Genomic DNA, 57,671 nt, shown 5'->3' on the forward strand with positions numbered 1-57,671 from the left:
ATGTGGGTTCGCCCGCTTCAAGCCGAGTTAAATGATCATACTTTGACATTGTTTGCGCCTAATCGTTTTGTATTGGACTGGGTGCGGGATAAGTATCTTAATAATATCAATCGACTGCTCAACGAGTTTTGTGGCAGCGATGCACCGATCCTACGATTTGAAGTCGGTAGCAAACCGATGACTGTACCGCCACCATCACAACCTGCTGTTGCGCCAACCTTAACGCCAGCACCTGCGGTTGAAACGGTGGAATCGCGTTTAGAACAATCCGCGCCAACAAGCTATGAACCTGCACCGTCGCCAGTACAACCTGAAGCGCAGCAGGGCGGTTACCGTTCTAACGTTAATCCAAAACACAATTTCAATAATTTCGTTGAAGGTAAATCGAACCAGTTAGGTTTAGCGGCTTGTCGTCAGGTTGCGGATAACCCTGGGGCAGCTTACAACCCGCTCTTTTTATATGGCGGTACAGGCTTAGGTAAAACTCACCTGTTACACGCGGTAGGTAATGCAATTGCTAACCGTAAGCCGAATGCCAAAGTGGTGTACATGCACTCTGAACGTTTTGTTCAGGATATGGTCAAAGCCTTACAAAACAATGCGATTGAAGAATTTAAGCGTTACTACCGTAGCGTTGATGCCTTGCTTATTGATGATATTCAATTCTTTGCCAATAAAGAGCGTTCGCAAGAAGAATTCTTCCATACCTTTAACGCACTGCTTGAAGGCAACCAACAAATCATTCTGACATCAGACCGTTACCCACGTGAAATTAACGGGGTAGAAGATCGTTTGAAGTCTCGTTTTGGCTGGGGCTTAACGGTTGCGATTGAACCGCCTGAGTTAGAAACCCGTGTTGCGATTTTAATGAAGAAGGCAGAAGATCATAATATTCGTCTTGCTGACGAAGTGGCTTTCTTTATTGCGAAACGACTCCGCTCGAATGTTCGTGAGCTAGAAGGGGCGTTGAACCGTGTTATCGCCAATGCCAACTTTACTGGTCGTGCTATCACCATTGATTTTGTTCGTGAAGCGCTGCGTGACTTATTAGCACTGCAAGAAAAGCTAGTCACGATTGATAATATTCAGAAGACCGTTGCTGAATACTATAAAATAAAGATGGCAGATATGTTGTCGAAACGTCGCTCTCGTAGTGTTGCTCGCCCACGTCAAATGGCGATGGCACTAGCAAAAGAGCTGACTAACCACAGTCTTCCTGAAATCGGTGATGCTTTTGGTGGTCGTGATCATACGACCGTCCTTCACGCTTGTCGTAAAATCGAACAGCTACGTGAAGAAAGCCACGATATTAAAGAAGATTATTCAAACCTAATTAGAACATTGTCGTCTTGATATGAAATTTACCGTCGAACGCGAACATTTATTAAAGCCTTTACAACAGGTTGCTGCTGCTTTGGGCGGCCGTCCTTCATTACCGATCTTAGGTAATATCTTGTTGAAAGTAGAAGACGGTTGCTTGTCGATGACAGGTACCGACTTGGAAGTTGAACTGATTGCCAAAGTTGCACTCGATGGTGAGTTTGAATCAGGCGCAGTGACAGTCCCTTCTCGTAAGTTTTTAGATATCTGCCGTGGTTTACCAAGTAGCGCTACCATTTCGGTGAGCTATGAAGGTGATCGTGTGCTGATCCGCTCTGGTCGTAGCCGTTATACTTTAACGACACTGCCTGCTGCTGATTTCCCGAACATTGAAGATTGGCAAAGCGAGGTGGAATTCACCTTAGAGCAAGGCCGTATGCGCCAGCTTATCGACAGCACTCAATTTTCAATGGCTAACCAAGATGTCCGTTACTACTTAAACGGCATGTTGTTTGAAACTGATGGTCAGCACTTGCGCTCGGTAGCAACCGATGGTCACCGTATGGCAGTATGTGCGATCAACACAGGCCACGAGCTACCAACTAAACAAATCATTGTACCGCGTAAAGGGGTACTTGAGTTGGTGCGCCTGTTTGATAACCCTGAAGCGGAAGTGAACATTCAGATCGGTAACTCGAATATTCGCGCTACCGTGAATAACTTTGTTTTCACTTCAAAGCTGGTGGATGGTCGATTCCCTGATTACCGTCGTGTTATGCCACAAAACAGCACTAAGTTTGTAGAAGCGGGCTGTGAAGAAATGCGTAATGCGTTTGCGCGTGCGGCGATCTTATCGAATGAAAAATTCCGTGGTGTACGTGTTAACTTATCAAACGGTGAAATGCGTATTACTGCTAACAACCCAGAGCAAGAAGAAGCAGAAGAGTTTCTTGATGTTGATTACCAAGGCGATAGCTTAGAGATCGGTTTCAACGTCAGCTATGTGTTGGATGTATTAAACACCCTTAAATGCGATCAAGTCCGTCTTTCATTATCCGATGCCAATGCGCCGTCATTAATTGAAGACTCGAATAACGATGAAGCCATGTATGTGGTGATGCCTATCAGACTATAGGTATGGCACTTACTCGTTTAATGGTGCACGATTTTCGAAATATTGAATCGTGCGATTTGGCATTAGCGACTGGATTTAATTTTTTAGTCGGGGCTAACGGCAGTGGCAAAACCAGTGTGTTGGAAGCGATCCATTACTTAGGTCATGGCCGCTCTTTTCGTAGCCATCTTACTAGCCGAGTGATCCGCCACGAGCAGAGTGAATTGTTTATTCATGGTCGAGTGGTGGATAACCAAACCCAATTGATGCTACCAATTGGGTTAAATAAAAAACGTGATGGTACGACGGAAGTGAAAATCGCAGGGGAGCCAAACCAGAAGGTGGCACAACTTGCGCAGATTTTACCATTACAGTTAATTACCCCTGAAGGGTTTGATTTATTGATCGGCGGGCCTAAATACCGCCGTGCGTTTATTGATTGGGGCGTGTTTCATGTTGAACCTAAGTTCTACCATGCATGGAGCCGCTTAAAACGATTAACCAAACAGCGTAATGCCTTGCTCAAAACCGCACGTAGTTACCGTGAACTCAGTTATTGGGATCAAGAGTTAGCACTGCTGGCTGAGCAAATTAGTGTATGGCGCCAAGATTATATTTCAGCGGTAAAAGAAAAAGCCGCTGAGATTTTTCAGGTTTTTCTCCCTGAATATGAAATTCAACTTGGTTACTACCGAGGTTGGGAAAAAGAAACACCTTATGCCGAGTTGTTAAAGCGCAATTTTGAGCGTGATTGCCAACTTGGTTATACCGCAAGTGGGCCACATAAGGCCGATTTACGGATAAAGGTTGCTAGTACGCCTGTTGAGGATGTGTTGTCCCGTGGACAACTGAAATTGATGGTGTGTGCATTGCGATTGGCGCAAGGTTTGCACTTAACAGAAGCGACTGGCAAACAATGTATTTACCTTATTGATGATTTTGCTTCCGAATTGGATAGCCACAGGCGAGCGTTGCTAGCGCAGCGATTAAAGGAAACTAACGCCCAAGTGTTCATCAGTGCCATTAGTGACGATCAAGTTGCTGATATGCTCGATGAAAATGGCAAGCTGTTCCATGTGGAACACGGTAAAATAACCGCAGGATAATTAAAGCGAGAGTAACTCAATGTCCAACAATTACGATTCATCAAGCATTAAGGTGCTTAAAGGCCTCGATGCGGTACGTAAGCGCCCAGGAATGTATATCGGTGATACTGATGATGGTACTGGCTTGCACCACATGGTTTTTGAGGTTGTCGATAACTCTATCGATGAAGCTCTTGCTGGTCACTGTGAAGATATCATTGTTACCATCCACGAAGATGGTTCGGTATCTGTTAGCGATGACGGCCGTGGTATTCCAACAGAGCTACATGAAGAAGAAGGTGTATCTGCTGCTGAAGTTATCATGACGGTACTGCACGCTGGTGGTAAGTTCGATGATAACTCATACAAAGTATCAGGTGGTCTTCACGGTGTAGGTGTGTCGGTTGTGAACGCACTGTCTGAAAAAGTAGAACTAACCATTAAACGTGGTGGTCATATTCACCAGCAAGTTTACCGTCACGGTGTACCTGATGCACCACTAGCGGTGATTGGCGATACCGATGAAACTGGTACTCGTATTCGTTTCTGATCAAGTGAAGAAACGTTCACAAATATCGAATTCCAATACGAAATTCTAGCTAAACGTCTTCGTGAGCTGTCTTTCCTTAACTCTGGCGTTTCTATCAAGCTAAATGATGAGCGTGAAGAAGGTAAGCACGATCACTTCATGTACGAAGGCGGTATTCAAGCATTCGTAGAGCACTTAAACCGTAACAAGACACCGATCCATCCGAAAGTTTTCCACTTTGATAGTGAGCGTGATGACGGTATTTCGGTTGAAGTTGCAATGCAGTGGAACGACGGTTTCCAAGAAAGCATTTTCTGTTTTACTAACAACATCCCTCAGCGTGATGGTGGTACTCACTTAGCGGGTTTCCGTGGTGCGTTAACACGTACGCTGAACTCGTTCATGGATAAAGAAGGCTACTCGAAGAAAGCAAAAGCGGCGACATCTGGTGATGATGCCCGTGAAGGTTTAACCGCCGTTATCTCTGTGAAAGTGCCGGATCCTAAGTTCTCTAGCCAGACCAAAGACAAACTAGTTTCAAGCGAAGTGAAAGCAGCGGTTGAATCTGCAATGAACGAAAAGCTTGCTGAGTTCTTATTAGAAAACCCAGCAGATGCGAAAACCGTTTGTACTAAGATCATCGATGCATCACGTGCGCGTGAAGCTGCACGTAAAGCACGTGAAATGACACGCCGTAAAGGTGCGTTAGATTTAGCGGGTCTTCCAGGTAAACTTGCTGACTGTCAGGAAAAAGATCCTGCCGTGTCTGAACTGTACATAGTGGAGGGTGACTCTGCGGGTGGTTCTGCTAAGCAAGGCCGTAACCGTAAGAACCAAGCAATCCTGCCGCTTAAAGGTAAGATCCTTAACGTAGAAAAAGCACGTTTCGACAAGATGCTATCTTCGCAAGAAGTGGCAACGCTGATCACGGCAATGGGCTGTGGTATCGGTCGTGACGAATACAACCCAGACAAGCTACGCTACCACAACATCATCATCATGACCGATGCCGATGTCGATGGTTCGCACATTCGTACGCTACTGTTGACCTTCTTCTACCGTCAAATGCCAGAGCTTATCGAGCGTGGTCATATCTACATTGCACAGCCACCACTTTACAAAGTGAAGAAGGGTAAGCAAGAGCAATACATCAAAGATGATGAAGATATGAACCAGTACCAAACGACATTGGCACTGGATAACGCATCACTATTTGCTAACGATGGCGCGCCAGCAATTACAGGTGCTGCACTAGAGACATTAGTAACGCAATACAATGCGGGCATTAAGCTTATCGATCGTATGAGCCGTCGTTACCCATCACTGATGCTTAATGAGTTTGTTTACCAGCCTCGTTTAACAACGGAAATGATGGCAGATGAAGCGAAAGTTGAAGCATGGTTAGCACCATTGATCACCGCTCTTAATGCTAAGCAATCTGGTGAGAGTCTATATAGCTCTGAGATCATCCGTGATGAAGAGAACAACGTCTTCTTGCCGAAAGTGATTGTACGTACTCACGGTGTTGATCACGAATACTTATTAAGCTTCGATCTGCTTAACTCGAAAGAGTACGCGAAGATTGCTGATCTGTCTGAAGCATTAGATGGGTTACTTGAAGATACAGCATTTGTTCAACGTGGTGAGCGTAAGCAAGCGGTTTCAAGCTTTAAAGATGCATTGGAGTGGCTGAACAAAGAATCACGTCGTGGTCTTTCTCTACAGCGCTACAAAGGTCTAGGTGAGATGAACCCAGAGCAACTTTGGGAAACAACTATGGATCCTGAATCACGTCGTATGATGCAAGTAACTATCAATGATGCTGTGGCTGCCGATGAGCTGTTTACCTGTCTAATGGGCGATCAAGTTGAACCTCGTCGTAACTTCATCGAAGAGAACGCACTGAAAGTAGCTAACCTCGACGTATAGTATTGCTGTATAGCACAAACGTATAGTTTGTCTTTCAAGCTCAATAAAAACGCCGCTAGTGATAGCGGCGTTTTTTATTATCTATACGAGCTAAAAGGGCGGTTACTCTGCGTAAGCGTTAGCGACTTCTTCTGCAATAATAGTAATACCACGCTGCATTGCTTCATCATCTTGGACATAGTTCATGCGTAAGCATTCATGACTGTGTGCCCATTCATCTTGTAATCCGATAAAGAAATATTCACCAGGCACGATCAGTACGCCACGTTGTTTTAAGCGTTGATAAAGCACCTTAGTGGTGATCGGTAGATCTTCAAACCATAGCCATAAGAAGATAGCGCCTTCAGGTTTGTGAATTTTAAATCGAGGATCGGGAATAGCTTGGCGCAGTAATTCAACGGCGCGTTGTACCTTCTGGTGATAAAACGGCTTAATCACGTTTTGACTCAGTGGTAGTAGTTCTTGCTGGTGGATCATTTTCGTTGCCACTGCAGGACCAATACTACCAGGTGCTAAATTGACGATACCATTGATGTTAGACAAAGCAGTAACCATCGCTTCATTGGCAATCACGATGCCACAGCGGACACCGGGTAGCCCAAGCTTGGATAAGCTCATGCACAGAATGGTGTTGTTATCCCAAAATGGTGTTACCTCTTCAAAAATAATATCAGGGAAGGGTAAGCCGTAAGCATTGTCGATAATTAACGGGATCTGGTGCGCTTTAGCTAGCGCTGCTAAATGTTCGATTTCTTTATCTGTAAGTACATTGCCTGTCGGGTTGGTTGGGCGAGAGGCACAAATGGCTGCGATGCTGTCATCGATGACGAGTTTGCTAAAATCGACATGGTATTTAAAGAAGCCATCTTCCAACATACTGATCGTAGGTTGGTATGAGATAAACATATCAGGGCTTAAACCAGCATCTGCATAACCAATGTATTCTGGTGATAACGGCAGTAATATTTTCTTCTTTTTTCCATTTTCAAATTCACCCGCCAGTAAGTTAAATAGGCTAAAGAACGCACTTTGGCTGCCATTGGTTAAGACAATATTTTTAGCACTAATTTTCCAACCGTATTGTTGCTGTAACAGTGTCGCAAGCGCATCAAGAAAGCGATCCTTACCTTGTGGACCGTCATAGTTAGTCATCGACGCAGTAAGCTCACCTGTGGTTGCCATGTCTTTTAATAGCTCAGTAAAGTAGTGATTCATGGCAGGGATTTGCGCTGGATTTCCACCTCCGAGCATGATGGCATCGGGATTGGTGAGTCCATCATTGAGATCTTGCATTAATAGGGTGATCCCAGAATCGCCTGCAAACTTATTACCAAAGCGCGAAAAGTCCATTACGTTTACAACCTCAGTGTCGATATTTAGTTCTTGATGTAAGTGCTATCAATATGATGGCTTATTGAGCGTAACATAACGTATTGTCCGATTCAGAGAAAGTTGAAATCTCATCGGTTGGTGGTGGTCGGTGCTGTGGATTATCTCGAATGGCAAAGAGGTTGTACGTGTATTTAATACAAGTAAAAAAGTGTTCCACATGAAACACACGCAAGAGACAGCAAAAAAACAGGCGAAAAAAAACCACGCCGGAGCGTGGTTTTAGATAACGTTAACCAATCTTATTTTTGAAGTAGAGAGATATCTGCCACTTTCAAGAATTGGTTACGTAGTAGGTTAAGTAGCGCTAGACGGTTAACTTTAAGTTTCTCGTCATCAGCCATTACCATTACGTTATCGAAGAAAGCATCAACAGGCTCACGTAGTGAAGCAAGCTCTGTTAGCGCAGTTTGGTAGTCACCTGCGGCAAATACTGGCTCAAGCGCAGCAACAACAGCGGTTACTTTCTCTGCTAGCTCTTTTTCAGCAGCTTCTACAAGTAGGCTGTTATCAACCGTAGTCGGTAGTTTACCGTCGAATTTCGCAAGGATGTTACCAACACGCTTGTTTGCTGCTGCTAGTGATTCAGCTGCATCAAGCTCACGGAAGTGGCTTACCGCTTTAACACGCTTATCAAAATCAGCCGATTGTGTTGGGTGCATCGCAAGTACGGCTTGGATAACATCAATGCTAAAGCCAGCATCTTGGTACCATGCACGGAAACGACCTAACATGAATTCGATAACGTCTGAATCTACGTTATTGTTAGTTAGCTTGTCACCGAATAGCGAGTGCGCTTTAGCAACAAGATCAACAAGGTCTAGATCGTAGCCGTTTTCAACGATGATACGTAGTACACCTAGTGATGCACGACGTAGTGCGAATGGGTCACTGCCTTTTGGCGCTTGACCGATACCGAAGATACCTACAATAGTATCTAGCTTATCAGCCATAGCGACTGCTGATGATACTGGTGTGCTTGGTAGTTGGTCACCCGCAAAACGAGGCATGTATTGCTCGTTTAGGGCTAGTGCTACATCTTCTTGCTCGCCATCGTGACGTGCGTAGTGCATACCCATTACACCTTGCGTATCTGTAAATTCAAATACCATAGATGTCATTAGGTCACATTTCGCCAGTAGACCTGCACGCTTCGCGTTATCAACGTCTGCACCGATCTTGTCAGCAATGTAGCCAGCAAGCTCTGTGATGCGATCTGTCTTGTCTTTAATCGTACCCAGTTGCTTTTGGAAAATCGCAGTCTCTAGTTGAGGTAGGCGATCAATCAACTTGCTCTTAAGGTCAGTGTTAAAGAAGAACTCAGCATCTGCTAGGCGAGGACGAACCACTTTCTCGTTACCCGAGATGATTTGGCTTGGATCGTTAGAGATGATGTTTGATACGAAGATGAACTTAGGTACAAGCTTGCCTTCAGCATCGTAAACAGGGAAGTACTTCTGATCGCCTTTCATGGTGTAAACCAAGGCTTCAGAAGGTACTTTCAGGAACTTCTCTTCAAATGATGCTGTTAGTACAACAGGCCATTCAACAAGAGAGGTTACTTCTTCAACAAGATCGTCTTCTAGATCGGCTGTACCGCCAACGGCTTGTGCTGCTTTCTGCGCGTCAGCAACAATGATTGCTTTACGTGCTTCATAGTCAGCCATCACTTTACCGCGCTCTTCTAGAATTGCAGGGTATTGATCAGCATTGTCGATAGTAAATTCAGCTTCACCCATGAAACGGTGACCACGGATAGTACGTGCAGAAGCAACACCTAAGATAGTGCCTTCAACTAGCTCGTCACCCAATAGCATGGTCAGTGTTTTCACTGGACGGATAAATTGTGTGTCTTTGTCACCCCAACGCATTGGACGTGGGATAGGTAGCTTAGCAAGAGCCGCTGCTGCTAGTTCAGGAAGTAGTGTTTGAGCAGGTTGGCCTTTCACTTCTTGTTTGAACAGTAGCCATTCACCCTTGTCTGTCACCATGCGCTCAGCTTGGTCAACAGTGATGCCGTTACCACGAGCCCAGCCTTGTGCTGCTTTAGTTGGGTTACCGTCTGCATCAAATGCTGAAGCGATAGCAGGACCGCGCTTCTCAACTACTTTATCAGGTTGGTTATCAGCAAGACCTGTTACTTTAAGTGCTAAACGACGAGGCGCTGCGTACCACTTGATACCATCATGAGGTAGATCAGCAGCTTTTAGTTCCGCTTCAAAGTTAGCAGCAAAAGCTTCAGCTAGGGTACGTAGTGCTTTTGGTGGTAGCTCTTCAGTACCTAGCTCGATTAAGAAATTCTTCTGTGTCATGGCGATCCCTTACTTGTCTTTTTTACACATTGGGAAGCCAAGTGCTTCACGAGATGCGTAGTAAGCTTCAGCAACTTGTTTAGTTAAGTTGCGGATACGCAGAATGTAACGTTGACGTTCAGTTACTGAGATCGCTTTACGTGCATCTAATAGGTTAAATGCGTGCGCTGCTTTCAAAATACGTTCGTAAGCTGGCAATGGTAGAGGCTGCTCTAGCTCTAGTAGTTGCGTTGCTTCTTTTTCACATTGGTCGAAGAATGTGAATAGGAAATCGACGTCGGCGTGTTCGAAGTTGTAAGTTGATTGCTCAACTTCGTTTTGGTGGAAGATATCACCGTAAGTTACTTTACCTAGAGGACCATCTGTCCATACTAGGTCGTACACAGAATCAACGTTCTGGATGTACATAGCAAGACGCTCGATACCGTAAGTGATTTCACCTGTAACAGGCTTACACTCAAGGCCACCAACCTGCTGGAAGTAAGTAAACTGTGTTACTTCCATGCCGTTTAGCCAAACTTCCCAGCCAAGACCCCAAGCACCCAATGTTGGGTTTTCCCAGTTGTCTTCAACGAAACGGATGTCGTGCACTTTAGTGTCGATACCTAGTACTTCTAATGAGCCTAAGTACAGTTCTTGAATGTTGTCAGGTGATGGCTTTAGCATCACTTGGAACTGGTAGTAGTGCTGTAGACGGTTAGGGTTTTCACCGTAACGGCCGTCAGTTGGGCGGCGAGATGGTTGTACATACGCTGCTGCAATCGGTTCTGGACCTAGAGCACGTAAACATGTCATTGGGTGAGAAGTACCTGCGCCCACTTCCATGTCTAGTGGTTGCACAATAGTACAACCTTGTTGGCCCCAGTAATCCTGCAGCGCGAGGATCATGCCCTGAAAGGTTTTAATATCGTATTTCTGCATTGTCAGCTTCGCGAGATTAGTGGATTAAAAAGAGTAATAATCCAGTATACCTCGCCAACCCTAAGGCGAGTAGGGGCAGTGCGTGTTTTTTACACATCTTTGAGGGGATTTACCAAAATTCTTCCACGTTCATGCAGTTTTGTTTTGAATTAAGGGAATTTTTACATTCTCTTGATGCCTCATATAGCGTTGTTGATTACAATATGCGACAAATATTTCTGGCTGTTATTGCCAGTATAATAAATTTCTAATTTATCGATTCTATATCGAGTATACGGATACTTAAAAAGATGGCTCAAAATAAAGCAATGGCATCTAAAAAGTGGGTGCGTGCGGCAGTGATTTCTGTTGTCGCTTCTGTAACTATGGCTGGCTGTTCAACAGTGAATCCTTACACTGGTGAGTCTCAAACAGCGAAAGGCACTGGCGGTTCAATCATTGGTGCACTTGCAGGTGCAGCAATTGGTGTGGCTTCTTCTAGTAAGCATGACCGTGGTAAAGGTGCACTTATCGGTGCAGCAGCAGGTGCAGCACTGGGTGGCGGTATTGGTTACTACATGGATGTGCAAGAAGCGAAACTACGTCAGCAGCTAGCATCTTCTGGTATCAGCGTAACTCGTGACGGTAATAATATCATTCTAAATATGCCTAACGAAATCACGTTTGGTTTTGATCAGGCTAACCTAAATGATCGCGCAATGAACGCACTACACAATGTAGCGCTTGTTGCGAAGGAATACCCAAAAACACAATTAAATGTGCTTGGTTTTACAGATAGTAAAGGTGCGGCGTCTTACAACCTTCGTCTATCTCAAGTTCGTGCAGATGCAGTAGGTAACTACTTAATCCGTCAAGGTGTTAACGCGAACCGTGTTATTTCTCAAGGTCGTGGTGAAGCAAATCCAATCGCTTCTAACAGCACTGAGAACGGTCGTGCACAAAACCGTCGTGTTGAGATCATTTTATCTCCACTAGGTTAATATATTACGTTTAACGTAATTCAAACGGTGAGCGCTGGCTCACCGTTTTTGTATCTATAGAACCATAATTAATGGTTAAAAGTTCACCTTTTGTCTGTTAAAATCGTGTCTCCTTTGGGGAGTAGCCTCTCGCACCTTGCGAGATAATTATCAACATAATCGAAGCAAAATCTTCGTGGTAATTATGATTTATCCAACGCGATAAATTTGGCAAGACCAACGGCAAACAACACAAACCGGGGTGGGAGTGTATGTTTTGCTATTGGTATCAATAATTCCCGCCCCAGAGAGTATGTTGTGAGTGTTTTAGCTATTTCTATTACGTCTGTCGCTCTAGCCGAAATAGGGGACAAGACTCAATTATTATCCCTACTGCTTGCTAGTCGATATCGCAAACCCATTCCTATTATTAGTGCCATTTTTCTTGCGACCATTGTTAATCATGCGTTAGCTGCGTGGCTTGGTGTTGCCATTGCTGATTACCTAACCCCTGAAGTACTAAAGTGGGTATTGGTGGTGAGTTTTGTACTGATGGCAGGCTGGATATTGATCCCTGATAAACTCGATGATGATGAAAAGCTATCGAATCGTGGGCCATTTATCGCTAGCTTTATCGCATTCTTTATTGCTGAAATTGGCGATAAAACGCAAATCGCGACCACCATGCTAGGGGCGAAATACCACGATGCATTAATGTGGGTGGTACTTGGCACTACCATTGGTATGTTATTGGCGAATGTGCCTGTTGTACTAATTGGTAAATTATCTGCTGAAAAAATGCCGCTGAGTTTAATCCGAAAAGTGACGGCTGCGCTATTTTTATTCCTTGCGGTGGCTGCAGGTTTTGGTATGTAAATACATATAAGCGGTTAAGTGTTTCACATGAAACTATCGCTTAGCCATCACGTCTGATGTTGCAGTGATTCATAATGAATTGTGATTGCGACATAAGAACCTTATCGTCAAAAATGCTAGAGTGAAAGCGAATAAACGTAGTGCGTTTCTTTGTTTAAATTGCAGGAGGGAGTATGGCTCGGTTTCTCGCGATTTCACCTAAAAGCCAATGTTGGTTATTTCACTTTGCATTGGTGCTGAATGTGTTCGGTATGGCTTTGACCGATATGTGGCTGCCGATGGTCGTGGGCGCAATAGTGACGTTATACCTTGCTATTGATTCCTTGGTACGACTTCGTTACGTTATACCGATGAAAAAAGAAATACGTGATTTACACCATGAGCTTGAAGCAATACGTCAGAAGATTAGTGATGTGTAGTATGCTTTTGTCATTGCAATAAAAGTCATCGATATTAAAAAGGCAGCCTTTTGGCTGCCTTTTGCTTTATTCGGTATTAGTGTTTAGTTCGCGCCTTTTTGGATCAAAAAGCGATAAGGGACGCTTTCTGTATCTGCTGCAAGCAGCGTGTGATCCATGAAACGGCAGAAGCTAGGAATATCACGCGTGGTTGACGGATCGTCAGCCAATACCAATAGGGTTTCGCCTTCGGCCATTTTCCTTACCGTTTTACGAACCATCATTACTGGCTCAGGGCAGCGTAGTCCTTGCGCTTCTAGGCTATGAGTCGGATTATCAAAAATAGCAGTCATAACATACACATCTTATTAGTAAGCGTCAGATCATACTTATGGACAAGAATTAATCAATAACACTTGGCAAATCAATATATACTGTGTAACGTAATTAACATGTTGTTAACGTTTCTTTCTGAAGGATTAGGGGGAAGTAGTATGCTGACATCAACGGATAGACTGACAATTTATGCAGTACTGTGCTTCATTTCATTCTGTGCAATTATGCTGACCACCCCAGAGCAAATGGGTATTTTTGCTATCGGTGGGTTGTTTTCAGCAGCACTTGGGCTTTGGTTTGAACTGACCAATGACACTGAATTTGAAGAAGAAAATTAATTCATTCATAACCAACACACCCATCACTTGGGTTTTCCCGCAATTTAAGCGGGATTTTTTTTATCTATCCCGCCATAATATTTCTCTATTTGATTAATTCTGAGTTCTTGAGAGCCTAATGGAATTAGAAGAAGTTTATCGTCGTGACTTAAATTTATTAGTTGCACTCAAAGTTCTGTTGGATGAAGGCAGTGTGAGTCGCGCTGCGGTTCGGTTAAACCTCAGTCAGTCGGCAATGAGTCGTGTACTAGGGCGTTTACGAGATTTATTACGTGATCCTTTGTTTACTCGCCAAGGGCAAGCATTGATCCCAACCCAACGTGCGTTGGAAATAAATGAGCAGTTAAATGATCCATTAGAGTCGTTACGCATTTTGCTAACGCCGAATGACTTTCAGCCAAGCCTATGTGATCAGCATTTTAAGATCGCCACAACGGATTATGCGATGCAAACCATCTTGCCGTTTGCACTGCCTCGTGTTTATCAAGAAGCACCGAATATTTCATTAGAGTTCGCGCCATTGCAGCACGATCACTTATTAGAGCAGTTAACCAGTGATGGTTGTGATATGGCGATTTGTCGTCCTATTGGGCTAGTGGAGCCGCTTTGTCATGAGCAGTTAGGTTTAGTGAGTGTGTTTTGCTTATTGGCAGAAGATCATCCGCTGGTTGATAAGCCGCTAACGTTGGATGATTACTTAACCTATCCCCATGCGATGATTGCGATTAGTGATGGGGTGAAGTCACTGATAGATGATGCGCTACGTGGTTATCCTGAACGTAAAATGGTGTTGCGAGCATATCATTTAGAAGCCGCATTGGCGGTGATTAAACAAATGCCATTAATTATTACCGTCCCTGCTGACTTAGCATATTTAGTGGCAGAGCGTTATAACTTGGTGGTCAAGCCATTGCCGTTTGAATTTGAGCCATTTGATTATTCATTAATTTGGCATTCTCGGTGTGAGCATTCTGCTTCGCAGATCTGGCTGCGTAACATTATCAAAGAAGAATGTAGCCGATTAATTGAATCGCGTATCCACGATATGGGATTAATCAAATAGCAGGCAATAAAAAGGTCAGCATGATGCTGACCTTATTTATATCAATAGATGAATTGGTTATAGCTTGATCACGACACGGCCTGTGATTTTACCATTAGTGATAGCTTCAGCGCATTCAGCCACTTCTTCTAGTGCTACTTCACGACATGCTTGTTCAAAGTAGCTTGCTGGTAGTAGCTCAGATAGACGTTGCCATGCTTGTTGGCGTTTCTCGAACGGACACATTACTGAGTCAACACCTTGTAGGCGAACGTTACGAAGAATAAATGGCATTACTGTTGTTGGTAAATCGAAACCGCCAGCAAGACCACAAATAGCCACTGCGCCATTGTAGTTAATTTGGCTTAGTACTTTTGCTAGTACCTTGCTACCTACGGTATCGATAGCACCAGCCCATAGTTGTTTGTCTAGTGGGCGAGCTGGCTCTTCAAATACGCTACGTTCAATGATGGTTGTTGCACCTAGCTTTTTAAGTAACTCACCGTTTACTTCTGCACGGCCTGTTACTGCCGCTACTTTATAACCTAGTTGAGAAAGTAAGGTTACTGCTACTGAGCCAACACCACCGCTCGCACCTGTTACAAGGATTTCACCGTCTTCTGGTTTTACATCAGCATCAACAATAGCTTGAACACATAGCATTGCTGTTAAACCAGCAGTACCGATCATCATTGCTTGTTTACCATCGAACTTTTGCGGTAGTGGTACTAGCCAATCAGCGTTAAGGCGTGCTTTTTCAGCCATACCCCCCCAGTGACCTTCACCAACACCCCAGCCAGTTAGTACAACTTTATCGCCTGCTTTGTAGCGATCATCTGATGATTCAGCCACAGTACCGGTTAAGTCGATACCTGGAACCATTGGGAACTGACGAACAATGCGACCTTTACCTGTGATCGCTAAACCATCTTTGTAGTTTAGTGAAGAGTAATCAACATCAATTAACACATCACCTTCAGGGAGATCTGATGTCTCAAGTTGGCGAATACCTGCAAGTGTTTTTTTATCTTCTTGTTCTAGTACTAGTGCTTTAAACATAGCGATGCTCCGGTAAATTCATGTTCGACAGTGAATATGAGGTTAGTGTATCTCGCTCAATAAGCATGAATAAAATGAAACTTAATCATGGTATCTATGCGCAACTAACATATATTCACTCAATTCTTCATTATCTTTTAGATAGATAGCTTAGTTGATATACGCTATATGAAAAAAGATAAATTGTAGAAAAGAAAAAGCTTACTGTAGAAAGTAAGCTTTTTTGTCAATGGAGTTTAAGACTCGATTGATTTGATCAATCAACACGCTCAAAGATTGTCGCAATACCTTGACCGAGGCCAATACACATCGTGGCTAGGCCAAGTTCAACATCATGATTTTCCATTAAGTTGATTAAGGTTGTTGAGATACGTGAACCAGAACAACCTAATGGATGACCTAGAGCAATCGCGCCCCCGTTAAGATTGACCTTCTCATCCATCTTATCAAGTAGCCCTAAATCTTTAGCGCAAGGCAGTGATTGGGCAGCAAAAGCTTCGTTAAGCTCAACCATACCAATATCATCCATAGTGACACCAGCACGTTTTAATGCTTTTTGAGTAGCAGGAACAGGGCCGTAACCCATAATTGAAGGATCACAACCAGCCACCGCCATGGATTTAACACGCGCACGAATACGTAGTCCTAAATCTCGGGCATGTTGCTCACTCATAATCAGCATGGCTGAAGCGCCATCCGAAAGGGCGGAGGATGAGCCCGCGGTTACTGTGCCATTAACTGGATCAAACACCGGGCGCAATTGGCTAAGCGCTTCAACTGTGGTTTCCGGGCGGATCACTTCATCGGTTTCAAAGCGTCTTAAAATGCCATCTTTATCATGCCCTTCAGTGGCAAAGATTTCGTTATTAAATCGCCCTTCAATAGTGGCAGCATGAGCGCGTTGGTGGGAGCGTGCAGCAAAGGCATCTTGCATTTCTCGGTTGATCCCATGCATTCGTCCGAGCATTTCTGCTGTTAACCCCATCATACCTGCTGCCTTGGCGACAGATTTTGAAAGACCCGGGTGGAAATCCACACCATGGTTCATAGGTACATGACCCATGTGTTCAACACCCCCAATGATGCAGGTTTGCGCATCGCCGACCATGATCGCACGGGTTGCATCATGCAGTGCTTGCATGGAGGAGCCACATAAACGGTTGACGGTAGTCGCACCTACCGAATGTGGGATACCAGCCAGTAGCGCTGCATTGCGGGCAACGTTAAAACCTTGCTCTAAGGTTTGTTGCACACAGCCCCAGTAGATATCTTCAATCTTGTTAGGGTCAAGTTGCGGGTTGCGTTCAAGCAAGCCTTTCATTAAGTGAGCAGAGAGATCTTCTGCGCGAACATTGCGATAAGCACCACCTTTCGAACGCCCCATTGGGGTACGGATGCAATCAACAATTACGACGTTATTCATAGTTATCTCCTCATCCTTAAGCGTTCAGGTTGGCGGTGTGGTTATAGTAGGTTTCGCCTTGGGCAGCTTTTTCTCTTAATCCTTGTGGTACTTCATAGAGCGCACCAAGGTGAGCATATTGATCGGCAAGCGCAACATAGTTTGCCAGTCCTAAGCTATCAAGGTAGCGGAATACACCACCACGGAAAGGTGGGAAGCCCAAGCCATATACCAATGCCATATCAGCTTCTGCTGGCGTGGCTATAATGTTTTCTTCTAAACAGCGCACGACTTCGTTAATCATTGGGATCATCATACGCGCAATGATGGCATCACTCTCAAATTTGGTCTGTGGCTTACTGACAGGCGCTAACAGTGCATGAGCATCCTCTGAGAGGGATTTTTTTGGTTTACCTTTTCTATCGAGTGAGTAGCTGAAAAAGCCGATCCCGTTTTTCTGACCAAAACGCTGCGCTTCAAACATTACATCAATGGCATCTTTGCCGTTTTTACCCATACGCTCGGGGAAACCTTCTGCCATAACGGTTTGTGCATGGTGAGCGGTATCAATACCCACCACATCAAGTAGATAAGCAGGACCCATTGGCCAGCCAAATTGCTTTTCCATTACTTTATCGACTTGAACGAAATCAGCACCATCTTGGAGTAATAAGCTAAAACCAGCGAAATAAGGGAACAGTACGCGGTTAACAAAGAATCCTGGGCAATCATTGACGACGATAGGGGATTTACCCATTTTCGCGGCATAAGCAACAATACGATCGATAGTTTGTTGTGATGTTTTTTCACCACGAATGATTTCTACCAATGGCATGCGATGTACAGGGTTGAAAAAGTGCATCCCACAGAAGTTTTCCGGACGTTTTAGTGACTGCGCCAGTAGGTTAATGGGGATGGTTGAGGTGTTAGAGGCAATCACAGTATCGTCGCTAACCTGTGATTCTACATCTGCTAATACTGCTGCTTTGACTTTCGGGTTTTCAACTACAGCTTCGACGACGACATCGACACTGTCTGCGCCAGCATAATGTAGGCTTGGGGTAATAGAGGACAGTACCGATGCCATGGTTAACCCATCAATACGGCCTCGTTCGAGTTTTTTATTCAGTAATTTTGCCGCTTCCGTCATTCCCAATGTCAGTGATGCTTCGGCAATGTCTTTCATAAGAACTGGCGTGCCTTTTAAGGCGGATTGATAGGCGATACCGCCGCCCATAATACCTGCACCTAATACCATGGCATGATCGGTTGGTTTAGCCGCTTTTGTGGCCTTTTTCGCTTGCCCTTTGATGTATTGATCGTTGAGGAAGATACTCACTAACGCTTCAGCCACATCGGTTTTGGCAAGTTTTACGAAGTGCTGATTTTCGACGGTGAGTGCTTCATTGCGTGAACAACGGGCAGCTTGCTCGATGGTTGTCACAGCAGCCATTGGTGCTGGGTAATGTTTGCCAGCGACTTTCGCGACCATACCTTTAGCGGTGGTAAAGCTCATGGCGGCTTCGATTTTATTCAACCCTAATGGTGCTTGCTTTTGCTGGCGACATTGTTGCCAATCAAGTTTGCCGTCAATGGCACTTTTGATCATCGCGAGAGCTGCACATTTTAAATTATCGGGTTCGACAACGGCATCAACGAGCCCTAGCTTTAATGCATCTTGGGCTTTTTTATCTTTGCCTGCGGTAATGATCTCCATGGCAGAATCTGCGCCAATCAAACGTGGTAGCCTTACTGTGCCACCAAAGCCGGGCATGATACCTAATTTCGTTTCAGGCAGCCCAATACGAGCTTTGGTATCGGCAACACGAAAGTCAGTAGCGAGTACACACTCACAGCCGCCGCCTAATGCATAGCCATTAATTGCAGAGAGCGTTGGTACGGGCAGATCTTCAAGCTTATTAAAGATGTCGTTAGCATGTGAAAGCCATTGAGAGAGCTCGGCTTCAGGTTTCGCAAATAAACCGAGGAACTCGGTAATATCAGCACCAACAATAAAAGCCTCTTTAGCTGAGGTAATGATCAACCCTTTTAAATCGGGCTGTTGATACAATGCATTCAGTGCCTGATTGAAACTTTCCAATGTTGAAATATTGAATTTGTTGACGGGGCCTTGAGCATTCAGACTGAGCTCTGCAATACCATCTTCCAGATAGCTTACAGATAGGGTTTCACCTTGGTAAATCATGTTCTATCTCCATATCTTCCAGTCTGCGCTGGATCAGGGTGTGATTTAACTGGTTTGACCTGTTATAGGTATAAGCTAAGTGTGAACTCTGTTAGAAACAAATTCAAACATTAATTTAAACATTTGTTTAACATTTGTGGTGAATGACTCATCTTTAATACAGGTTGGTTTATTATTTAGAGAGTTGGTGTCCTGTTTTTACCTCAGTGGTTTGAGAAAGATGGAATATGGTATGCTGCCATCCCTTTTTCACTAAGGCGTCAATAATGTCGAATTCAGAACCTTATCTTGTTCCTACTGCAGATGTGATATTTGAAGAAGAGATCAAGAAGAGTCGCTTTATTACTTATTTAGCGCATACCCCTAATATAGAAGCGGCAAAACAGTTCGTTCAGCAGATTAAAGAACGTCATCATGATGCGCGTCATAACTGTTGGGCATTTGTCGCAGGGCGTCCAACAGATTCCATGAAGTGGGGCTTTAGTGATGATGGTGAACCATCGGGTACGGCAGGTAAGCCTATTCTTGCTCAGCTAACAGGCTCTGGTGTAGGTGAAATCACCGCTGTGGTTACTCGCTATTATGGCGGGATCCGTTTAGGTACTGGTGGTTTAGTAAAAGCTTATGGTGGTGGTGTACAACAAGCACTGACACGATTAGAAACAAAACAGAAAGTGATCACTTCAGAACTTCAGCTCAGTTGTGAATATAATCAGGTCTCTTTGGTTGAGTCACTATTAAGTGAATACAACGGCACACAGTTACATGCTGATTATGGTAATCAAGTCACTATGCAGATCGAGTTAGATAGTCGTATAGTGGATGAGTTTTGTGCCAAATTAACCAATCGTAGTGGCGGGCGCATTGTTGCAGCCTCAGCATCGTAGTTATTTCTCTATATTTAAGGTGAGAGCCGTTTAGGCCATGCAGTTTCGTTCAATTATTCGAATCGTCGGGCTGTTGCTCGCGCTTTTTAGTGTCACTATGCTTATTCCGGCGCTGGTGGCATTAATCTATCGTGATGGTGCGGGTTTCCCGTTTGTCGTTACATTCTTTATTCTGATCGCGGGTGGTGCATTATTATGGCTACCAAACAGACGGCATCGCCATGAGCTCAAGGCAAGAGATGGCTTTCTTATTGTCGTTTTGTTCTGGGTGGTTATTGGTAGTGCTGGTGCGATCCCTTTCCTGTTATCGAAAACCCCTGATTTGTCTGTTGCCGACTCCTTTTTTGAATCCTTTTCCGCACTGACAACCACTGGGGCCACCGTTATCGTTGGTCTTGATCATTTACCGAAAGCGATTTTGTTCTACCGCCAGTTGCTACAGTGGTTTGGTGGTATGGGTATCATCGTGTTAGCTGTCGCTATTTTGCCTGTTCTTGGGATCGGTGGTATGCAGCTTTACCGTGCTGAAATTCCAGGTCCGGTCAAAGACAGCAAGATGACACCACGTATTGCGGAAACCGCTAAAACCCTGTGGTACATCTATCTGGCATTAACCGTAAGCTGCGCCTTTGCGTTTTGGTTAGCTGGGATGTCAGGCTTTGATGCGATTTCCCATAGTTTCTCAACCATCGCGATTGGTGGCTTCTCAACCCATGATGCCAGTATGGGGTATTTCAACAGCCCAACCATTAACATGATCACCGTGGTGTTCTTGTTAATCTCTGCCTGTAACTTCTCGTTGCACTTTGCTGCCTTTGGTAATGGTGGTGTGCACTTGAAAACTTATTGGCGTGATCCTGAATTCCGAGCTTTTCTTGGAGTGCAGTTTATTTTGTTTGTCATCTGTTTTGGTCTACTTATTAAACATAGCCCGTACGACTCTTACTTTTCGGCGTTTGATCAAGCACTGTTCCAAACGGTATCGATTTCTACCACCGCAGGTTTTACGACCACAGGTTTTTCAGACTGACCATTGTTTTTACCTGTATTGCTTTTATTCTCCTCTTTTATAGGTGGATGTGCAGGTTCAACCGGTGGTGGTATGAAAGTGATCCGAATTTTATTACTTTCACTGCAAGGGGTACGTGAACTAAAACGTCTTGTACACCCAAGAGCGGTATACACCATTAAGTTAGGTAATAAAGCACTCCCACAGCGTGTTGTTGACGCTGTATGGGGATTCTTCTCTGCTTACGCGCTTGTGTTTGTAATTTGTATGCTGGCATTGATTGCAACAGGGCTTGATGAACTGACTGCATTCTCTGCCGTTGCAGCGACATTAAATAACTTAGGCCCGGGCTTAGGCGAAGTCGCTGTCCATTTTGGCGAAATCAACGATTCTGCAAAGTGGATATTAATTATCTCCATGTTATTTGGACGATTAGAAGTCTTTACACTATTAGTTTTGTTTACGCCGACGTTCTGGCGTAACTAAAGAGGTACTTATGGAAAAGGTCTTATTTCTGTTTTCCAGTTGCGAAGGACAAACCAAGAAAATTTTAAACCATATCGAGCAAGCGCTAGGTGAACAGTACAGCTGTGAGTATATGAATATCCATAATGAGCCTAACGTGGATTTTAGCGCTTATGATCGTGTACTAGTTGGGGCTTCTATTCGTTATGGTCACTTTAATAAAAAGCTCTACGCTTTTATCAATAAATACCAAGCACAATTATCACAAGATAATGTCGCTTTCTTTTGTGTGAACCTGACAGCGCGCAAAGAAGGTAAAGATACCCCAGAGGGAAGTGCATACATTAAGAAGTTCTTAATCAAGTCACCATGGCAACCTGCACTGATTGGGGTTTTTGCAGGAGCACTGAGATATCCACGTTATAACTTCTTTGATCGCACCATGATTAAGCTCATTATGAAAATTACTGGCGGTGAAACAGATACAACCAAAGAAGTTGAATACACCGATTGGCAAAAAGTGAGCGAATTTACTCAAGTGTTTAAGCAACAAGGATGCAGAAAATAGGTGGTTGATTGCTTTTTGATCTAAAAGTGTCTTTTTTTCAAGAAAAGTGAATTATTACTTGCTAAGCCCTGTTTTGTCCCTATAATGCCGCCTCATCGACACGACAACGGCTTCCAATAAGGATTTCGGTTTGTGACGATAGGATGAAAGATTTAAGAAAATAAGTTGAAAAAGTGTTTGACACCAAAACTTATTTCGTTAGAATGGACATCCACTTCAACGAAAGCTTGAAACGGTTTGAAAGTTTTAGTTTCGCTGAAGATTGTTCTTTAACAATTTGACCATGCAATCTGTGTGGGCACTCGTTGAATGATTAGTCAAAAAGATTTATCAATGATACTAGTGACCAATTTGATACTTCGGTATCAGCACAGTCAATTCATTCATCATTTTATGATGAATTAACAGTATTCATTGAGCAGGTCGAAAGACCAACAAAACTTTAATTGAAGAGTTTGATCATGGCTCAGATTGAACGCTGGCGGCAGGCCTAACACATGCAAGTCGAGCGGCAGCGACTTAACTGAACCTTCGGGGAACGTTAAGGGCGGCGAGCGGCGGACGGGTGAGTAATGCCTGGGAATATGCCCTGATGTGGGGGATAACTATTGGAAACGATAGCTAATACCGCATAATCTCTTCGGAGCAAAGAGGGGGACCTTCGGGCCTCTCGCGTCAGGATTAGCCCAGGTGGGATTAGCTTGTTGGTGAGGTAATGGCTCACCAAGGCAACGATCCCTAGCTGGTCTGAGAGGATGATCAGCCACACTGGAACTGAGACACGGTCCAGACTCCTACGGGAGGCAGCAGTGGGGAATATTGCACAATGGGGGAAACCCTGATGCAGCCATGCCGCGTGTATGAAGAAGGCCTTCGGGTTGTAAAGTACTTTCAGTAGGGAGGAAGGCAGTGTCGTTAATAGCGGCATTGTTTGACGTTACCTACAGAAGAAGCACCGGCTAACTCCGTGCCAGCAGCCGCGGTAATACGGAGGGTGCGAGCGTTAATCGGAATTACTGGGCGTAAAGCGCATGCAGGCGGTCTGTTAAGCAAGATGTGAAAGCCCGGGGCTCAACCTCGGAACAGCATTTTGAACTGGCAGACTAGAGTCTTGTAGAGGGGGGTAGAATTTCAGGTGTAGCGGTGAAATGCGTAGAGATCTGAAGGAATACCGGTGGCGAAGGCGGCCCCCTGGACAAAGACTGACGCTCAGATGCGAAAGCGTGGGGAGCAAACAGGATTAGATACCCTGGTAGTCCACGCCGTAAACGATGTCTACTTGGAGGTTGTGGCCTTGAGCCGTGGCTTTCGGAGCTAACGCGTTAAGTAGACCGCCTGGGGAGTACGGTCGCAAGATTAAAACTCAAATGAATTGACGGGGGCCCGCACAAGCGGTGGAGCATGTGGTTTAATTCGATGCAACGCGAAGAACCTTACCTACTCTTGACATCCAGAGAACTTAGCAGAGATGCTTTGGTGCCTTCGGGAGCTCTGAGACAGGTGCTGCATGGCTGTCGTCAGCTCGTGTTGTGAAATGTTGGGTTAAGTCCCGCAACGAGCGCAACCCTTATCCTTGTTTGCCAGCACTTCGGGTGGGAACTCCAGGGAGACTGCTGGTGATAAACCGGAGGAAGGTGGGGACGACGTCAAGTCATCATGGCCCTTACGAGTAGGGCTACACACGTGCTACAATGGCGTATACAGAGGGCTGCCAACTCGCGAGAGTGAGCGAATCCCAGAAAGTACGTCGTAGTCCGGATTGGAGTCTGCAACTCGACTCCATGAAGTCGGAATCGCTAGTAATCGTGAATCAGAATGTCACGGTGAATACGTTCCCGGGCCTTGTACACACCGCCCGTCACACCATGGGAGTGGGCTGCACCAGAAGTAGATAGCTTAACCTTCGGGAGGGCGTTTACCACGGTGTGGTTCATGACTGGGGTGAAGTCGTAACAAGGTAGCCCTAGGGGAACCTGGGGCTGGATCACCTCCTTACCTAAAGACTTAACTGTTGAATGCAGTGTCCACACAGATTGCTTGGTGAAATGGTTTTAGAAAATAGTGAAAGTGCTAATTAATGACAGAGTCATTGATTAACGCTTTTGCGTTATGCTCTTTAACAATCTGGAAAGCTGACTAGTAAATTCAATCAATAGATTGATTTATAGTTTTCATCGAAAGATGAAAACGAGTTCTCAAAACAATACACATTCAAGTGTCTTGTATCGAGTCCGGCGAAAAACCAACGTCTCCTTATCAGAGACATAAACCTTGGTTGTTTGAACATACGAAACCTCTTGGGGTTGTATGGTTAAGTGACTAAGCGTACACGGTGGATGCCTTGGCAGTCAGAGGCGATGAAGGACGTATTAACTTGCGATAAGCCCAGAGAAGGTAGTAAAAACCGGTGACTCTGGGATTTCCGAATGGGGAAACCCACGTGCATAAGCACGTATCGTGTTGTGAATACATAGCAGCACGAGGCGAACCGGGGGAACTGAAACATCTAAGTACCCCGAGGAAGAGAAATCAACCGAGATTCCGGTAGTAGCGGCGAGCGAAACCGGATTAGCCCTTAAGCTAGTTTGATGTTAGGTGAAGGTTCTGGAAAGTGCCGCGATACAGGGTGATAGCCCCGTAACCGACAACATCTTATCAGTGAAAACGAGTAGGACGGGACACGTGTTATCTTGTCTGAATATGGGGGGACCATCCTCCAAGGCTAAATACTCCTGACTGACCGATAGTGAACCAGTACCGTGAGGGAAAGGCGAAAAGAACCCCTGTGAGGGGAGTGAAATAGAACCTGAAACCGTGTACGTACAAGCAGTAGGAGCCCACTTGTTGGGTGACTGCGTACCTTTTGTATAATGGGTCAGCGACTTAATTTTAGTAGCAAGGTTAACCGTTTAGGGGAGCCGTAGGGAAACCGAGTCTTAACTGGGCGAATGAGTTGCTAGGATTAGACCCGAAACCGAGTGATCTAGCCATGGGCAGGTTGAAGGTGAGGTAACACTTACTGGAGGACCGAACCGACTAATGTTGAAAAATTAGCGGATGACTTGTGGCTAGGGGTGAAAGGCCAATCAAACTCGGAGATAGCTGGTTCTCCCCGAAAGCTATTTAGGTAGCGCCTCGGACGAATACTACTGGGGGTAGAGCACTGTTAAGGCTAGGGGGTCATCCCGACTTACCAACCCTTTGCAAACTCCGAATACCAGTAAGTACTATCCGGGAGACACACGGCGGGTGCTAACGTCCGTCGTGAAGAGGGAAACAACCCAGACCGCCAGCTAAGGTCCCAAAGTTATAGCTAAGTGGGAAACGATGTGGGAAGGCTCAGACAGCCAGGATGTTGGCTTAGAAGCAGCCATCATTTAAAGAAAGCGTAATAGCTCACTGGTCGAGTCGGCCTGCGCGGAAGATTTAACGGGGCTAAGCTATACACCGAAGCTGCGGCAATGTACTTTTGCCATTGGGGAGCGTTCTGTAAGCCGTTGAAGGTGTGCTGTAAGGCATGCTGGAGGTATCAGAAGTGCGAATGCTGACATGAGTAACGATAAAGGGAGTGAAAACCCTCGCCGGAAGATCAAGGGTTCCTGTCCAACGTTAATCGGGGCAGGGTAAGTCGACCCCTAAGGCGAGGCCGAAAGGCGTAGTCGATGGGAAACGGGTTAATATTCCCGTACTTCTTATAATTGCGATGGAGGGACGGAGAAGGCTAGGTGAGCCTGGCGACGGTTGTCCAGGTCCAAGTATGTAGGCTGATGGTTTAGGAAAATCCGGACCATCTTAAGGCTGAGATACGATGTCGAGTCACTACGGTGACGAAGTCATTGATGCCATGCTTCCGGGAAAAGCTTCTAAGCTTCAGATTATAAGAAATCGTACCCCAAACCGACACAGGTGATCAGGTAGAGAATACCAAGGCGCTTGAGAGAACTCGGGTGAAGGAACTAGGCAAAATGGTACCGTAACTTCGGGAGAAGGTACGCTCCTAGCGGTGATGAGACTTGCTCTCTAAGCTGCCGGGAGTCGCAGATACCAGGTGGCTGCAACTGTTTATTAAAAACACAGCACTGTGCAAAATCGAAAGATGACGTATACGGTGTGACGCCTGCCCGGTGCCGGAAGGTTAATTGATGGGGTTAGACTTCGGTCGAAGCTCTTGATCGAAGCCCCGGTAAACGGCGGCCGTAACTATAACGGTCCTAAGGTAGCGAAATTCCTTGTCGGGTAAGTTCCGACCTGCACGAATGGCGTAATGATGACTACGCTGTCTCCACCCGAGACTCAGTGAAATTGAAATCGCAGTGAAGATGCTGCGTCCCCGCGGCTAGACGGAAAGACCCCGTGAACCTTTACTATAGCTTGGCACTGAACATTGACCCTACATGTGTAGGATAGGTGGGAGACTGTGAAATAATCGCGCCAGCGGTTATGGAGTCGTCCTTGAAATACCACCCTTGTATGCTTGATGTTCTAACGTTGGCCCCTTATCGGGGTTACGGACAGTGCCTGGTGGGTAGTTTGACTGGGGCGGTCTCCTCCCAAAGAGTAACGGAGGAGCACGAAGGTGGGCTAATCACGGTCGGACATCGTGAGGTTAGTGCAATGGCATAAGCCCGCTTGACTGCGAGAATGACAATTCGAGCAGGTGCGAAAGCAGGTCATAGTGATCCGGTGGTTCTGAATGGAAGGGCCATCGCTCAACGGATAAAAGGTACTCCGGGGATAACAGGCTGATACCGCCCAAGAGTTCATATCGACGGCGGTGTTTGGCACCTCGATGTCGGCTCATCACATCCTGGGGCTGAAGTCGGTCCCAAGGGTATGGCTGTTCGCCATTTAAAGTGGTACGCGAGCTGGGTTTAGAACGTCGTGAGACAGTTCGGTCCCTATCTGCCGTGGGCGTTGGATGATTGAGAGGGGCTGCTCCTAGTACGAGAGGACCGGAGTGGACGAACCGCTGGTGTTCGGGTTGTGTCGCCAGACGCATTGCCCGGTAGCTAAGTTCGGAATCGATAACCGCTGAAAGCATCTAAGCGGGAAGCGAGCCTCAAGATGAGTCATCCCTAGACCTTTAAGGTCTCTAAAGGGTTGTTGAAGACTACAACGTTGATAGGTCGGGTGTGTAAGTGCTGTGAGGCATTGAGCTAACCGATACTAATTGCCCGTGAGGCTTAACCATACAACACCCAAGGGGTTTTATACGGACTCCAAGAACACTTGAACGTGTGTTTGAGAATCAGCTTTCTAAGATTGTAATGAATTTGCTTGGCGACCATAGCGTTATGGACCCACCTGATCCCATGCCGAACTCAGTAGTGAAACGTAATAGCGCCGATGGTAGTGTGGGGCCTCCCCATGTGAGAGTAGGACATCGCCAGGCTTCAAATTTAAGATACTTGTTCTGAACGACAGGTATCGGATAAAACGAAAGTTTTATCTCCGTGTGGAGCGGTAGTTCAGTTGGTTAGAATACCGGCCTGTCACGCCGGGGGTCGCGGGTTCGAGTCCCGTCCGCTCCGCCACTTTATTTGAGCGTCGTCTCGTTAAACACGAACTACAGGGGTGTAGCTCCAATTGGCAGAGCAGCGGATTCCAAATCCGCGTGTTGGGAGTTCGAATCTCTCCACCCCTGCCATCTTCGAAAGCCTCGTCAGAAATGACGAGGCTTTTTTGCATTTGTGTTTCAGAAATAACAGCGGATTTTGCTGTATTTAGTGCTATCGCATGTTGGGAGCTGGAGCGCCAGCCCGGTCGAATCACTTCACCCCTGCCATTTTCGAAAGCCTCGTTAGAAATGACGAGGTTTTTTTGTATTTGTGTTTTAGTAATAACAGCAGGTTTTGCTGTATTTAGTGCTATCGCATGTTGGGAGCTGGATTGCCAGCCCGGTCGAATCACTTCATCTCTGCCATTTTCGAAAGCCTCGTCAGAAATGTCGGGGCTTTTTCATATCTAGGGTTTTGTTTGGGGGATAAAGCCTCATAACAGCAATGAGGCTTGAGTTCAGTGAACGTTATAGAAGAGGATTAGGCGTAGTGATAAAAATGCTTTAGCCATTGCTCTGCAATCATCATCTCGTCTTTTTCTGAAAGTGCTTGTATGCCGCGCTTAAACTGATGGGGGTTATCAAGCAGTTTTAAACCTGCGAGCATATGTGCGGCTTCAAATAAGTAGAGAGTAGGATCGCCCATGCCTGTTTTAAAAGGTGTATTCGCTGATTCTCCACCTGCCAGTAGATACACACTATGACCTTGTTTGTTTTTATATTCTTTGGTGAGTGCATTTGAGTGTACTTCTGTTAGTACATCGTTTGCTAATAGATCGGGTAAGTGAAGTTCGTCGTCAGCTGAGGTTACAGTACTAATAAACATGGGTTGCGATAGGTTATCTATCATTTCAGGGGTAATAGATTGATTACCTGTGCAACAGAACAACATATTGCAGTGTTCAACGAGATGGTTGATTGAACAGGCTTTAATACCATCTCTGGGAAACTGGGTAAGTTTACGGGGATCGAAATCGGCTACATGAATATTGGTAATACCTTTTGCTTTTAAGTGTTTGATCACTCCTCGTCCTAGATTTCCAGCGCCAATAACTCCTGTTTTTAGAAATCCTGAGTTATTGATTTTTAGACCAAACTCTTCACGTAAGATCTGATCAGAATAATGGACGATACACTCTGATGCTTCAAAGTCAGCAAGCATTTTTATACTAAGATGAGAGACGGAAACTAACGGTTTAGAGAGTGGTTTATCGAGGTATTTTTGCAGTCCGTTAGCTGTGAGCTCGGTAATGCCAATACATTGTTCTTGAAAGGTTTCACAAATATGCGAAATAGCATAAGAGAAGTAGCCACCGTGATCGAGGATCAGAAAAGGGGTTTCTACATCGATGTATTGACGGATCATTGCTTCACAATGAGCAGGGTTTCTTAAATAGGCTTTATTATTTTGGGTCGAGACAACGTGGCAATGGGGGATTGTACTGATGGTGGTTAGTAGGCCAGGAGTAGCGCCAAGAGTGGCATCTTTGGGAATAAATACTAGCTTGTCAGCGAGTTCTGCTAGCACGTTGATATAAGGCAGTGAGCCTTCGTAGCTGTGCATGACAGAAAAAATGACGAGGTTATCTGGAATAGTATGCGTTTGGGATAATGTTTTTAAAAATTGGTAACCATGATCGGCATAGAAATCAGCGCAATATGAATGCGTTAAGATTGGTTTTGGCACTACTGTTGTTCCTTGAAAAATGTACAAGAGAGTTAAAGTAAGCTCTCTGAATAACTGTCATGAAAAAGTTGTAGCAAAGCATGTAATAGAGGTTCTTGTTCGCGAGATTGTTTACAACACAAACCTAAACTCATAGGTTCGATTGATTCGGTACTAAATCGTTGAACCTTGTCGCTGACAGGACTGTTATTTATTACCACATCTGGCGCAATTCCAACACCACATCCTAGTGCGACCATACTGACAATGGCCTCATGTCCTGATATTTGGGCATAAATAGAGGGGGTTATTTTCTTTTTCTTAAACCATTTATCAGCACGAGTTCGCGCTGGTCCTGATTCTGGCAGTATAAAGGGTAAAGATTTCCAATCTGGATCATGGTTTAAGCTTTTTTGTAGCGTAGGGGCTGAAATTATTGGGCTGATCAGTGACATTTGGATTTGATCAACTTCGATGTAAGTTAATTTAGGCGGTAAATTGTCGGGTTTAGCGGCAATAGCGATATCAACTTGATCGGAAAGCACTTTATCAATGGCCAGTGCCGGATCGCCTGTTTGCAGTTGGATTTCGATATGGGGATAAATGATGCGAAATTTATTTAAGATTGTCGGCAGGTGGCTATAACTGGCCGTGACGGAGCAAAATAGGGTTAACTTTCCTTGTAGCTGGGAATGATCTTCCTGCAACTCACTTTTCACTTCAAACCAATTACTCACAATTAAAGAGGCGACAGGTAGCAATTTTTTTCCGGCAAGGGTGAGTTCCACACTGCGATTATCACGAATAAACAAGGTTTGCCCTAAGTCTTCTTCTAAGCGTTGAATAACACGACTTAAAGCGGAAGGACTGATGTGCATTGCCTGTGCGGTTTGGCTGAAATTATGGGATTCACAAAGGTGAAGAAATAGTTGCAGATTTTTAATATTCATCGTCCATGTTGCATAATTTGCAATTAGTTGTTGTGAATATAGCACTTTGCGCAACAAATTACCTGATCTACTATCAGGTTATTCGACAATGAAGATGTCGACCCAAGGATATATTTTCACGGAGTTTGTTGTTATGGCTAATTATTTTAATACCCTGAACCTACGTCAGCAGTTAGATCAACTAGGTCGTTGTCGTTTTATGGATCGCGCTGAGTTTGCAACTGAGGCAGATTACCTAAAAGGTAAGAAAGTGGTGATCGTAGGTTGTGGTGCGCAAGGTCTAAACCAAGGTCTGAATATGCGTGATTCAGGTCTGGATGTATCTTATGCATTGCGCCAAGCGGCGATTGATGAGCAACGTCAATCATTTAAAAACGCGAAAGAGAATGGGTTTGAAGTAGGTAGCTACGAGCAACTGATCCCACAAGCAGATCTAGTGGTAAACCTTACCCCTGATAAGCAGCACACCAATGTGGTTGAAACCGTAATGCCACTGATGAAGCAAGGTGCAGCGCTAGGTTACTCGCACGGTTTCAACATCGTTGAAGAAGGTATGCAAATCCGTAAAGACTTAACGGTTGTTATGGTTGCACCTAAGTGTCCAGGTACAGAAGTACGTGAAGAGTACAAGCGTGGTTTCGGTGTTCCAACACTTATTGCTGTTCACCCTGAAAATGACCCACAAGGCGATGGTCTTGAAATTGCTAAAGCATGGGCGGCGGCAACTGGTAGTCATCGTGCAGGCGTACTAGAGTCGTCATTTGTTGCTGAAGTTAAATCAGATCTGATGGGGGAGCAAACTATTCTTTGTGGCATGCTACAAGCTGGCTCTATCGTATGCTACGAGAAGATGATTGCTGATGGTATTGCACCTGAGTACGCAGGCAAGCTGCTACAGTATGGTTGGGAAACGATCACTGAAGCACTGAAGTTTGGTGGTGTATCTCACATGATGGATCGTCTATCAAACCCTGCAAAAGTAAAAGCGTTTGATCTGTCTGAAGAGCTAAAAGATCTCATGCGTCCACTTTATAACAAGCACATGGATGACATTATCTCTGGTCACTTCTCTAGTACGATGATGGCTGACTGGGCAAATGATGATGCAGATCTACTTGGCTGGCGTGGTGAAACAGCAGAAACACAATTTGAAAACTACCCAGCATCTGATCTTCAAATTAGCGAGCAAGAGTACTTTGATAACGGTATCTTGATGGTTGCTATGGTACGTGCGGGTGTTGAACTAGCATTTGAAGCAATGACAGCATCAGGCATCATTGATGAGTCTGCATACTACGAATCACTACACGAACTACCGCTTATCGCAAACACCATTGCACGTAAGCGTCTGTACGAGATGAACGTGGTTATCTCTGATACTGCAGAGTACGGTAACTATCTATTTGCAAACGTAGCAACGCCATTACTGCGTGAGCAATTTATGCCGAAAGTAGCGACGGATGTGATTGGTAAAGGATTAGGTGAGACATCTAACTTTGCTGACAACCAGAAGCTAATTGAGGTGAATGAAGCACTACGTAATCACCCAGTTGAAGTGATTGGTAAAGAGCTACGTGGTTACATGAAAGACATGAAGAAAATCGCAGTAGGCGGTTAATGTCAGCGTAAGCGAATAAATAGAAAAGCCCGGTGAATACCGGGCTTTTTAGTATCTGGAATAACAGATTATGCGTTGTCGATTTTGTCTTCAGCAGACAGTTTCGCTTCAAGCTCTGCCATTTTGTGCTCTAGCTCGTTTAGCTTTTGACGTGTGCGTAGTAGCACTTGAGTTTGTACTTCAAACTCTTCACGGTTAACAACATCTAGTTTACCCAACTGTGATTGGATCACCTGACGTACTTTTTGCTCAACGTCGTTACCTAGATCTTTAACTGGCTGTGGCATCGCGTCTTGAATTTGCTTAGCTACTTGCTCAAGCTTTTTTGGATCAAACATGATTCGCTTACTCCGTTGCGAGAATCTTTATTCTGTTATTGTAATCGTAAAATAAAAGGGCGCGGAAATTCCAGCGCCCTTTTTACATTTCTCTATTTACTTAGAAATGGCTATCTGTCGCATCGTCATCTTCAACGAAAACAGGTAGCGGTTTGTGTTCGCTTGCTAGGAATGTATAGATAACTGGCAGAACAAACAAGGTAAATAGCGTACCAATTGAAAGACCAGCAACGATAACAATACCAATACTAAAGCGAGAGGCAGCACCTGCGCCTGATGCGTAAAGTAGTGGGATCAGACCTGCAATCATCGCACATGTGGTCATTAGGATTGGACGAAGACGGATCTTCGCAGCTTCCATGACCGCTTCTAAGCGATTCTTACCGTGGAATAGCTGTTCTTCTTTTGCTACCTCACAGATCAAAATACCGTGTTTAGTGATCAAGCCAATCAGGGTGATAAGGCCGATCTGCGAGTAGATATTCAAGGTCGTCGCACCCCATGCCAGTGCGATCAACGCACCACAAATAGCAAGAGGAACCGATACTAGAATAACCAGTGGATCACGTAGCGATTCAAACTGAATAGCCAGCACTAGGAAGATAACAGCCAATGCTAAACCGAAGGTTGCGTATAGTGCGTTACCTTCTGTTACGTACTGACGGCTCTCGCCAAGGTAGTTGTAGCTATAACCTTTAGGCAGTACTTTCGCCGCTTCTGTATTTAACCAGCTCACCGCATCACCAATTGATGTACCAGGGGCTAATACGCCACTGATGGTTGCTGCGTTTTGTTGGTTAAAGCTTGGTAACGTTGGTGGTGTTGATGTCACCTTGATGGTTACTAAGCTACCGAGTGGGATCAGATCGCCTGTATTTGTTTTCACGTAGTAGTTGTTTAAATCGTTTGGATTGAAACGGTTCTTACGTTCAACTTGTGGGATCACCTTGTATGAACGACCTAAGATATCAACGCGGTTAATGTCACCGCCTGCTAGCATGGTACTTAGTGTGTTACCGATAGATTGCATCGTCACACCGTAAGCGCCTGCTTTGTCTTTGTTGATCTTGATCTTCATGTCAGCTGAGTCGTATCTCAAGTTCAGATCCGAGTAAACGAACATCGGGTTATCTTTCACTTTCGTTAGCATCTCAGATGCCACTTGGAACAAGCTCTTAAAGTTGTTCGGAGTGGTGATCACGAACTGAACAGGGAAGCCACCGCCAGCACCTGGTAAGCTTGGCATTTGGAACGCAGCAACCGACATTTGAGGAATGTCTTTGATTTTCTTCGCTACGTCATTAGCCACTTCTGCTTGGCTTTCAGTACGCTCACTCCAAGGCTTCAAGGTAGCTAGACCAAACGCTTGGTTGGCAGCAGGAATACCTGAGAATACCTGCGCGTATTCCACGCTCTTTTGCTCTGTTAGTACCTTGTTGACTTGGTTCATGCTGTCTTCAATGAAGTCCAAGTTTGCGTTTGATGGCGCATTACCTTGGAACACGACTACGCCGTTATCTTCCGCAGGCGCAAGCTCACTTGGAATAAATTTGAACAAGAATGGCAAACTTGCGAATGCACATACCGCAAACACGATCACCACAGGGCGCATGTTCATGATGCCGCCTAGCATCTTCTCGTAACGTAGCGTTAGACGATCTAAGAAGCGGTGTACGGCTTGTTCGAATTTATTTGGCGCAGCATTTTCTTTTAGGAAGTGAGCACACATCATCGGTGATAATGTCAGTGCGATGATCCCTGAGATAAATACGGCACCCGCTAGCGTTAATGCAAACTCTTTAAAGAGTGAGCCTGTTAAGCCACCCATTAATGCGATTGGCGCGTATACCGCACCTAGCGCGATAGTCATGGAGATAACTGGAATCGCGATTTCACGTGTACCAATAATGGCAGCACGGAAAGGGCTTTCTCCCATCTTCATATGACGCTCAACGTTTTCAAGTACCACGATGGCGTCATCTACTACCAGACCGATGGCAAGTACCATTGCCAGTAGTGTCATCAAGTTCCACGAGAAGCCAAATAGCTGCATCACCAATGCCACACCAACAAGTGATAATGGAATAGTGATGATAGGGATCAGTACTGAACGTAGTGAGCCGATAAATAGCGCGATCACCACCAATACAATCACCGCTGCTTCAAGGATAGTTTTAATTACCTCATGAATAGAGTCGTTGATCGCAATCGTTGAGTCGTACATCACCGTCATCTTGATGGTGCTTGGCATGTTACGCTCAATGGTTGGTAGTAGTTTAATAACATCGGCAGCGATGTTAATTGGGTTGGCACTTGGTGCTGCTTGAATCGCGGCTACCACAGCTTCTTGGCCGTTTGCTGATGCGCGGTAGCTGTCACTACTTTTCGATAGCGTTACTTTCGCGATGTCGCCAAGACGGGTTACTTGACCATCTTTACTGGTTACAACCAGCTTTTCTAGTGTTTCAGGGCTGTTTGACTGGGTATCTGCACTACCGTTGTAGAGGACAAAGTCATTGTTCACCTGACCTACCGCAGATTGGTAGTTATTCGCCTTTAGGACTTGAATAACATCGCTTGCTGATAGGTTAAATGCAGCCATTTTCTGTGGATCTAACCAAACACGTAGCGCGTAAGGTACACCACCGTACATATCAACTTTCGATACGCCGTTAACCGTAAATAGTTGTGGCTTAACCACACGCTCGATGTAGTCAGTGATCTGACTAGAGTTCAAGCTTTTACTGGTGAAACCTAAGTAAAGCACACCCGTATCACCACCAGTTGATAGGGTGATGGTTGGGTCTTGGGTTTCTGTTGGTAACTGCGAACGAACCGAGTTTACCTTCGCCAAAACGTCAGCCAAGGCTGCGTTCGGGTTGGTATTCAGTTTCATTTGTACTGTGATTGTCGACATCCCCAGCGTACTTTGTGCGGTGATGTAGTCAATATTATCGGCTTGAGCAATGGCCTGTTCTAAGGGCTGAGTAATAAAGCCCTGCATCAGATCTGCACTGGCACCATAGTATGCGGTACTAACCGTTACTACGGTGTTGGTCATTTCTGGATACTGTCGAACCTGCATTTTGAATATCGCCTGAAAGCCAAGCAATGCGATCAGTAAGCTGATCGAAATTGCGAGGACGGGGCGTCTGATAAAAATATCAGTAAAGCGCATAACGAGAGTTCTCCAATTACAGCAGTGGTGTTACTGCTGGAGCTTTAAGTGCATCATTTTCAACAACATGCACTAGCGATTTGTTACTTAGACGAATTTGACCTGTGGTAACGATTTGCTCGCCAGTTTTAATGCCTGAAAGAATGCGCACTTTGTTACCGTGGTTTTGACCTGTGGTCACCACTGTTTGAATAGCACGTAATTTGCCATCAACTTCTTTTAGTACGTAAACCGTGTCACCGTATAGGGTGTAGGTGATCGCCGTTTGTGGCACGATAATTTGATTGCTAATGGTTGGTAGGATCACTCGTGCACGAGCAAACATACCACTACGTAGCTTACCGCCACTGTTAGGGATGTCGGCTTGTACTTGTACTAAACCCGTTTGCGCGTTAACCGCAGGCTCGATTGCCGTGATTTGACCTTTGAAGTCGATGTCTTGGTAAGCGTCCACATTGATATCTACCGTTTGACCGATTTGGATCTTAGAAATGTCGGTTTGCGGTACGGTGAAACGGAAACGCATAGTACGAGTATCTTCTAGACGTACGATCTGTGTGCCTGGTTGAATGTATTGACCAAGATAAACGTTACGTAGACCTACTTCACCATCAAACGGCGCCACGATATCACGACGTTGAATTGACTCTTCTAACGATTTAATTTGCGATACAAGGGCACGGTAGTTTGCTTTTGCTTCATCAAGGCTAGACTTAGATACTGAACCTTTACGGTAAAGATCTTGGTAACGTTTGTATGTTGCTTCAACCGCTGGCAGTTTAGCTTTGGTACTTTGTAGACTTGATTCTTCTACATTGGAGTTGATCGATACCAACTCTTGACCTGCTTTAACACGCTGACCTGATTCAAAAGCGATTTTGCTGATCACACCTGATGCTTCAGATGTTAGCGTCACACCTTGAACTGGCTCGATGAAACCAATGGCTTGGATCGCAGGGTACCAGTTCTCGCCCTTCGTCGTAATCGAGGTTACTGGGTAGTTTGGCTCTGGCATATTCGCCATGTATTCAGCAATTTTCTTCTCTTTGAATAAGTTGAAACCAATGACACTCCCGAATAACAGGAGGACAAGAAGTAACACTACTATCCACTTTTTCATTGTTAGGTTTGCTCCGGTTTAGCGATATTAATGCAGAGTGATAGCGTCCCAAGAGGCATTGATAACGGCTTCAATTTCGTCATCACTGATCTCTAGCCCACGGTGAATTTGCCGACGAGCTAAACTACAACTCGTTTCAAGACTCAATACACTCAGTACCTCGTTATCGAGATCCTTAAATAAGCCACATGCTTTTCCGTCATTGAACATAGTTGCAACGGGGGAAAAGAGTTTTTGACTTAAACGTATTCGATCTTGTTTGTTTTGGCATGGCAGGCTTTGGAACTGTCCCCGAATGACTAACGGGGCATCACCATTGATTGTCATGTGCCACAAGTTAAGCCACATAGTGCGGTAGCGCTGCTTGATCGGCATACTATCGACAATGTTGTGACTTATCTGTGCTGCGATATAACTTAAAATGTGATCATGTAATTGGTTGAGTAGGTCTTCTTTATCATTGAAGTAACGGTAAATTGTACCTGCTGCGACATTGGCTTCCTTAGCAACCATTTGCATTGAAAGACCATGAAAGCCTAATTCTGCGAGAAGCTTTTCTGCTGCTGCCAATATACGTTGTTTTTTCTCATTCATAGTGGCAATTATATTTGGGTGTGAAATGAATGAACGATCGTTCATTATTGTAGATTGTCATCCTTGATGCGCAAGTTTTAAATTAGCCTTTTGAACTATATTTTCTATTTTGTTACGGCCGTTTATGCTTTTAGCAAATAAGCGCTTTTGATTTATTATCTTAACGTTATAAGTATAGAAGTCGGGCTAAATAACTAAGCAAAAAAAAGCGCATACCCAAGGCATGCGCTTATTAATTGTTTCACTTAAATTATTAGTGCTTTTCTGTTACTGGCTCTTTATTTTCTTCTGCATCTTTCTTCTTTTTGCGACTGAAAATACGTTCAACCACGACGAAGAAAATCGGAATAAAGAAGATACCTAAGAAGGTAGAACTTAACATACCACCAAGTACCGCAGTACCGATGGCATTCTTACCACCTGAACCTACACCAGTACTGATCGCTAGTGGTACAACACCTAAACCGAAGGCTAGCGATGTCATGATGATTGGACGTAGACGTACACGGACAGCATGCAGTGTTGCTTCTACCAGTCCCGCGCCTTTTTCGTAGTATTCTTTAGCAAATTCCACAATCAAGATGGCGTTCTTAGTTGCCAAGCCAACGGTGGTTAATAGACCTACTTGGAAGAATACGTCGTTAGGCATACCACGACCGTTCATTGCCAGTAGTGCACCGATAATACCTAGTGGTACCACTAAGATTACGGCAAAAGGAACTGACCAGCTTTCATATAATGCTGCAAGTACCAGGAATACTACCAAGATAGACAACGCATACAGCATTGGTGCTTGGTTACCGGATAGTCGCTCTTCATAAGATAAGCCGTTCCATTCGATACCAAAGCCCGGTGGTAATTGTTTTACCATCTCTTCAATATCAAGCATTGCCTGACCTGTACTGTAACCTGGCACTACGCCACCTTGGATGTTAACCGCAGGTGTGGCGTTGAAACGCTCTAGACGAGGTGATGCGTATTTCCATTCACTAGATTGCAAAGGCAGAGAACGGTACCATTTCACCTTGGTTATTACGTACATACCAAGTATCTAAGTCGGTAGGTTTCATACGGTATTCTGCATCACCTTGAACGAAGACTTTCTTAACACGTCCACGGTCGATGAAGTCATTAACGTACGAGCTACCCCAAGCAGTCCCTAGCACTTGGTTTACTGATTGAATATCAATACCCAGTGCGCGGATCTTCGCTTGGTCAACATTGATTTGGTACATCGGCGCGTCTTCCTGACCATTCGGACGTACACCGACAAGGTTCGGGTTTTGTGCTGCCAGACCGAGTAATTGGTTACGAGCGGCGATCAGTTTATCGTGCCCTTGACCACTTCTATCTTGAAGATAGAAATCAAAACCAGATGCCGTACCTAGCTCAACAACTGCTGGTGGGGCAAACGAGAACACCATGGCATTTTTGATCTGCTGGAAGTATGCCATCGAGCGAGCCACGACCGATTTCACATCCATGCCCGGTAATTGGCGATCTGACCAATCTTTCAAGCTGATAAATGCCATACCCATGTTCTGACCACTACCTGCGAAACTAAAGCCAGATACACTAAACACACTTGCTACGGTATCTTTTTCATCATTGAGGTAGAAATCAGAGACCTTATCCATTACTTCTTGGGTTTGCTCCTGGGTAGAGTTCACTGGCAAGATAGCTTGGCTAAATAAGATCCCCTGATCTTCATCAGGTAGGAATGACGTTGGCATTTTGTTGAACATCCAACCAACAGCAACGGTGAGGCCAAGGAAGATCAACATGACGCGAATAGAGCGTTTGATCATTGCTGCTACGCTTGCTTCATAACGTGAGGTTAATTTATCAAACGTGCGGTTAAACCAACCGAAGAAACCTTTCTTCTCACCATGTTCAATCGGTTTTAGCATGGTTGCACAAAGCGCTGGTGTTAAGATCACCGCGACCAGAACCGACAGTGACATTGCAGTTACAATGGTTATCGAGAACTGACGGTAGATAACACCTGTCGAGCCCGACATAAATGCCATTGGTACGAATACCGCAGATAGTGTTAAGGCGATACCGACCAGTGCACCAGTAATTTGATCCATTGATTTTCGTGTTGCTTCAACGGCATTTAAGCCTTCTTCATGCATTACACGTTCAACGTTCTCTACCACCACGATGGCGTCATCAACCAGCAAGCCGATGGCAAGTACCATTGCAAACATGGTTAGGGTATTGATCGAAAACCCTGCCATCGAAAGCACCGCAAAGGTACCTAGCAATACAACAGGTACAGCAATGGTTGGGATCAAGGTTGCACGGAAGTTCTGTAAGAACAGGTACATGATGATAAACACCAGTGCCACCGCTTCAAACAGCGTATGAACAACCCCTTCAATTGATTTTTCAACGAATGGCGTCGTGTCGTACGGGTAAACGGCAGTTAAACCTTCAGGGAAGAAAGGCTTTAACTCTTCTACTTTGGCTTTTACCGCTTCTGCTGTTGCAAGGGCGTTAGCACCTGTTGCTAGCTTGATACCTAAACCACTGGCAGGTTTACCGTTGTAGAACACTTGTACTGAGTAATCTTCTGCACCCAGTTCAACGCGTGCAACATCACCTAGACGTACGGTTGCACCTGCTGAGTCTGATTTAACAATGATGTTTTTAAACTCTTCAGGTGTTTGCAAGCGGCTTTGCGCTGATACCGTAGCGTTAAGCTCTTGGCCTGGCATTGATGGTGAAGCACCCAGTTGGCCTGCTGAGATCTGGGCATTTTGCTCTTTGATCGCAGCAATCACATCAATACTGGTCAGGTTGTATTTGGTCAGTTTTAGCGGATCTAACCATATACGCATTGCGTATTGAGCACCAAAGGTGGTGATTTCACCCACGCCTGCTACACGGCTCATTGGATCGGCAACGTTCGAACTGATGTAGTTCGAAATATCGTTCTTATCCATTGAGCCATCTTCAGAATAGAAGCCGACAACCATTAAGAATGATGAGCTAGCTTTGTTAACCTTTACACCTTGCTGCTGCACTTCCATTGGTAGCAATGGTAGAGCGGCTTGCAGTTTATTCTGCACCTGAACCTGAGCAATATCAGGATCTGCTTCCGCGTTAAAGGTAAGGGTAATTTGGGTATTACCAAAGCTATCACTGGTGGATGATAAGTAGCGCAGGTGGTCGATACCTGTCATGCGCTGCTCGATCACCTGTGTCACCGTGTCTTCCATGGTTTTTGCGTTTGCGCCAGGGTAGTTAGCGCTGATCACCACGGTCGGCGGTGCGATGCTTGGATACTGAGACACTGGCAATTTGATAATTGACAGTACCCCGGCAAGCATCACGATTATCGCGATCACCCAAGCAAAAATAGGGCGATCGATAAAGAAACGAGCCATATTTTATCTCTACTTTTGAGGTTGCGAGTTGTTGGTTAATGTCGGCTGAACTAAAGCGCCCGGGCGTACTTTTTGTAGGCCATCGACAATGACTTGATCGCCATCTTTTAAGCCTTCAGTAATACGCCATTGGTTATCAATCACCTGTGCTGTCGTAACAATGCGAGACTCTACTTTGTTCTCAGCATTTACTACCATGACAGTTGCTTGGCCTTTACTGTTACGTGTTACCGCTTTTTGCGGCACCATGATGGCTTTAGGATCGGTACCTGTGTTTAGCACTGCGCGTACATACATACCCGGCAGTAAGATCCCTTCTGGGTTTGGAAATTCTGCTCGTAGTGTGACAGAGCCAGTGTTTGGATCGACATTCACTTCCGCAAACTGCAGTACACCGTGGTGTTGATAAACGGTGCCGTCTTCTAAGATAAGTTCAACATCAGCATTTTGGCTTGCTTGAAGCTGGCCTTGTTTTAATGCTGCTTTCAAACGTAGAAGTTGCGCACTTGATTGGGCAATATCAATGTTGATAGGGTCAAGTTGTTGAATGGTTGCCAACACTTGTGATTGACCGGCATTAACCAATGCACCAGGCGTGACAGATGATTGACCAATACGACCTGAAATTGGTGCTTTAACTTTGGTATAATCGAGATCAATCTTGGCTTTATTGACGTTCGCTTTAGCCACTTCAAGGCTTGCAATTGCGACCTTGTAAGCTGCTTGGTTATCATCGTAGGTTTGCTTGCTGATCGCACCGCGTTCCACTAGTTTTTTACTACGGATCGCCAATGCTTTTGCTGAATCAAGCGTTGCTTGTGCTTTAGCTAGTTCCGCTTTTGCGCTTAAGTAAGCAGCGTTGTAGCTGGCGGAGTCAATACTATAAAGGGACTGGCCTTTTTTAACGTCACTACCTTCAGTAAAGCCACGATCGGTAATAATGCCTGAAACCTGAGGGCGAACTTCTGCTTCTAGGTAAGCTTTACTTCGACCAGGTAGTTCCACGCGGATTTCTTGTGGGTGAGATGTGATAGCAATGGTACTAACAGGAATACTTTTTGCTGCTTGTTGAGCAGATGTATCTGCTGCTTTTTGATCACAAGCTGATACCCATAGTGCCATACTGACAACCATGGCTAGTTTTGCGATTTTCCGCATGAAAACTCCTAAATTTTAAGCGATATAACTTAACGTGAAATATTCAAATCCTTGGATTTACAATAGAGTAACCACTAATTATACATTTTGTAACCTATGATAGCCGTTTAAAAATAAAACGGTTATTTTTTGCATAAAAACTCCACCCCTTATAAAAAAGGTACGGTTTCTTGTTTTATGCTTAAAAAGAATTGTTAATCAATTGATATGATTCTTAGTGATTGGTTTGGGTTTTACTATTCACATATTGAATAACCCTATATATAAAATGCATTAACATGCACTTTTTACAAATGAGTGTCAGGATAACGAATGAAACTGAACCCAAGGCAAACAGAAGCAGTAAAATACGTCTCTGGACCCTGCTTGGTGCTAGCTGGTGCTGGCTCGGGTAAAACCCGCGTGATCACTAATAAGATTGCTTATCTGGTGCAAAAGTGTGATTACAAAGCACGAAACATTGCAGCGCTGACCTTTACCAATAAAGCCGCACGTGAAATGAAAGAGCGTGTAGGGCAAACCTTAGGTCGCCAAGAAGCCAAAGGATTAATGGTATCGACCTTCCACACCTTAGGTCTCAACATCATTCGTCGTGAATATAAGCACCTTGGTTTAAAAGCCAGTTTTTCGTTGTTTGATGATCAAGACCAAATGGCACTGCTTAAAGAGCTGACAGAAGACGAACTGGAAGGCGATAAAGATTTACTCAAGTTGTTACTGTCATCGATTTCTAACTGGAAAAATGACATGTTGTCGCCAGCAGATGCTGCTGCTCGAGCTCGTAGTGAGCGCGATCAGTTATTTGCCCATTGCTATGAGATGTATCAGCGTCAAATGAAGGCGTATAACGCGCTGGATTTTGATGATTTGATTTTGATGCCAGTATTGCTGCTACGTGATAATGAAGAAGTACGTAAGCATTGGCAAAACCGTATTCGTTACTTGCTGGTGGATGAGTATCAAGATACCAACACCAGTCAGTACTTGTTTGTGAAATTGCTGGTGGGTGAGCGCTCTCGCTTTACCGTGGTGGGTGATGATGATCAGTCGATCTATTCATGGCGTGGTGCACAACCTGAAAACTTGGCATTACTTAATAAAGATTTTCCAAGCTTAAAAGTGATCAAGCTGGAGCAAAACTATCGCTCAACCAGTCGTATTCTTCGTACTGCGAATATATTGATTGCTAACAACCCGCACTTGTTTGAAAAAGCGTTGTTTTCTGAAATTCCAGACGGCGCGATGTTAAAAGTCATCACAGCCAAGAATGAAGAGCATGAAGCAGAGAAAGTCGTTGGTGAGTTGATTGCACATCGTTTTATGAACAATACCGCTTATAAAGACTATGCGATCTTATACCGTGGTAATCATCAGTCTCGCTTGTTTGAAAAGTCGCTGATGCAAAACCGTATTCCTTATAAGATCTCAGGCGGTACATCGTTCTTCTCTCGTTCAGAAATCAAAGACATCATGGCGTACTTGCGCCTTTTGACAAACCTTGATGATGACAATGCGTTCTTACGTATCGTAAATACCCCGCGCCGTGAGATTGGCCCGGTGACACTAGAAAAGCTTGGTACTTACGCCAATATGCGTGGTAAGAGCTTGTTTGCTGCCAGTTTTGAAATGGGGTTAGAGCAGCACCTGTCTGGACGAGGCTTAGAATCACTGCAGCGCTTTACCCACTGGATCAACCAACTCGCAGATAATGCAGAACGTGGCGATACGGTTTCTGCGGTGCGCCAACTTGTACGCGATATTCATTACGAAGATTGGTTATACGAAACTTCAGCCAGTCCGAAAGCGGCTGAAATGCGGATGAAGAACGTCTCTGACTTATATAGTTGGATCACAGCTGACCTAGAGGGTGATAACTATGATAAAGAAGAGAAAACCTTAAAAGAGGTGGTTCAACGTCTGACTCTGCGTGACATGATGGAGCGTGGTGAAGATGATGACGATGCCGATCAAGTTCAGCTCATGACATTGCACGCATCAAAAGGTCTGGAGTTTCCTTATGTATTCTTAGTGGGTACTGAAGAAGGGATCTTGCCGCACCAAACTAGCATCGATGAAGACAATGTTGATGAAGAGCGTCGCTTAGCTTACGTGGGTATTACTCGTGCCCAACGCGAGTTAACGTTTACCTTATGTAAAGAGCGCCGTCAGTTTGGTGAGTTAATCAAACCAGAACCAAGCCGCTTCTTATATGAATTACCACAAGATGATTTGGAGTGGGAGAGCGAGCGTAAGTAGGTTACTGCTGAAGAGCGCATGCACAAAGGTCAAGCACACATCGCTAATATTCGTGCAATGTTTAATAAGAAGTAAGGCTGCGTAAATAGAATGAATTAAATAAAAGAGGGAGCACCAATCATGCTCCCTCTTCTTTATATGATATTGGAGGTGTTGTTTATAGACCTGCAATCATGTGATCAATAGCTGCAACGATCTCTTCATCGCTACAATCCATACAAGAGCCTTTCGCTGGCATGGCATTAAAACCATTAATCGCGTGATCAGCTAACACGTCTTTACCCTTAGCTAGACGTTCTGTCCAATCACTGGCAACGCCTTTTTTCGGTGAACCCATCACGCCAGAGGTATGACACGCGGCACAAAAGGTATTATAAACAGCTTCACCGCTCCGATGATCTGCAGCGACTTCAACCACTGGGGCTTCACCTTCTAGGTATAAATTACCAACTGGTTTGATCCGCTCAGCAATTGCTTCATTAGACATGTCGGTTGCGACTGCAGTACCAGCAACGGCGAATCCAGTTAAAATAGCAAATAAATAGTGTCGAAAAGAAAAATCCATAATACTCACCTCATACTTCCAAATTGTGCTTTTAGTTGCTGTTATCTTCACGTGTGGGTAAATGTTGAAATAGTACGGCGAATGTTTTTAAAATGATCAAGTTGTTATATATTAGTTAGTATATCGAGTTGTGATAGAGGATCAAACTAATGCGCTGTATTTGTATGATACGAATCAATAGTTATTTGCACATAAAATCAGCGAGTAAAATAAAAATGAAAAAAAACACTTGCCGAGAGGCACTCTGATCCGTAATATTCACCCCCGTCGATAGGGCAAGGCGCCCGTAGCTCAGCTGGATAGAGCGTTGGCCTCCGGAGCCAAAGGCCGAAGGTTCGAATCCTTTCGGGCGCACCATTACCAAATGGTCGTATTGGCGGAAGGTAGTAAAAAACAATGGTGGCTATAGCTCAGTTGGTAGAGTCCCGGATTGTGATTCCGGTTGTCGCGAGTTCAAGTCTCGTTAGCCACCCCATATTATAGAGAGTTGATGTTATCAGCTTTCTGGCTTTAAAAGCCTGCTTATTTATAAGCACACAGAATTAAGTCGGTGAATAGCGCAGTTTGGTAGCGCATCTGGTTTGGGACCAGAGGGTCGGGGGTTCGAATCCCTCTTCACCGACCACTTACAATGGTGGCTATAGCTCAGTTGGTAGAGTCCCGGATTGTGATTCCGGTTGTCGCGAGTTCAAGTCTCGTTAGCCACCCCATTATTTAGGTTATCTTATTAAGATACCTTGGTATTAAAAGCCTAAAACATTGTCGGTGAATAGCGCAGTTTGGTAGCGCATCTGGTTTGGGACCAGAGGGTCGGGGGTTCGAATCCCTCTTCACCGACCACCATTAAGAAAACCGTATCGAAAGATACGGTTTTTTTTCGTCTGTAGAAAAGTAAATACAGATCAGGCTTATTGTGTATAGCTCAGAGGGTCGGGGGTTCCCAGTTATTAGAGCCTTTTTGGGTATTCCTTTTCGCAATGAAAATAGCTTTGTATTAAAGGCGCTTTTTAGCTTTATTCTGCTCTCTCATTGCTTAATTATATGGTCCGCCTCATCCTAAGCCGTTAGGCTTAGGGTAGGCTTTCAAAGAGGTGAACCATATGTCTACTATCCACATCTTAGGTATCGATTTAGGTAAACACTGCTTTCATGCTGTCGCACACAATTACGCAGGTAAAGAGGTGCTACGTAAGAAATATAATCGAAGCCAACTTCTAAAGTTTCTCTCAAATTTAGAAACCACCACTATCGCATTTGAAGCATGTGGTGGTGCACATTGGTTAGCCCGTAAATGTGCTGATTTTGGGCATCAAGTTCAACTCATTCCTCCTCAGTATGTAAAACCTTATGTGAAAGGCAATAAAAATGACTTCATTGATGCTGCAGCTATCGCTGAAGCAGCAAGTCGACCTTCCATGCGCTTTGTTGCTGTTAAATCAGAAGAAGCACAAGTCATTGCTGTCATTCATCGTATCCGTGATGGTTTTATTAAGGAGCGAACAGCCTGTATGTCTCGTATCGGAGCGATATTGTTAGAGTTTGGACTGAGCTTGCCTACAGGACATGCGAAAATGAAGATGCTTTTTCAGTGGATAGCAGACCAAAAATATCAAACTCTTCCACAAAGTCTTATGTACGAATTAAGCTTAATTCACGCACATTATTTGTATCTTAATGAGCAGATAAAAATACAAGATACGAAGTTGAAACAGCTAGCTGAGCAACATGAATTGGCTAAGTTATTAAAAACTGTGCCTGGCATCGGTGATTTAACAGCAACCCTATGTGTGGCAGATGTTAGTGCCGCCAGTAACTTTTCAAATGGAAGGAATATGGCTGCTTGGTTAGGGTTAGTGCCTCGACAATACTCTACGGGAGGTAAAACAAAGTTACTTGGGGTGAGTAAACGAGGAAATAAACATCTCCGGACATTATTCATTCATGGCGCAAGAGCTGTATTATCAAGGTTAGAGACAACGGGTAAAGTCTTCGGACAATGGCTGGTAGATTTAAGAGCCAGTAAGCCATTCAATGTGGTTGTTGTCGCATTGGCTAACAAATTAGCAAGAATAGCTTGGGCGGTGTTATACCACCGCCAAGCGTTTAAGACTGCATCGCAGTCATAACCGAGTTTGCAACGACAATGCAAGTGATGACATTAACGGTAAATCGGCCAGATTAATAACCTGATAATAAAAACAGCAATAAATGCTTTTCGCTTTTTAAGGATAATCTGGCGCGGATATCATCGTGGAGCTAGGACATTAATATGCCTAATTTTGACTCCGAATACATTAGCGCAACTCCGTTATTACTAATATTGTAGTTGCAATAACGGGGCGGACCATACATTTTATTTCGCGAATAAGTCGATATTCTCTTTTCCTTTACGCTGCTTGTTTAACGCTATTTATCTTCTTCCCTTCCTTCGTTGTTAAATTTTCTTATTTTTCCTTAGCGTTATGTTTTTCATATTATTGCTATACGTGGGTTTAAAAACTGCCTAATTGATTATTGATTGGTTTTTTAAGTTAAAAACTAAAGTCTAATTAGATTATGTTGGAATTATGTAAAGTCATCAAAACATATTAAGTGAAATTTTATTCATTTATATATTTTATTTGGTTTACTGATGCTTGTGTTTATTACTAAATATTATTGAGTTTAGTTATTAAGTTGACTGTTTATATAGTGTTTTATTGGTAGTTGGATGTTGTTTTTGATTTAAATTAAATTGAATAGTTATTCGATTAATTGGGTTGGTTATAGTTTTTTACTTTGTTATGTTGCTTTTGTGTAAAATTTTTGACAGATTGATAGGGAAGCATGCTGATAGCTGATTATGCTGGCATGGAAAGGATTCAAGTTTTTATATTGGCAGGAGCCTGCCAAGCAATTGGGGTCGGTCATGGCTTTACTAGAAGTAAAAAACCTTCGGATAGAATATCCATCCCGTCACGGTATACATGCTGCGGTTAAATCACTGTCGTTCTCTATTGAGCGTGGTGAAATTGTGGGTGTGGTGGGTGAGTCTGGTGCAGGTAAGTCGACGGTAGGTAATGCCGTTATTGATCTGCTGAGTCCTCCAGGGCAAATCGCCAGTGGTGATGTGTATCTTGATGGAACCAAAATTTCTGGGCTAACGCCGGAGCAAATGCGTCAGGTACGTGGTGCCAAAATTGGATTTATTTTCCAAGATCCGATGACGTCGCTAAACCCACTCTTTACGGTGGAACAGCAGCTTACGGAAACTATCGTAACCAACTTAAAAGTCACTCAGCAAGAAGCGTACAAGCGTGCATTAACCTTGATGGAGCAGGTAGGTATTCCACAACCAGAGCTACGTATTAAACAGTATCCACACCAATTTTCTGGTGGCATGCGCCAACGTGTGGTGATTGCAATCGCGCTAGCTGGTGAGCCGGATCTAATCATTGCCGATGAGCCAACGACAGCACTGGATGTGTCGATTCAAGATCAGATCTTAACCCTTATCCGTGATTTATGTGTGCAGAAGAACGTCGGCTGTATGTTGGTGACGCACGATATGGGCGTGGTGTCGAATGTGACTGATCGTGTAGCGGTGATGTATCGCGGCGATCTGGTGGAGTTTGGTACAACCGAGCAAGTACTTCACCGTCCAGAGCATCCATATACTCAAAGTTTGATCTCTGCAGTTCCGCGCTCTGATATTAAATTAAAGCGTTTTCCACTCGTTAGTTACATCGAAAAGGCAGAAGAAACACCACCACTGGATGTGAAAAATCACTGGTTGGGGCAACGCCAAGAGCAGCGTGATTATTCTGGTGCGTTGTTAAATGTAGAAAACGTAAGCCTGCGTTTTATCACTAAAGATTCGCTGTTTGAAAGCCGTCGTGAATATGTGCAAGCCAACAATGATGTGAGCTTTCAAGTTTTTGAAGGGGAAACCTTTGGTCTGGTAGGGGAATCTGGTTCAGGTAAATCGACTATTGCTCGCGTGATCTCAGGTTTATATCCACCGAATGAAGGCAAGGTGACATTCGAAGGCATTGATTTAACGTCGTTGAAGAGTGAGTCTGAGCGTCGTCCGTTGCGTCGTCAAATGCAGATGGTATTTCAAAATCCGTATACGTCGATGAACCCAAGGATGCGCATTTTCGACATTATCGCTGAGCCTATTCGCTTCCACAAACTGACCGAGAACGAAGCGCAGACACGCCAAATCGTACATGACTTATTGGATCATGTCGGCTTAGGACGTGCCGCTGGGGTGAAATATCCTCATGAGTTTTCTGGTGGTCAGCGTCAACGTATTTCCATTGCTCGCGCATTGGCAACACGTCCACGTCTGCTGATTTGTGATGAGCCAACTTCTGCACTCGATGTATCAGTACAGGCTCAGATCCTGAACTTGCTAAAAGATCTGCAAGATGAGCTCAACCTTACCATGTTGTTTATTAGCCACGATTTGCCAGTGATCCGCCAAATGTGTGATCGCATTGGGGTGATGCAAAAGGGCACCTTGTTAGAAGTGGCACCAACCGAGCAGTTATTTACCTCACCACAACATGCGTACAGCCAACACTTAATTTCACTAATGCCTGAGTTTAAGGGAATTAGTCAAAATGGATTAAAAAGCGCTTAATCCGTCTTCACAAACAACTCGCGGGAGAGGTCCCGTGCATAAAGGAGTTATGCAATGAAAACCATCAAGAGCAAATTAGCCGTAGCATTAATGGCCGCGGGTTTAAGTTTTAGTGCAACAGCGGCTGAGATCAAATTAGGTTATGCGTCAGATCCTGTTTCACTTGACCCTCATGAGCAACTATCAGGCGGTACGCTACAGCTTTCTCATATGGTCTTCGATCCTCTTGTGCGTTTTACACAAGACATGGAATTTGAGCCACGCCTAGCACAGAGCTGGGAGCGTATTGATGATCACACCTTCCGTTTCAAATTGCGCCAAGGGGTGAAATTCCATTCTGGTAACCCTCTAACTGCAGACGATGTGGTGTGGACGTTTAATCGTCTGCAAGATTCTGCTGACTTTAAAAAGATCTTCGACCCGTATGCGGAAATGAAGAAAGTGGACGACTACACAGTTGATCTGATCTCAAAAGGTACTTACCCACTGGTGCTGCAAACTGCGACTTACATTTTCCCAATGGACAGCAAATTCTACAGCGGTAAAACAGCAGACGGCAAAGATAAGGCAGAAATTGCGAAACACGGTAACTCATTCGCTTCGACCAACCTTTCTGGTACTGGCCCGTTTATTGTCACCGAGCGTGAGCAAGGGGTTAAGGTTGAGTTTACTCGTAATGCAGATTACTGGGACAAAGCATCAAAAGGTAACGTTGATAAGCTAACGCTACTGCCAATCAAAGAAGATGCGACACGTCTAGCTGCACTGTTGTCTGGTGGTGTGGACATGATTGACCACGTAGCACCTAACGATCACAAACGTTTGAAAGATGCCGATGGTGTGGATCTGGTGACTCAGCCGGGTACCCGTATTATCACCTTCCAAATGAACCAAAACAGTAATGAAGCACTGAAAGATGTGCGTGTGCGTCAAGCGATTGTTCATGCAATCAATAATGAAGGCATCGTGAAGAAAATCATGAAAGGCTTCGCTACAACGGCAGGTCAACAAAGTCCGGCGGGTTACCAAGGCCATAATGCGGATCTTGTTCCTCGTTATGATGTGAAGAAAGCTAAAGCATTAATGAAAGAAGCAGGTTATGCCGATGGCTTTACCCTAACCATGCTAGCGCCAAACAACCGTTATGTGAACGATGCTAAAGTGGCGCAAGCAGTTGCAGCAATGCTATCGAAGATCGATATTAAGGTTGATCTTAAAACCATGCCAAAAGCGCAATACTGGCCTGAGTTTGATAAGTGTGCTGCAGATATGCTGATGATTGGTTGGCACGCTGATACCGAAGATTCTGCGAACATGACTGAGTTTTTAACCATGACGCGTAACGAGGAAACGGGTCAAGGTCAGTACAACTGTGGTTTCTACTCAAATCCAGAAGTCGACAAACTCGTGAAAGCAGCGAACGTGGAAACCGATCCGAAGAAGCGTACTGAAATGCTACAAACAGTAGAAACAACGCTTTATAACGAAGCGGCATTTGTTCCTCTACACTGGCAGAGCCTTGCATGGGGTGCACGTTCAAACGTTCACGCAGCTGATATTGTTAACCCAATGGAGATGCCTTACTTCGGCGATCTTGTGGTTGATGAAAAATAAATAAAATAACAATGAAAGCGACAGTGCCGGAGCTTGCTCCGGCACTTTTTCAGGAAGAAAAAGAAGGGGCACGGAATGTTTACGTTTCTGGTCAAGCGCCTGTATCAGGCACTGATAGTGATGTTTGTGATCAGTTTGGTGGCATTTGCCATCCAAGATAACCTTGGCGACCCATTACGTGAGTTGGTGGGGCAATCTGTATCAGAAGCTGAACGACAACAATTACGTGATGATTTAGGACTTAACGATCCGTTTATCACCAAATATAGCCGATTTTTATCTAACGCCGTGCAAGGTGATTTAGGTACATCTTATACCTTTAAAAAGCCAGCTACTGAGGTGATTTTAGATAAGCTAGTGGCAACACTGGAGCTGGTATTTGGCGCCACCATGATCATCATAGTGGTCTCGATCCCGCTTGGGGTCTATTCCGCCATCCATCCCAATAGTGTGTTCACCAAAGCCATTATGGCGTTCAGTAGTATCGGTATCTCTATTCCTGTTTTCCTTACCGCGATCATGCTGATGTACATCTTCTCTATTGAGCTAGGCTGGTTGCCATCATTTGGGCGTGGTGAAACGGCCAATTACTTCGGTTGGGATTCAGGTTATTTCACTGTTGATGGTTTGAAGCACTTAGTTCTGCCATGTGTGGCGTTAGCTTCTATTATGCTGCCGCTATTTATTCGTTTAGTGCGTTCAGAAATGCTGGAAGTGTTGAGTTCTGAATACATCAAGTTTGCCAAAGCCAAAGGCTTACCGATGAAAAAGGTTTACTACCAACACGCACTGAAAAACACCATGCTGCCTGTATTAACCGTTGGCGGGGTGCAGATCGGTACCATGATTGCCTACACCATTTTGACCGAAAGTGTTTTCCAATGGCCGGGAACAGGGCTGCTATTTTTAGACGCGATTAACCGTGTTGATACCCCATTAATTACGGCTTACGTGATTTTTGTAGGACTGATTTTCGTTGTAACTAATACCATTGTTGATTTGCTCTATGGATTGGTTAACCCGACTGTAAACCTGACTGGCAAGGGAGAGTAAGTCATGAGTAATACACTAACTGCGCCAAGCCGTTGGGAGCGCTTTAAAAACTCGGATTTCCTGTATTATTTTAAGAAAGACAAGGTAGCGATGGTTTGTTTCGCAGTCTTTCTAAGCTTTGCAACGGCGGCATTATTTGCGCCATTTATTGCACCGACTAATCCTTATGATCTGTCGTCAATTGACATTATGGACTCGGAATTGCCGCCTTCTTGGATGGAAGACGGTGATGAAAACTTCCTGCTCGGTACTGACGATCAAGGGCGTGATATTTTCTCCACCATTCTTTACGGCGCTCGCTTATCATTGACCATTGGTTTGCTGGCAGTTGCACTGCAGATGACGCTAGGTATCGTGATTGGCTTGACGGCAGGTTACTTCGGTGGACGTGTTGATAGCTTCTTAATGCGTGTGGCTGATGTGCAGTTATCGTTCTCAACCATGATGGTGGCGATCATTGTTTCTGCGATTTTCAGAACAGCGCTAGGAGCTGAAACCTATGCCCAATATGCGGTGATCATGCTGGTGGTGATCATTGGTATTGCTGAGTGTGCACAATACGCTCGTACTGTGCGTGCATCTGTACTAGCAGAGAAGAAGAAAGAGTATGTCGAAGCTGCAAAAGTCATGGGCTTTAGAGCGCCACGTATTATGTTCCGTCATATTCTGCCAAACTGCTTATCACCTATCTTAGTGATTTCAACGGTGCAGGTGGCGAACGCCATTATGTCAGAAGCGGCACTGTCATTCTTAGGTTTAGGTTTACCGGTAGATCAGCCATCTCTGGGTTCGCTTATCAGCATCGGCTTTAAATACATTTTCTCAGGTCAATGGTGGATCACCGCATTCCCTGGCATTGTGCTAGTGGTATTGGTGCTAGTGATCAACTTACTAGGTGACTGGCTACGTGATGTGTTTAACCCGAAAATCTATAAAGGTTAATAGCTGATATTTAGATAGTAAAAAGGCGACAGATGGTCTGTCTCTTATACACAAATCCCTAAGCCAATGCTTGGGGATTTTTTTGAACTAATTTTATGTTTCATGATCTGATCATCTAAGCAATGATAAGGATGATTATGATGACCTATATAGAACCAACTCTTTGGGCTCAAAAACAATTCGGTCAAGCCGATCTTAATGACCCAAGACGCACTCAAAGACTCGTTGCTCTAGCTACCTCTCTGGCTGAACAACCTGGTATCCCTATCTCAAAACTCATCATCTCCCCAGCCGATATGGAAGGGGCTTATCGCTTTATTCGTAATGACCAAATCAAAGCAGAAGATATTGCAGAAGCTGGATTCTATGTCACAGCACAAGAAGCTTTTGAACAACAAACACTGCTTGCATTGGAAGATACCACTTCTCTAAGTTACTCACATCACAGCATACAAGATACACTCGGGCATTCCAATCAAGGTAATCGACACCGAGCAATGTTCGTTCATTCAACGTTGCTTTTTGCTCCCGAAACTCACACTGTAGTTGGTTTAATCGAACAACAACGCTGGACCCGAGATATTGAAAAACGTGGTCAAAGACACCAGCATGCAACTCGACCATACAAAGAAAAAGAAAGTTATAAATGGGAACAAGCATCTCGCCATGTTGCAGAGCGACTAGGCGAGAAAATGTCAGAGGTTATTTCTGTATGTGATAGAGAAGCCGATTTATTCGAGTACCTCACTTACAAGCACGAGCAACAACAACGATTTATCGTTCGCTCAATGCAAAGTCGCTGTATCGAGGAGCATGATAATCGTCTTTATGACTACGCTTCCAAGTTGTTATCAGCAGGAAGCAAAGAGCTAAAAATACCGCAAAAAGGCGGTCGTAAGTCCCGCACGGCTCATCTAGACATCAAATATGCTCCCGTGACACTTAAGTCTCCCGCTAATAAAAAAGAGTTCGATAATATCTCTCTCTACTATGTTGGATGTATAGAGCAAGGTGAGAGTGACGACAAGCTCGCATGGCATTTACTGACATCAGAGCCTGTAACGAACAAAGAGGAAGCACTTAACATCGTCAGTTATTATGAGCGTCGTTGGCTGATAGAAGATTTTCACAAGGTTTGGAAAAGTGAAGGCACGCAAGTTGAACAACTGAGAATGCAAAGTAAAGATAACTTAGAAAGGCTCAGTGTTATTTTGGCATTTATTGCTACTCGTTTACTCCAGTTAAGATTTATGAACGAATCTAAAGAGTTATCTAGTAGCTGTTGTGAACGGGTGTTAAAAGGTAAAGCGTGGAAGCTTATGTGGTTAAAATTGGAGAAGAAAAAGCTGCCCAAAGAAGCACCAAATATATCGTGGGCTTACAAAAGTATTGCACGGTTAGGTGGTTGGAAAGATACCAAGCGGACGGGTCGCGCTTCTGTAAAGACATTATGGCAAGGATGGTTTAGGTTACAAACCATCCTTGAAGGATATGAACTAGCTAAGTCTCTTGAACACAATGACTTGTGATCAAGAGACAGACAGATGGTCGCCTTTTTTGATTTTCTATTGCTGTTAGTTGCTTGATGCTTTCCACTTTGTAAGTAGATCTTTTGCTAGTGCTTCGTTAGCGACAAACATACCAAACATGTTTTTAACTGTGCTGTCTTCTGTGATCAGTAAGTTGCGATCTTTAGCGATAATCTTAAAATTCATATCGTTGTCGCCTTCAGGGAAGTCGATAAATAGATTTTCACCTTGGATTGCCCAGCTAAGCTCCATTGATTCACCAGCTTCTTCAATCGTCACTTTATCAGCATTAAAGTGCATTTTTGCCATCATTGGATCTGGATTATGGCTTGTTGAATCGTCAGCAATGTAGAAGAACGTCTTATTGGCAAATGTTTCAGCGTAAACGGCTTCTTTATCGCGCAGATCTTTCTTACTCCACAGAATTAGATCACCGTCATTTTGTGGGACTGCTAGTGATACGTCATGAGTCATGTAGATGAACGTATCTGCTTCACCATCAGACACAATAGCATCACCATTGATAGTAAATTCACCTGTCGATGTTTTACCTGTGTTGTAGCGTGTCATTTCTAGCGTGTTAGCAGAAATAACTTTTGCGTGATCAATACCTTCTTGAGTCGCGAACGCTTTATTTAAGCTTACAGCCCACATTTCTTCGCCTGCAGCAAAGTAGCTTGCTGTGGTGTAAATTTCTTTACTTACCGCTTGGCCTTTTTCATCAAACTCAATGCTAATATTGTTCAGATCTTCTTTGTTGTTGATCTTTTCATCTAAGATTTTGCTGATGTCTGTGGTTGTTTTAACTAGTTTATCAGCATCGATAGATGCGATGGTTGTTGGTAGCGTTGTTGTAATTGAACGCGCAATCGCATGTACTTTCTGTGCATTATCATCACTTTCTTTTTGTGCAACATAGTCACCAGCAATGATGTTTAGTGGTAGATCTAGTTCACTTGCAAGTGCTTCTAATGTGATGTCTTTTGTGTGTGCCATTGTAGTAAAAGGCGTCACAGAAATTGTTTTATTTTCAATGTGATCGCTTGCAGAAACGATGTACTGGAAGTCGTTGCCTAACTTACCACTTTTATCTGAATCACTCGTAACCGATGCTTTTGCTGATACGATGATGTTGAATTTAGCGTCTTCTTTACTAATTTTTGCTTCACCGTTTTTGTCTGTCTTCACAGTTAATTTTTCATCTGTATCACAAGCATTATTGTTGTTGCGATCAATGCAGATTTCAGCGTTTGCTAGGTAACCGTCGATAGCTTTGATGGTGATAGCACTATTATCTGGTGTAGAAGTACCTGTTTCTGGCGCTGAAGAAGAATCGTCGTTACAGCCTGTAAGAGTTAGCGTAGCAAGAAGGGATGCTGCAACAAGAGACAGTTTAAATTGCATTTTCTAATTTCCTTAAACAATATGCATATTAAGTTGAGACCTAATTACACCCATAAAAAACAAGTGGTTAGGTGGTGTTTGGTGGCATATTATCGAGAGGAAAGATAAAAGCAATGGCAATAATCTGCTTATACCTTGGGTGAATATTAAATTTTATAAAATGTGATAGTAATAACGAAAATCTGCTGTACGGTATAATTCAAAAATTTGATCTTTATTCAATATTTAGACGAAAAAAGGCGACCAATTGGTCGCCTTTTTCTTTGTGCTTTAGCTTAGAACAGTAGGTGTGCCATGCCTGCAATCACAGGTAAGGTGACCAGTGTACGTAGGATGAAAATTACAAATAGCTCCCACGCTTTAACGGGTACTTTACTACCGATAAGCAGTGCACCAATTTCAGACATATAAATAAGCTGAGTCACTGACATTGCTGCGATGATGAAACGGGTCATGTCGCTTTCAATGGTTGATGCCAAAATAGATGGCAAGAACATATCTGCAAAACCTACCACAATTGTCTTTGACGCAGCTTCCGCTTCAGGAATGTGCAGCAATTCTAAGAACGGAATAAATGGCATGCCAAGGTAATCAAACAGTGGTGTGTTCTCTGCAATTACCAGAGCGATAGTACCAATTGCCATTACAACAGGTAGTACGCCAAACACCATATCTACTGCGTTTTTCACGCCATCTAGAGCAATCGCAGGAATACTTTTAACTTCAGCAGCTTTCTTCAGTGCTTGTTCTAAACCGTAAGAAATAACGTTGTGACCTTGCGGTACGCTTTCATCGTGTTTGCTCTCTTTTGTACCATCAATGTAGACATCTTTCTTACGTGATAGTGGTGGCAGACGAGGCACAATGACCGCTGCGACTAAACCTGCTAAACACACGGTTAAGTAGAACGGTACAAACATGTGTTCTAGGTTAACTTGCGCAATCACAACCAAGCTAAATGTGATAGAGACAGCTGAGAAAGTAGTACCAATGATCGCTGCTTCACGTTGAGTGTACATACCTGATTCGTACTGTTTACTGGTCAGTAGTACACCTACCGAGCCATCACCTAACCATGATGCAATACAGTTAACTGATGAGCGGCCTGGAAGACCAAAAATAGGGCGCATGATGCGAGTAAACAGAGTGCCGAAAAATTCCAGCAAACCAAAATTTAGCAGTAGTGGCAGCAGTAAGCCTGCAAAAATAAAGACTGAGAACAGAACAGGTAGCAGATCGTTTAATACCAAACCAACGGTCGCGTCAGTGCGGAACATCTCAGGGCCGACGTTAAAGTAAGCCATTACAGCAAAAATAGCGCCGAGCTGTTGCACGATAAACCACATTGGCGATGGGTTTAGTAAGCCATTTAAAAAGCCATTGCGAGTAACAAAGCCAAGCTTAAACACTTTAGTGATGATCGACATGATAGCTGTAAAGCTGATCACGCCCGTCACAATAGATGTCAGTGAATTTTCAAACTGAGCTTGAATGGTTTTCGCTAAAACAGCGATAGGGATTGTAATGTCACCATTGAAATTAATCGGTGCCATAAATAGGAACACACCAATTAATGATGGGATCAGGAACATAAGCCAATTGTTAATTGGGCTTTTTGGTGGTGGTGCTGCTGCTTGTTCTTGCATCTCGATTTACAACCTACTGATAGAAACTGCCGAATAAATGGGGGAATCCCATAGGTATGATAAGAATAACTATTCACTAGTTTTTCATATTTAAGGAGAGAGAGATTACATTTTTTGATCTAAACATGGAATAGATAGCTAGTAAAAAATGGTTACTTATGTAGATATTTTTTGTTTTTATTCGTTATATAGTGTTAATAAATAGATTTACTGTTGCTTAAGGTTATAAATATCAGAGCGTTACTCTGTTTTTGTTATAGTTGGTGATTGCGTTTTTATTCTCACTGTTTTTTAACGCGCTTTCATATCTGCAATAT

The 57,671-nt window shown here is 44.2% G+C and carries 34 protein-coding genes, 7 tRNA genes, 3 rRNA genes, 4 pseudogenes and 1 riboswitch; of the genes and pseudogenes, 30 read left to right on the top strand and 18 right to left on the bottom strand.

What is annotated here, in order from left to right:
- The 4 genes and pseudogenes from dnaA to gyrB form a co-directional block, all read left to right on the top strand.
- Window positions 1-1,353: chromosomal replication initiator protein DnaA (gene dnaA / locus Q7674_RS06835; RefSeq protein ID WP_305423373.1), on the top strand; the 1,353-nt coding region annotated here is incomplete at its 5' end.
- Between the two features lies 1 nt (window position 1,354).
- The gene (gene dnaN, locus Q7674_RS06840; RefSeq protein ID WP_023933978.1) at window positions 1,355-2,455 is read left to right on the top strand and encodes a DNA polymerase III subunit beta; all 1,101 of its coding nucleotides are present in this window, start codon (window positions 1,355-1,357) and stop codon (window positions 2,453-2,455) included.
- Between the two features lie 2 nt (window positions 2,456-2,457).
- Window positions 2,458-3,540, top strand: a complete 1,083-nt coding sequence (gene recF, locus Q7674_RS06845; RefSeq protein WP_305423375.1) for a DNA replication/repair protein RecF — start codon at window positions 2,458-2,460, stop codon at window positions 3,538-3,540.
- A gap of 19 nt (window positions 3,541-3,559) precedes the next feature.
- Window positions 3,560-5,977 (top strand): annotated as a pseudogene (gene gyrB, locus Q7674_RS06850) (DNA topoisomerase (ATP-hydrolyzing) subunit B).
- Between the two features lie 102 nt (window positions 5,978-6,079).
- Here gyrB and Q7674_RS06855 read toward each other — a convergent pair.
- The 3 genes from Q7674_RS06855 to glyQ form a co-directional block, all read right to left on the bottom strand.
- Window positions 6,080-7,327 (bottom strand): valine--pyruvate transaminase, encoded by a 1,248-nt coding sequence (locus Q7674_RS06855; RefSeq protein ID WP_045064211.1) that lies wholly within the window; start codon window positions 7,325-7,327, stop codon window positions 6,080-6,082.
- Window positions 7,328-7,608: 281 nt separating this feature from the next.
- Window positions 7,609-9,678, bottom strand: coding sequence for a glycine--tRNA ligase subunit beta (glyS, locus tag Q7674_RS06860; protein ID WP_305423377.1), 2,070 nt, complete (start codon window positions 9,676-9,678; stop codon window positions 7,609-7,611).
- Window positions 9,679-9,687: 9 nt separating this feature from the next.
- Window positions 9,688-10,599: a glycine--tRNA ligase subunit alpha gene (gene glyQ, locus Q7674_RS06865; RefSeq protein WP_008988303.1), complete on the bottom strand. Its 912-nt coding sequence runs from the start codon at window positions 10,597-10,599 to the stop codon at window positions 9,688-9,690.
- 290 nt (window positions 10,600-10,889) lie between these two features.
- Between glyQ and Q7674_RS06870 the strand changes: the two genes are divergently transcribed.
- The 3 genes from Q7674_RS06870 to Q7674_RS06880 all read left to right on the top strand — a co-directional run bounded on the left by Q7674_RS06870 (window position 10,890) and on the right by Q7674_RS06880 (window position 12,853).
- Complete coding sequence (locus Q7674_RS06870; RefSeq protein WP_042117399.1) at window positions 10,890-11,579, top strand: YiaD family glycine zipper/OmpA-like lipoprotein; 690 nt, start codon at window positions 10,890-10,892, stop codon at window positions 11,577-11,579.
- A gap of 111 nt (window positions 11,580-11,690) precedes the next feature.
- Window positions 11,691-11,788: riboswitch (yybP-ykoY riboswitch) on the top strand.
- An 88-nt stretch (window positions 11,789-11,876) separates the two neighbouring features.
- The gene (locus Q7674_RS06875) at window positions 11,877-12,434 is read left to right on the top strand and encodes a TMEM165/GDT1 family protein (RefSeq protein ID WP_045064214.1); all 558 of its coding nucleotides are present in this window, start codon (window positions 11,877-11,879) and stop codon (window positions 12,432-12,434) included.
- Window positions 12,435-12,607: 173 nt separating this feature from the next.
- Window positions 12,608-12,853, top strand: a complete 246-nt coding sequence (locus Q7674_RS06880) for a hypothetical protein (protein ID WP_045064216.1) — start codon at window positions 12,608-12,610, stop codon at window positions 12,851-12,853.
- 83 nt (window positions 12,854-12,936) lie between these two features.
- Here Q7674_RS06880 and tusA read toward each other — a convergent pair whose 3' ends face one another.
- On the bottom strand, window positions 12,937-13,185 hold the full coding sequence (gene tusA / locus Q7674_RS06885; RefSeq protein WP_008988299.1) for a sulfurtransferase TusA: 249 nt from the start codon (window positions 13,183-13,185) through the stop codon (window positions 12,937-12,939).
- A gap of 141 nt (window positions 13,186-13,326) precedes the next feature.
- Between tusA and Q7674_RS06890 the strand changes: the two genes are divergently transcribed.
- On the top strand, window positions 13,327-13,506 hold the full coding sequence (locus tag Q7674_RS06890; protein ID WP_008988298.1) for a hypothetical protein: 180 nt from the start codon (window positions 13,327-13,329) through the stop codon (window positions 13,504-13,506).
- Window positions 13,507-13,624: 118 nt separating this feature from the next.
- Window positions 13,625-14,569, top strand: coding sequence for a LysR family transcriptional regulator (locus Q7674_RS06895; protein WP_305423380.1), 945 nt, complete (start codon window positions 13,625-13,627; stop codon window positions 14,567-14,569).
- A gap of 57 nt (window positions 14,570-14,626) precedes the next feature.
- On the opposite strand, the gene acuI is transcribed toward Q7674_RS06895, so the two are convergent.
- From acuI to fadB, 3 genes are all read right to left on the bottom strand, one after another.
- Window positions 14,627-15,607, bottom strand: a complete 981-nt coding sequence (acuI, locus tag Q7674_RS06900; RefSeq protein WP_305423382.1) for an acrylyl-CoA reductase (NADPH) — start codon at window positions 15,605-15,607, stop codon at window positions 14,627-14,629.
- Window positions 15,608-15,863: 256 nt separating this feature from the next.
- Window positions 15,864-17,030 (bottom strand): acetyl-CoA C-acyltransferase FadA, encoded by a 1,167-nt coding sequence (fadA, locus tag Q7674_RS06905; RefSeq protein ID WP_023933967.1) that lies wholly within the window; start codon window positions 17,028-17,030, stop codon window positions 15,864-15,866.
- 16 nt (window positions 17,031-17,046) lie between these two features.
- Window positions 17,047-19,215 (bottom strand): fatty acid oxidation complex subunit alpha FadB, encoded by a 2,169-nt coding sequence (fadB, locus tag Q7674_RS06910; RefSeq protein WP_045064218.1) that lies wholly within the window; start codon window positions 19,213-19,215, stop codon window positions 17,047-17,049.
- 266 nt (window positions 19,216-19,481) lie between these two features.
- Here fadB and Q7674_RS06915 point away from each other — a divergent pair, with 266 nt between their 5' ends.
- The 8 genes and pseudogenes from Q7674_RS06915 (at window position 19,482) to Q7674_RS06950 (ending at window position 27,791) form a co-directional block, all read left to right on the top strand.
- On the top strand, window positions 19,482-20,102 hold the full coding sequence (locus Q7674_RS06915) for a YigZ family protein (RefSeq protein WP_023933964.1): 621 nt from the start codon (window positions 19,482-19,484) through the stop codon (window positions 20,100-20,102).
- 37 nt (window positions 20,103-20,139) lie between these two features.
- Window positions 20,140-21,597: pseudogene (locus tag Q7674_RS06920) on the top strand (TrkH family potassium uptake protein).
- Between the two features lie 10 nt (window positions 21,598-21,607).
- Window positions 21,608-22,144: a menaquinone-dependent protoporphyrinogen IX dehydrogenase gene (gene hemG, locus Q7674_RS06925; RefSeq protein WP_023933962.1), complete on the top strand. Its 537-nt coding sequence runs from the start codon at window positions 21,608-21,610 to the stop codon at window positions 22,142-22,144.
- A 443-nt stretch (window positions 22,145-22,587) separates the two neighbouring features.
- A 16S ribosomal RNA gene (locus Q7674_RS06930) occupies window positions 22,588-24,139 on the top strand.
- Between the two features lie 314 nt (window positions 24,140-24,453).
- A 23S ribosomal RNA gene (locus tag Q7674_RS06935) occupies window positions 24,454-27,335 on the top strand.
- Window positions 27,336-27,420: 85 nt separating this feature from the next.
- A 5S ribosomal RNA gene (gene rrf, locus Q7674_RS06940) occupies window positions 27,421-27,536 on the top strand.
- Together the 16S, 23S and 5S rRNA genes with 2 tRNA genes alongside form the textbook arrangement of a ribosomal RNA operon.
- A gap of 65 nt (window positions 27,537-27,601) precedes the next feature.
- A tRNA-Asp gene (locus Q7674_RS06945) sits at window positions 27,602-27,678 on the top strand.
- Between the two features lie 36 nt (window positions 27,679-27,714).
- Window positions 27,715-27,791, top strand: a tRNA-Trp gene (locus Q7674_RS06950).
- Window positions 27,792-28,182: 391 nt separating this feature from the next.
- Here Q7674_RS06950 and Q7674_RS06955 read toward each other — a convergent pair.
- Complete coding sequence (locus Q7674_RS06955; RefSeq protein ID WP_305423385.1) at window positions 28,183-29,388, bottom strand: NAD(P)-binding domain-containing protein; 1,206 nt, start codon at window positions 29,386-29,388, stop codon at window positions 28,183-28,185.
- 32 nt (window positions 29,389-29,420) lie between these two features.
- Window positions 29,421-30,317 (bottom strand): HTH-type transcriptional activator IlvY, encoded by an 897-nt coding sequence (gene ilvY, locus Q7674_RS06960; protein ID WP_045066187.1) that lies wholly within the window; start codon window positions 30,315-30,317, stop codon window positions 29,421-29,423.
- Between the two features lie 133 nt (window positions 30,318-30,450).
- On the opposite strand from ilvY, the gene ilvC reads away from it, so the two are divergent.
- Window positions 30,451-31,935, top strand: coding sequence for a ketol-acid reductoisomerase (gene ilvC, locus Q7674_RS06965; protein WP_305423387.1), 1,485 nt, complete (start codon window positions 30,451-30,453; stop codon window positions 31,933-31,935).
- A gap of 68 nt (window positions 31,936-32,003) precedes the next feature.
- Here the strand turns inward: ilvC and ubiK are convergent, their stop codons facing one another.
- The 6 genes and pseudogenes from ubiK to Q7674_RS06995 form a co-directional block, all read right to left on the bottom strand.
- Window positions 32,004-32,273, bottom strand: a complete 270-nt coding sequence (ubiK, locus tag Q7674_RS06970; protein WP_045066181.1) for a ubiquinone biosynthesis accessory factor UbiK — start codon at window positions 32,271-32,273, stop codon at window positions 32,004-32,006.
- 100 nt (window positions 32,274-32,373) lie between these two features.
- On the bottom strand, window positions 32,374-35,451 hold the full coding sequence (locus Q7674_RS06975) for a multidrug efflux RND transporter permease subunit (RefSeq protein WP_008988285.1): 3,078 nt from the start codon (window positions 35,449-35,451) through the stop codon (window positions 32,374-32,376).
- Window positions 35,452-35,467: 16 nt separating this feature from the next.
- Entirely contained in the window at window positions 35,468-36,571 is a 1,104-nt protein-coding gene (locus Q7674_RS06980) for an efflux RND transporter periplasmic adaptor subunit (protein ID WP_045066182.1), read from the bottom strand.
- Window positions 36,572-36,598: 27 nt separating this feature from the next.
- Complete coding sequence (locus Q7674_RS06985; protein ID WP_008988283.1) at window positions 36,599-37,210, bottom strand: TetR/AcrR family transcriptional regulator; 612 nt, start codon at window positions 37,208-37,210, stop codon at window positions 36,599-36,601.
- A gap of 208 nt (window positions 37,211-37,418) precedes the next feature.
- Window positions 37,419-40,560: pseudogene (locus Q7674_RS06990) on the bottom strand (efflux RND transporter permease subunit).
- A gap of 9 nt (window positions 40,561-40,569) precedes the next feature.
- Window positions 40,570-41,718 carry an efflux RND transporter periplasmic adaptor subunit gene (locus Q7674_RS06995; protein ID WP_045066185.1) on the bottom strand — a complete coding sequence of 383 codons (1,149 nt, stop codon included), beginning with the start codon at window positions 41,716-41,718 and terminating at the stop codon, window positions 40,570-40,572.
- A gap of 312 nt (window positions 41,719-42,030) precedes the next feature.
- Here Q7674_RS06995 and rep point away from each other — a divergent pair.
- Window positions 42,031-44,049, top strand: a pseudogene (gene rep / locus Q7674_RS07000) (DNA helicase Rep).
- 82 nt (window positions 44,050-44,131) lie between these two features.
- On the opposite strand, the gene Q7674_RS07005 reads toward rep, so the two are convergent.
- Window positions 44,132-44,539, bottom strand: a complete 408-nt coding sequence (locus Q7674_RS07005) for a c-type cytochrome (RefSeq protein WP_023933947.1) — start codon at window positions 44,537-44,539, stop codon at window positions 44,132-44,134.
- Between the two features lie 280 nt (window positions 44,540-44,819).
- Between Q7674_RS07005 and Q7674_RS07010 the strand changes: the two genes are divergently transcribed.
- The 11 genes from Q7674_RS07010 (at window position 44,820) to Q7674_RS07060 (ending at window position 54,304) form a co-directional block, all read left to right on the top strand.
- Window positions 44,820-44,896: transfer RNA gene (locus Q7674_RS07010), tRNA-Arg, on the top strand.
- Window positions 44,897-44,938: 42 nt separating this feature from the next.
- Window positions 44,939-45,014 (top strand) — tRNA-His (locus Q7674_RS07015).
- Between the two features lie 73 nt (window positions 45,015-45,087).
- Window positions 45,088-45,164, top strand: a tRNA-Pro gene (locus Q7674_RS07020).
- 9 nt (window positions 45,165-45,173) lie between these two features.
- Window positions 45,174-45,249: transfer RNA gene (locus Q7674_RS07025), tRNA-His, on the top strand.
- Between the two features lie 53 nt (window positions 45,250-45,302).
- Window positions 45,303-45,379 (top strand) — tRNA-Pro (locus tag Q7674_RS07030).
- 260 nt (window positions 45,380-45,639) lie between these two features.
- Window positions 45,640-46,665: an IS110 family RNA-guided transposase gene (locus Q7674_RS07035; RefSeq protein WP_305422071.1), complete on the top strand. Its 1,026-nt coding sequence runs from the start codon at window positions 45,640-45,642 to the stop codon at window positions 46,663-46,665.
- A 782-nt stretch (window positions 46,666-47,447) separates the two neighbouring features.
- Window positions 47,448-49,166 (top strand): dipeptide ABC transporter ATP-binding protein, encoded by a 1,719-nt coding sequence (locus Q7674_RS07040; RefSeq protein WP_107229739.1) that lies wholly within the window; start codon window positions 47,448-47,450, stop codon window positions 49,164-49,166.
- A 54-nt stretch (window positions 49,167-49,220) separates the two neighbouring features.
- Entirely contained in the window at window positions 49,221-50,780 is a 1,560-nt protein-coding gene (locus Q7674_RS07045; protein ID WP_008988276.1) for an ABC transporter substrate-binding protein, read from the top strand.
- A 75-nt stretch (window positions 50,781-50,855) separates the two neighbouring features.
- Entirely contained in the window at window positions 50,856-51,833 is a 978-nt protein-coding gene (locus Q7674_RS07050; protein ID WP_042117391.1) for an ABC transporter permease, read from the top strand.
- 3 nt (window positions 51,834-51,836) lie between these two features.
- Window positions 51,837-52,775, top strand: coding sequence for an ABC transporter permease (locus Q7674_RS07055; RefSeq protein ID WP_305423392.1), 939 nt, complete (start codon window positions 51,837-51,839; stop codon window positions 52,773-52,775).
- A gap of 140 nt (window positions 52,776-52,915) precedes the next feature.
- Entirely contained in the window at window positions 52,916-54,304 is a 1,389-nt protein-coding gene (locus Q7674_RS07060) for an IS4 family transposase (RefSeq protein WP_305422587.1), read from the top strand.
- A 45-nt stretch (window positions 54,305-54,349) separates the two neighbouring features.
- Here the strand turns inward: Q7674_RS07060 and Q7674_RS07065 are convergent, their stop codons facing one another.
- The gene (locus Q7674_RS07065; protein WP_045066478.1) at window positions 54,350-55,708 is read right to left on the bottom strand and encodes a hypothetical protein; all 1,359 of its coding nucleotides are present in this window, start codon (window positions 55,706-55,708) and stop codon (window positions 54,350-54,352) included.
- A gap of 275 nt (window positions 55,709-55,983) precedes the next feature.
- A complete protein-coding gene (locus Q7674_RS07070; RefSeq protein ID WP_305423394.1) occupies window positions 55,984-57,354 on the bottom strand; it encodes a YjiH family protein in 1,371 nt (456 codons plus the stop codon).
- Window positions 57,355-57,671: the final 317 nt, after the last annotated feature.

The organism is Photobacterium leiognathi (assembly GCF_030685535.1).
Lineage (GTDB): Bacteria > Pseudomonadota > Gammaproteobacteria > Enterobacterales > Vibrionaceae > Photobacterium > Photobacterium leiognathi.

Bases quoted from the DNA above. Each gene is read 5' to 3' on its own strand.
- Q7674_RS06890 (WP_008988298.1), top strand. From the start codon at position 13,327: ATGCTGACATCAACGGATAGACTGACAATTTATGCAGTACTGTGCTTC.
- glyS (WP_305423377.1), bottom strand. From the start codon at position 9,678: ATGACACAGAAGAATTTCTTAATCGAGCTAGGTACTGAAGAGCTACCA.
- Q7674_RS07045 (WP_008988276.1), top strand. From the start codon at position 49,221: ATGAAAACCATCAAGAGCAAATTAGCCGTAGCATTAATGGCCGCGGGT.
- ubiK (WP_045066181.1), bottom strand. From the start codon at position 32,273: ATGTTTGATCCAAAAAAGCTTGAGCAAGTAGCTAAGCAAATTCAAGAC.
- Q7674_RS07050 (WP_042117391.1), top strand. From the start codon at position 50,856: ATGTTTACGTTTCTGGTCAAGCGCCTGTATCAGGCACTGATAGTGATG.
- dnaN (WP_023933978.1), top strand. From the start codon at position 1,355: ATGAAATTTACCGTCGAACGCGAACATTTATTAAAGCCTTTACAACAG.
- fadB (WP_045064218.1), bottom strand. From the start codon at position 19,215: ATGATTTACCAAGGTGAAACCCTATCTGTAAGCTATCTGGAAGATGGT.
- Q7674_RS06975 (WP_008988285.1), bottom strand. From the start codon at position 35,451: ATGCGCTTTACTGATATTTTTATCAGACGCCCCGTCCTCGCAATTTCG.
- Q7674_RS07070 (WP_305423394.1), bottom strand. From the start codon at position 57,354: ATGCAAGAACAAGCAGCAGCACCACCACCAAAAAGCCCAATTAACAAT.
- Q7674_RS07035 (WP_305422071.1), top strand. From the start codon at position 45,640: ATGTCTACTATCCACATCTTAGGTATCGATTTAGGTAAACACTGCTTT.
- Q7674_RS06855 (WP_045064211.1), bottom strand. From the start codon at position 7,327: ATGGACTTTTCGCGCTTTGGTAATAAGTTTGCAGGCGATTCTGGGATC.
- ilvY (WP_045066187.1), bottom strand. From the start codon at position 30,317: ATGAATATTAAAAATCTGCAACTATTTCTTCACCTTTGTGAATCCCAT.
- Q7674_RS06985 (WP_008988283.1), bottom strand. From the start codon at position 37,210: ATGAACGATCGTTCATTCATTTCACACCCAAATATAATTGCCACTATG.
- acuI (WP_305423382.1), bottom strand. From the start codon at position 15,607: ATGTTTAAAGCACTAGTACTAGAACAAGAAGATAAAAAAACACTTGCA.
- Q7674_RS06870 (WP_042117399.1), top strand. From the start codon at position 10,890: ATGGCTCAAAATAAAGCAATGGCATCTAAAAAGTGGGTGCGTGCGGCA.
- Q7674_RS06915 (WP_023933964.1), top strand. From the start codon at position 19,482: ATGTCGAATTCAGAACCTTATCTTGTTCCTACTGCAGATGTGATATTT.
- Q7674_RS07060 (WP_305422587.1), top strand. From the start codon at position 52,916: ATGACCTATATAGAACCAACTCTTTGGGCTCAAAAACAATTCGGTCAA.
- fadA (WP_023933967.1), bottom strand. From the start codon at position 17,030: ATGAATAACGTCGTAATTGTTGATTGCATCCGTACCCCAATGGGGCGT.
- hemG (WP_023933962.1), top strand. From the start codon at position 21,608: ATGGAAAAGGTCTTATTTCTGTTTTCCAGTTGCGAAGGACAAACCAAG.
- Q7674_RS06895 (WP_305423380.1), top strand. From the start codon at position 13,625: ATGGAATTAGAAGAAGTTTATCGTCGTGACTTAAATTTATTAGTTGCA.
- recF (WP_305423375.1), top strand. From the start codon at position 2,458: ATGGCACTTACTCGTTTAATGGTGCACGATTTTCGAAATATTGAATCG.
- Q7674_RS06880 (WP_045064216.1), top strand. From the start codon at position 12,608: ATGGCTCGGTTTCTCGCGATTTCACCTAAAAGCCAATGTTGGTTATTT.
- Q7674_RS07055 (WP_305423392.1), top strand. From the start codon at position 51,837: ATGAGTAATACACTAACTGCGCCAAGCCGTTGGGAGCGCTTTAAAAAC.
- Q7674_RS07040 (WP_107229739.1), top strand. From the start codon at position 47,448: ATGGCTTTACTAGAAGTAAAAAACCTTCGGATAGAATATCCATCCCGT.
- ilvC (WP_305423387.1), top strand. From the start codon at position 30,451: ATGGCTAATTATTTTAATACCCTGAACCTACGTCAGCAGTTAGATCAA.
- Q7674_RS06980 (WP_045066182.1), bottom strand. From the start codon at position 36,571: ATGAAAAAGTGGATAGTAGTGTTACTTCTTGTCCTCCTGTTATTCGGG.
- glyQ (WP_008988303.1), bottom strand. From the start codon at position 10,599: ATGCAGAAATACGATATTAAAACCTTTCAGGGCATGATCCTCGCGCTG.
- Q7674_RS07065 (WP_045066478.1), bottom strand. From the start codon at position 55,708: ATGCAATTTAAACTGTCTCTTGTTGCAGCATCCCTTCTTGCTACGCTA.
- Q7674_RS06995 (WP_045066185.1), bottom strand. From the start codon at position 41,718: ATGCGGAAAATCGCAAAACTAGCCATGGTTGTCAGTATGGCACTATGG.
- tusA (WP_008988299.1), bottom strand. From the start codon at position 13,185: ATGACTGCTATTTTTGATAATCCGACTCATAGCCTAGAAGCGCAAGGA.
- Q7674_RS07005 (WP_023933947.1), bottom strand. From the start codon at position 44,539: ATGGATTTTTCTTTTCGACACTATTTATTTGCTATTTTAACTGGATTC.